This is a genomic window from Erysipelothrix amsterdamensis (assembly GCF_940143175.1).
Taxonomy (GTDB): domain Bacteria; phylum Bacillota_I; class Bacilli_A; order Erysipelotrichales; family Erysipelotrichaceae; genus Erysipelothrix; species Erysipelothrix amsterdamensis.
Window position 1 is genome coordinate 1,556,655 of the sequence record NZ_OW659496.1, and the last position, 57,671, is coordinate 1,614,325.

General features: G+C 36.8%; 46 protein-coding genes and 2 tRNA genes (2 of these 48 cut by a window edge). 8 read left to right on the forward strand and 40 right to left on the reverse strand.

The window, feature by feature from the left end; all coding sequences use genetic code 11:
* From NMG63_RS07500 to NMG63_RS07545, 10 genes are all read right to left on the reverse strand, one after another.
* Positions 1 to 225, reverse strand: partial view of a hypothetical protein gene (locus tag NMG63_RS07500; protein ID WP_254006863.1) — the 5' end (the start) only. It extends 378 nt beyond the left edge of the window; only the first 225 of its 603 coding nucleotides appear in the window; it begins with the start codon at positions 223 to 225; the stop codon falls past the left edge of the window.
* Positions 212 to 1,120, reverse strand: coding sequence for a hypothetical protein (locus NMG63_RS07505; RefSeq protein WP_254006864.1), 909 nt, complete (start codon positions 1,118 to 1,120; stop codon positions 212 to 214). The genes NMG63_RS07500 and NMG63_RS07505 overlap by 14 nt, the downstream gene beginning before the upstream one ends.
* 306 nt (positions 1,121 to 1,426) lie before the next feature.
* Positions 1,427 to 1,502 (reverse strand) — tRNA-Val (locus NMG63_RS07510).
* Between the two features lie 96 nt (positions 1,503 to 1,598).
* The gene (locus tag NMG63_RS07515) at positions 1,599 to 2,594 is read right to left on the reverse strand and encodes an SIS domain-containing protein (protein ID WP_003774790.1); all 996 of its coding nucleotides are present in this window, start codon (positions 2,592 to 2,594) and stop codon (positions 1,599 to 1,601) included.
* Between the two features lie 9 nt (positions 2,595 to 2,603).
* The gene (locus NMG63_RS07520) at positions 2,604 to 3,428 is read right to left on the reverse strand and encodes a PTS system mannose/fructose/sorbose family transporter subunit IID (RefSeq protein WP_013853305.1); all 825 of its coding nucleotides are present in this window, start codon (positions 3,426 to 3,428) and stop codon (positions 2,604 to 2,606) included.
* Positions 3,415 to 4,185: a PTS mannose/fructose/sorbose/N-acetylgalactosamine transporter subunit IIC gene (locus NMG63_RS07525; RefSeq protein WP_123171105.1), complete on the reverse strand. Its 771-nt coding sequence runs from the start codon at positions 4,183 to 4,185 to the stop codon at positions 3,415 to 3,417. The genes NMG63_RS07520 and NMG63_RS07525 overlap by 14 nt, the downstream gene beginning before the upstream one ends.
* Positions 4,186 to 4,200: 15 nt before the next feature.
* On the reverse strand, positions 4,201 to 4,665 hold the full coding sequence (locus tag NMG63_RS07530; protein WP_123171104.1) for a PTS sugar transporter subunit IIB: 465 nt from the start codon (positions 4,663 to 4,665) through the stop codon (positions 4,201 to 4,203).
* A 9-nt stretch (positions 4,666 to 4,674) separates the two neighbouring features.
* Positions 4,675 to 5,088 carry a PTS sugar transporter subunit IIA gene (locus NMG63_RS07535; protein WP_254006865.1) on the reverse strand — a complete coding sequence of 138 codons (414 nt, stop codon included), beginning with the start codon at positions 5,086 to 5,088 and terminating at the stop codon, positions 4,675 to 4,677.
* Positions 5,089 to 5,901, reverse strand: coding sequence for a sugar phosphate isomerase/epimerase family protein (locus NMG63_RS07540; protein ID WP_254006866.1), 813 nt, complete (start codon positions 5,899 to 5,901; stop codon positions 5,089 to 5,091).
* A complete protein-coding gene (locus tag NMG63_RS07545) occupies positions 5,898 to 8,600 on the reverse strand; it encodes a PRD domain-containing protein (RefSeq protein WP_254006867.1) in 2,703 nt (900 codons plus the stop codon). Before NMG63_RS07545 ends, NMG63_RS07540 begins: the two co-directional genes overlap by 4 nt.
* A 462-nt stretch (positions 8,601 to 9,062) precedes the next feature.
* Here NMG63_RS07545 and nagE point away from each other — a divergent pair, with 462 nt between their 5' ends.
* Positions 9,063 to 10,499 (forward strand): N-acetylglucosamine-specific PTS transporter subunit IIBC, encoded by a 1,437-nt coding sequence (gene nagE / locus NMG63_RS07550; RefSeq protein WP_254006868.1) that lies wholly within the window; start codon positions 9,063 to 9,065, stop codon positions 10,497 to 10,499.
* A 42-nt stretch (positions 10,500 to 10,541) separates the two neighbouring features.
* Here nagE and NMG63_RS07555 read toward each other — a convergent pair whose 3' ends face one another.
* The 11 genes from NMG63_RS07555 to NMG63_RS07605 all read right to left on the reverse strand — a co-directional run bounded on the left by NMG63_RS07555 (position 10,542) and on the right by NMG63_RS07605 (position 27,928).
* Positions 10,542 to 11,390: a PRD domain-containing protein gene (locus NMG63_RS07555; RefSeq protein WP_254006869.1), complete on the reverse strand. Its 849-nt coding sequence runs from the start codon at positions 11,388 to 11,390 to the stop codon at positions 10,542 to 10,544.
* 123 nt (positions 11,391 to 11,513) lie between these two features.
* On the reverse strand, positions 11,514 to 14,096 hold the full coding sequence (locus NMG63_RS07560) for a calcium-translocating P-type ATPase, PMCA-type (protein WP_123171098.1): 2,583 nt from the start codon (positions 14,094 to 14,096) through the stop codon (positions 11,514 to 11,516).
* Between the two features lie 334 nt (positions 14,097 to 14,430).
* Positions 14,431 to 19,059, reverse strand: coding sequence for a DUF1542 domain-containing protein (locus NMG63_RS07565; protein ID WP_254006870.1), 4,629 nt, complete (start codon positions 19,057 to 19,059; stop codon positions 14,431 to 14,433).
* Positions 19,060 to 19,484: 425 nt separating this feature from the next.
* Complete coding sequence (locus NMG63_RS07570; RefSeq protein WP_123171097.1) at positions 19,485 to 19,964, reverse strand: GNAT family N-acetyltransferase; 480 nt, start codon at positions 19,962 to 19,964, stop codon at positions 19,485 to 19,487.
* Positions 19,965 to 20,044: 80 nt separating this feature from the next.
* A complete protein-coding gene (locus NMG63_RS07575) occupies positions 20,045 to 21,133 on the reverse strand; it encodes a phosphotransferase enzyme family protein (RefSeq protein WP_254006871.1) in 1,089 nt (362 codons plus the stop codon).
* A gap of 69 nt (positions 21,134 to 21,202) precedes the next feature.
* Positions 21,203 to 21,370 carry a DUF6903 family protein gene (locus tag NMG63_RS07580; protein ID WP_164762396.1) on the reverse strand — a complete coding sequence of 56 codons (168 nt, stop codon included), beginning with the start codon at positions 21,368 to 21,370 and terminating at the stop codon, positions 21,203 to 21,205.
* Positions 21,342 to 23,528, reverse strand: a complete 2,187-nt coding sequence (gnpA, locus tag NMG63_RS07585; RefSeq protein ID WP_254006872.1) for a 1,3-beta-galactosyl-N-acetylhexosamine phosphorylase — start codon at positions 23,526 to 23,528, stop codon at positions 21,342 to 21,344. Before gnpA ends, NMG63_RS07580 begins: the two co-directional genes overlap by 29 nt.
* Before the next feature lie 9 nt (positions 23,529 to 23,537).
* Positions 23,538 to 24,419, reverse strand: a complete 882-nt coding sequence (locus NMG63_RS07590) for a carbohydrate ABC transporter permease (RefSeq protein ID WP_254006873.1) — start codon at positions 24,417 to 24,419, stop codon at positions 23,538 to 23,540.
* Positions 24,420 to 24,427: 8 nt separating this feature from the next.
* Positions 24,428 to 25,324 carry a carbohydrate ABC transporter permease gene (locus NMG63_RS07595; protein ID WP_123171094.1) on the reverse strand — a complete coding sequence of 299 codons (897 nt, stop codon included), beginning with the start codon at positions 25,322 to 25,324 and terminating at the stop codon, positions 24,428 to 24,430.
* An 86-nt stretch (positions 25,325 to 25,410) separates the two neighbouring features.
* Complete coding sequence (locus tag NMG63_RS07600) at positions 25,411 to 26,727, reverse strand: carbohydrate ABC transporter substrate-binding protein (protein WP_123171093.1); 1,317 nt, start codon at positions 26,725 to 26,727, stop codon at positions 25,411 to 25,413.
* A gap of 127 nt (positions 26,728 to 26,854) precedes the next feature.
* The gene (locus tag NMG63_RS07605; RefSeq protein WP_254006874.1) at positions 26,855 to 27,928 is read right to left on the reverse strand and encodes a phosphotransferase enzyme family protein; all 1,074 of its coding nucleotides are present in this window, start codon (positions 27,926 to 27,928) and stop codon (positions 26,855 to 26,857) included.
* Positions 27,929 to 28,057: 129 nt separating this feature from the next.
* Between NMG63_RS07605 and NMG63_RS07610 the strand changes: the two genes are divergently transcribed.
* Positions 28,058 to 28,879, forward strand: coding sequence for an AraC family transcriptional regulator (locus NMG63_RS07610; protein WP_254006875.1), 822 nt, complete (start codon positions 28,058 to 28,060; stop codon positions 28,877 to 28,879).
* Between the two features lie 248 nt (positions 28,880 to 29,127).
* Here the strand turns inward: NMG63_RS07610 and NMG63_RS07615 are convergent, their stop codons facing one another.
* The 11 genes from NMG63_RS07615 to NMG63_RS07665 all read right to left on the reverse strand — a co-directional run bounded on the left by NMG63_RS07615 (position 29,128) and on the right by NMG63_RS07665 (position 45,890).
* The gene (locus tag NMG63_RS07615) at positions 29,128 to 33,276 is read right to left on the reverse strand and encodes a DUF1542 domain-containing protein (protein ID WP_254007560.1); all 4,149 of its coding nucleotides are present in this window, start codon (positions 33,274 to 33,276) and stop codon (positions 29,128 to 29,130) included.
* Between the two features lie 221 nt (positions 33,277 to 33,497).
* Positions 33,498 to 34,394: a LysR family transcriptional regulator gene (locus tag NMG63_RS07620; protein ID WP_254006878.1), complete on the reverse strand. Its 897-nt coding sequence runs from the start codon at positions 34,392 to 34,394 to the stop codon at positions 33,498 to 33,500.
* A gap of 15 nt (positions 34,395 to 34,409) precedes the next feature.
* Positions 34,410 to 35,465, reverse strand: a complete 1,056-nt coding sequence (gene buk / locus NMG63_RS07625) for a butyrate kinase (RefSeq protein ID WP_254006879.1) — start codon at positions 35,463 to 35,465, stop codon at positions 34,410 to 34,412.
* Positions 35,465 to 36,361, reverse strand: a complete 897-nt coding sequence (locus tag NMG63_RS07630) for a phosphate acyltransferase (RefSeq protein WP_254006880.1) — start codon at positions 36,359 to 36,361, stop codon at positions 35,465 to 35,467. The genes buk and NMG63_RS07630 overlap by 1 nt, the downstream gene beginning before the upstream one ends.
* On the reverse strand, positions 36,362 to 37,411 hold the full coding sequence (locus NMG63_RS07635) for a PTS sugar transporter subunit IIC (RefSeq protein WP_254007561.1): 1,050 nt from the start codon (positions 37,409 to 37,411) through the stop codon (positions 36,362 to 36,364).
* 11 nt (positions 37,412 to 37,422) lie between these two features.
* Positions 37,423 to 38,829, reverse strand: coding sequence for a dihydrolipoyl dehydrogenase (gene lpdA / locus NMG63_RS07640; RefSeq protein WP_115355061.1), 1,407 nt, complete (start codon positions 38,827 to 38,829; stop codon positions 37,423 to 37,425).
* Positions 38,830 to 38,832: 3 nt separating this feature from the next.
* Positions 38,833 to 40,077: a dihydrolipoamide acetyltransferase family protein gene (locus tag NMG63_RS07645; protein ID WP_254006882.1), complete on the reverse strand. Its 1,245-nt coding sequence runs from the start codon at positions 40,075 to 40,077 to the stop codon at positions 38,833 to 38,835.
* A gap of 9 nt (positions 40,078 to 40,086) precedes the next feature.
* A complete protein-coding gene (locus tag NMG63_RS07650) occupies positions 40,087 to 41,067 on the reverse strand; it encodes an alpha-ketoacid dehydrogenase subunit beta (RefSeq protein ID WP_003774734.1) in 981 nt (326 codons plus the stop codon).
* Position 41,068: 1 nt separating this feature from the next.
* Entirely contained in the window at positions 41,069 to 42,166 is a 1,098-nt protein-coding gene (locus tag NMG63_RS07655; protein WP_003774732.1) for a thiamine pyrophosphate-dependent dehydrogenase E1 component subunit alpha, read from the reverse strand.
* Positions 42,167 to 42,397: 231 nt separating this feature from the next.
* Positions 42,398 to 44,161, reverse strand: coding sequence for an ABC transporter ATP-binding protein (locus NMG63_RS07660; protein WP_238000380.1), 1,764 nt, complete (start codon positions 44,159 to 44,161; stop codon positions 42,398 to 42,400).
* The gene (locus tag NMG63_RS07665) at positions 44,148 to 45,890 is read right to left on the reverse strand and encodes an ABC transporter ATP-binding protein (protein ID WP_254006883.1); all 1,743 of its coding nucleotides are present in this window, start codon (positions 45,888 to 45,890) and stop codon (positions 44,148 to 44,150) included. The genes NMG63_RS07660 and NMG63_RS07665 overlap by 14 nt, the downstream gene beginning before the upstream one ends.
* A gap of 81 nt (positions 45,891 to 45,971) precedes the next feature.
* On the opposite strand from NMG63_RS07665, the gene NMG63_RS07670 reads away from it, so the two are divergent.
* A complete protein-coding gene (locus NMG63_RS07670; RefSeq protein ID WP_238048299.1) occupies positions 45,972 to 46,799 on the forward strand; it encodes a MerR family transcriptional regulator in 828 nt (275 codons plus the stop codon).
* A 298-nt stretch (positions 46,800 to 47,097) separates the two neighbouring features.
* On the opposite strand, the gene NMG63_RS07675 is transcribed toward NMG63_RS07670, so the two are convergent.
* Genes NMG63_RS07675 through NMG63_RS07685 form a run of 3 tightly spaced genes read right to left on the reverse strand, consistent with a single transcriptional unit; the run spans position 47,098 to position 50,521 of the window.
* On the reverse strand, positions 47,098 to 47,598 hold the full coding sequence (locus tag NMG63_RS07675; RefSeq protein ID WP_003774723.1) for a GNAT family N-acetyltransferase: 501 nt from the start codon (positions 47,596 to 47,598) through the stop codon (positions 47,098 to 47,100).
* Between the two features lie 15 nt (positions 47,599 to 47,613).
* Positions 47,614 to 49,161, reverse strand: a complete 1,548-nt coding sequence (locus tag NMG63_RS07680; protein ID WP_238048300.1) for a YfcC family protein — start codon at positions 49,159 to 49,161, stop codon at positions 47,614 to 47,616.
* A gap of 28 nt (positions 49,162 to 49,189) precedes the next feature.
* Positions 49,190 to 50,521 (reverse strand): Sapep family Mn(2+)-dependent dipeptidase, encoded by a 1,332-nt coding sequence (locus NMG63_RS07685; RefSeq protein ID WP_003774718.1) that lies wholly within the window; start codon positions 50,519 to 50,521, stop codon positions 49,190 to 49,192.
* A 169-nt stretch (positions 50,522 to 50,690) separates the two neighbouring features.
* On the opposite strand from NMG63_RS07685, the gene NMG63_RS07690 reads away from it, so the two are divergent.
* Complete coding sequence (locus tag NMG63_RS07690) at positions 50,691 to 51,104, forward strand: NUDIX hydrolase (protein WP_254006884.1); 414 nt, start codon at positions 50,691 to 50,693, stop codon at positions 51,102 to 51,104.
* Between the two features lie 62 nt (positions 51,105 to 51,166).
* Positions 51,167 to 51,328 (forward strand): amino acid permease, encoded by a 162-nt coding sequence (locus NMG63_RS07695; protein ID WP_238000378.1) that lies wholly within the window; start codon positions 51,167 to 51,169, stop codon positions 51,326 to 51,328.
* A gap of 32 nt (positions 51,329 to 51,360) precedes the next feature.
* Here the strand turns inward: NMG63_RS07695 and NMG63_RS07700 are convergent, their stop codons facing one another.
* Positions 51,361 to 51,924 (reverse strand): DNA-3-methyladenine glycosylase I, encoded by a 564-nt coding sequence (locus NMG63_RS07700; RefSeq protein ID WP_254006885.1) that lies wholly within the window; start codon positions 51,922 to 51,924, stop codon positions 51,361 to 51,363.
* A 224-nt stretch (positions 51,925 to 52,148) separates the two neighbouring features.
* Here NMG63_RS07700 and NMG63_RS07705 point away from each other — a divergent pair, with 224 nt between their 5' ends.
* The gene (locus NMG63_RS07705; RefSeq protein ID WP_003774705.1) at positions 52,149 to 53,051 is read left to right on the forward strand and encodes a LysR family transcriptional regulator; all 903 of its coding nucleotides are present in this window, start codon (positions 52,149 to 52,151) and stop codon (positions 53,049 to 53,051) included.
* A 709-nt stretch (positions 53,052 to 53,760) separates the two neighbouring features.
* Here the strand turns inward: NMG63_RS07705 and mltG are convergent.
* Both mltG and NMG63_RS07715 read right to left on the reverse strand, forming a co-directional pair.
* Positions 53,761 to 54,840: an endolytic transglycosylase MltG gene (mltG, locus tag NMG63_RS07710; protein ID WP_254007562.1), complete on the reverse strand. Its 1,080-nt coding sequence runs from the start codon at positions 54,838 to 54,840 to the stop codon at positions 53,761 to 53,763.
* 30 nt (positions 54,841 to 54,870) lie between these two features.
* On the reverse strand, positions 54,871 to 55,092 hold the full coding sequence (locus tag NMG63_RS07715) for a sulfurtransferase TusA family protein (protein WP_115355068.1): 222 nt from the start codon (positions 55,090 to 55,092) through the stop codon (positions 54,871 to 54,873).
* 476 nt (positions 55,093 to 55,568) lie between these two features.
* Here NMG63_RS07715 and NMG63_RS07720 point away from each other — a divergent pair, with 476 nt between their 5' ends.
* Together NMG63_RS07720 and NMG63_RS07725 are read left to right on the forward strand one after the other, a co-directional pair.
* Positions 55,569 to 55,997: a NanQ anomerase/TabA/YiaL family protein gene (locus NMG63_RS07720; RefSeq protein ID WP_003774694.1), complete on the forward strand. Its 429-nt coding sequence runs from the start codon at positions 55,569 to 55,571 to the stop codon at positions 55,995 to 55,997.
* Positions 55,998 to 56,070: 73 nt separating this feature from the next.
* Complete coding sequence (locus NMG63_RS07725) at positions 56,071 to 57,081, forward strand: acyltransferase family protein (RefSeq protein WP_034886696.1); 1,011 nt, start codon at positions 56,071 to 56,073, stop codon at positions 57,079 to 57,081.
* Positions 57,082 to 57,121: 40 nt separating this feature from the next.
* Here NMG63_RS07725 and NMG63_RS07730 read toward each other — a convergent pair.
* Both NMG63_RS07730 and NMG63_RS07735 read right to left on the reverse strand, forming a co-directional pair.
* A tRNA-Arg gene (locus NMG63_RS07730) sits at positions 57,122 to 57,198 on the reverse strand.
* 177 nt (positions 57,199 to 57,375) lie between these two features.
* Positions 57,376 to 57,671, reverse strand: partial view of a GNAT family N-acetyltransferase gene (locus NMG63_RS07735; RefSeq protein ID WP_003774689.1) — the 3' portion only. Its footprint extends 142 nt past the window's final position; only the last 296 of its 438 coding nucleotides appear in the window; its start codon lies beyond the right edge, outside the window — the gene reads right to left on this strand; the stop codon is at positions 57,376 to 57,378.

Genomic DNA, 57,671 nt, shown 5'->3' on the forward strand with positions numbered 1-57,671 from the left:
GTTCCCAATTGTTTTTAAAGCAAAATTTATTTTTGAGCCATATCGATGTACCGTCATCATCTCACAATCTTCTTTTATATAGATCGAAAAGTACAAGACAATCGTACCAATAACAAAATATATATCATTGAAAAGATTTTGGAATGACGCTGCATTACCGATCAAAAATATAAAGCTAATATACATGATATAGCCTGCAAATGCTGCTTTTCTAACTAATCTCAAGATGCTTACCTCGCGTCTTATGGTTAAATAATACATAACCTAAAATAAGGGGCATTGAGTTTGTGATAAAAAGCAGTATTGTGGGCGCTGTATTGTAATCACTAATCGAAAAAATAGTGGATGGCGCAAACAACATGGCAATTGGAAACTTATCAATTGTTCCCACAGAAACCAGAGGAAACATAAGAACTGAGAGACCAAAATAATAAATTAAGAGCCCAAACACCACCGTACTCTTTTTAGTTGAGAAGAGCGCAATTGATGTTGATAAATAGGCTAAAACAAATGGAATGAGTAAATACTTTACAATCCCCAGTAAAAAATAATAAAACTTGAGGTGTTGATAGTAAAATTTATTTCCAAGTACATCTAAAAATAAATCCGTGTGAATTGTGTATCCGTCAAATCGTCCTCCGCTTATAAATAGAATAAGTAGGTAATATAAAACGTATGCGCTAAAAATTGAACCCGCCACGCTTATCGCGATTCTTAACTGTTCATTGCGAATAAAGTTACGATATTTTTTTACACGGTATGATTTTAAAACATTACAACTGGTTTGGTTTTGATACATTATTAATCCCGCAAATGAAGCAAGTAAAGGAACCACGATTTGGAAAAGTGACAGAGCCCTTGTTAAGTTCGCTTCAAAACTTGAATACTTCAATGCATTATGGAGTTCAATTGAAGTATATTTGATAAATGTGATCTCACTGCTGTCTGAGAAGAAAATCCCGACATCAGAATTAAATAAACTTTCGTTACTATTTTGGAAATACGAAACAATGATTTGGTAGATATCCAATTCATTTAAGAACATAAAGCCAAATAAAAATAGTGATACACAAAAAAGCAAAACATAATAACGAAATTCATTTCTTCTCTTAATATACATTCCCCACCCACTTATCCAAATTCTATTTGCATCCATTTCCCCAAAAAATGATGCGCTATTTATTACCGAGTTTAGTCTTGTTTTTCTAAAAAACAAAAGCTTAGCGGTTTCATTATAGTCATAAAAGGAGCCGTAAGTCAAAAATGAACCTACAAAGGTGCATTTAATTTTGAGTTAAACTGTTCTTGGATTTCCTTGTCTTCTATTTTTATTTGCCCTGAAATTAGACGCATTACCCTCACTCAAAATCCACAGATGAGAAAGCATAAAAAAACCACCCTCGTCGTGGGTGATCCAGAATAAAAATGGTGGAGGTTAACGGGCTCGAACCGCTGACCCTCTGCTTGTAAGGCAGATGCTCTCCCAACTGAGCTAAACCTCCATGGAAGATAAGTCTAACATATGTATAAGCGAATAACAATGCGTTTGAACTGAAAATTTAAGAAAGAAAACCCACTTGTTTAAAGTGGGTTTTCGCTTAATAATCCAATTGTCGGTAATAACGACGAATTTCTGTAGGATGACAGTTTATTTTCTCAATATGAGCATCAATACGACGGTTAACCGCCATCATTACAAGATGACAAATGTGACCGCGATATTTTTCACTGATCCCTTTCAGTTCATAATCTTTACTATCAATGACTTCATAGTTTGCGCATATACGCGGAATAAAATCGACAACACGTGTTGATAATGGACGAGATGTATCTTCTCCTACGAAGATCGTTACAGGGGTGTCTCGTTCGACAATCTCAAACATACCATGGAAGAATTCAGGTGCTGTAATTGATTTTGTAGGAAGCCAATGTTGTTCTTCCCAATAACACATTGCATAGGAGTACGTTGCACCCCATTGATTCCCTGCACCTACAAAGTAATGCATGGCATCATCGTGATGACGTTTCGCATAAGCTTCCCCAAATGCATCGGCTTTGATTTCCACATCAACAAGTGCTTCAGGTAAGTATTGATCAAATTCTTGATACATTGCTTCATAATCATCAAAATCACCCTTACGTTGCATTAAACGATCCATAAACATAAAGAACTTAAGTTGTTCATTCAGACCGAAAGAGATGGTGTAATCACCCAATTCCGCAAGGATTGAATTAGGTTCATCGACGAATGCGACAATCGTACACCCAACTTCTTTTAAAACCTTAACCGCTGCCACAACCTCTTGTGTTGTCCCAGTTACAGAAGAATAAACGATAATTGAATCTTTAGTAATGTTCTTATTCCCGGTTACTAAGTATTCCGCAGCATGTTCCACATAAATTGGCAGTGAACTCATCTCTTTTACGTGATGAGCAACTTGGAGTGCAGAAGCATAAGTTCCTCCAATCCCTACAAAATAGATACCGTTATAACCTTTATCATGAATTGCATCGGCAACCTTTTCAATTTCAGGTCGAAGGGCTAATCCCCCTTTAAAACTCGCTAATTGCTTTTCTTTATCAAATTTTAACATACGTTTCTCCTATCCAAAGATTCCTAAATAAACACCAGCAATACCTACTACCATCGTGCCAACAATAAGAATAAGGGGATTTACTTTTTTCTTAAGTAACCAATAATAAAGCCATGTTGTTCCTAGACCGACAAGTCCTGGCATAATACCATCCAATATTTCTTGGAAGGGTTGTGCCGTTTCTCCGGTACCAATTTGTAAGGCCAATCCTGTATAAACCATTTCTTTCGACATACCACCAATAACCATGATCCCTAAAATACCTGCTGCCGCAAGAACTTTATCCATCACACCACTTTGTTGCATTTTCTCAAGATAATTAAAACCAATATTGTAACCGAGATGTGCCCCAAAATAACGTGCTAAGAAAGCAGGGATGTTATAGATTAAAAAGTAAGCGATGGGTCCTAGGATATTCCCACTCATTGCAAGTGATAAACCAACACCTAATGCAATAACTCGGATACACCCTACAAAGATCGAGTCTCCAATTCCAGATAAGGGTCCCATTAACGCCGTTTTAATCGCACTAATCGCCGTTGCATCGACCTCTCCATCTTTATGTTTTTCTTCCATCGAACACACAATACCACCAACAAATGGTGCTAATTGGGGTGTAATATTAAAGAATTCAATATGACGTTGTAACGCTTCCGCATAACCTTCTTGATCATCCTTATAGATTTTTTTAAGGGTTGGATCCATCATCATGCCAAATGCAAGATGCATCTGACGTTCATAGTTCCAAGAAAACTCCATGCCTAAACTTCCAGCATTGAAGGCCATCTTGGTAATGTCTTGTTTGGTAATTACACTGTTATTAGAAGTCATCATCATCGTCCTCCACATTTAATCCTGCCGGTGCTTGTCTAAAGCCCCCTAAGAAGTCAAATTTCTCAATTACAATAATGACACCGATAATCGCAATCCCTAATACCGGTACATTGAGATAAGCAGATAAAACAAATCCTAAGAAATAAAATGGAACAAGTTTCTTGTTTAAAATCATACGCATTAACATCGCAAATCCAAGTGCAGGAAGAAGTCCCGCAGCTGCATCCATACCGGCAATAATTTGTTCTGGTATTGCTGCAATAACATTAGACATTGCTTCAGCACCGAAGTAAAATCCAAGGCATACTAACAAGAAACGACGAACTACTGTAATCATCCCAATACTCCAGTGTGCTGTTTTAATACCACCAACACTACCTGCCTCTGCCGATTTATCAGCAATGCGTAGGATAAAGGAATTAACAACGTTAAAGATATTTCCAATTGCAAGTGAGATTAATGCAAGTGGCATAGCAAGCGCAATCGCTGCTTCGGTTCCAGATCCCATTGAGATTGCAAACGCTGTAGCCAGTGTCCCACCAACAATTACATCCGGTGGAATATAGGCACCAATTGACACGGCCCCCATAAAGAATAATTCTAAAGTAGCACCAATAATAACACCTTGTTGAACATCTCCTAAGATAAGTCCAACAATGGGTCCAAGAATAATTGGGCGATTAATATACAGTGATCCCAGTTGATCCCCGAAGACACCCAATGCCGCTACTAAACCAATCAATATTGCTTGTAACATGAATTCTTCCTCCTTTTATAGTTTTACTACCTGCTTTGAGTCGCTGGATAACATCCGTATTTCTACTTCTTTTCCAGCATCCATTAATTCCTTCAACAATTTCTTATCGGTTTCACTGACAAAGATGGCTTTACTGATTTGTTCATCATCACCTTCTTTTTTCGTTCCACCAAGGTTAATGGATTGAATCTGTGGACATGCTTGCGCAAGCTGATACGCAACGTCAATGGTCCGTACGACAATTAACAGCTGATACTTATCTGTAACGCCACTGTTTAATGCGTTTATTGCATCTTCAACATTCTTTATGACTAACTTAACATTGGCTGGTTTTGCCAGTTTCAATGTGGTCTTCCAAATATCATCGGAAACGACATCATCATCTGCAATCAAGATACAGTCTGCACCCAGGGCATTGGTCCATGAGAATGCAACCTGTCCATGTAAGAGACGATGGTCAACACGACATAATACAATCATAAGTTCCTCCTAAAATTCGTCTTCGACGTCCATTCCAACAAGATCGTCATTACAATATCGTAATGACATACGACACGCTTCGATCTTTTCTATAAGTTCTTCACGCGTTATGGGGCCTTGAATTTCAACCATGATTGAAATAATAAGCGCTAGATTAACGCCGGCAATGAGATGGAAATCACGGCTCCCCAATAACTTCATAAACTCTGTATTGACACTTCCGCCATAAATATCCGTCATGACCACCAAATCATCTTCAAGAGGGATTCCCTCGAAGCACATCATAATTTCTTGTGTGAGATCATGATGATCAACGTAGGCAGAAATAATATGAACGGAATCCACATCTCCGACAATGGCTTTGACGGCACTGTAGAATCCTTCGGCCAGGTGTTTATGACTTGCGATAATATAGTGTTTCATTTAGATCCCTCCCTGTTCTTTATATTTCGTTAAACTTTGTAAATCCGCATCACCTGGTTTTGCTTCATAACATTGTTTGGCTGTTTCCAGCGAGTAATAACCTTGATACTTATTTTGATTAAATTTTGTAAGATCTTCCTGCATGTTTCGATGTCCATCCCCCCATGCACAATGTCCTGAATCCACAAAATGCACATGAACAATATCTTCTTTAAAAACATTAAAGTAATCATCAATTGTTTCTTCAGCCTGGGTCATTGCCCCAAGGTCCAGACAAATTTTTAAGTTTTCACACGCCACGGCATCTTGATATGCTTTCAAATCTTGAACAGTATTCACCAAGCGTGATTCATAAGGCTGTAATGCCTCAATGGCAAGAAGAATTCCTTTCGCTTGCGCATGAATACACAATCTTCGCATCATTGCGACACTGCGTTGATAGGCAGCTTCAAGGGGTTCGTCATAAAATGCCCAACCACTTGTTACCACCACCAGATTCGCAGCGACTGTATGTGCAATATCAATCATATTACGGAAGTAAGCATACACACGATTTTGTTGTTCAAGTGATCCTGTCGCCATGTTATGGGGCTTAGGATTTGTCTGTTCTGGACAGATTGCGATAATCTGTAACCCAAAATGTTCTGCATGGGTTTTAAGTGCAAAAGAATCATCATACTGTTGGTAATCCACAAAGAAATGATGTGGACTGGTCCATATCTCACATGCATCAAAACCTAAACTTGAAATGGTTTTAAAAAATGTATTTAAACTATAATATCGATAGTGACTGTTCATTGCTGATAGTTTCAAAATGAATCATCCTCTCCATGCTCTCGATTTTTATCATTTTCAATATAGTCATAAAGGAGTGCAATCTCCGATACCGGCAACATGACATTATAATGTTCGAGCATAGGGCCAAAACTATCATTCACATCACGAATAAAGGCTTGATGATCTTTCTCAAAGCGCTTCACGTCCTTATAGTCGTCAATAGCTGTTTTGGTTACCAGTCGTTCAATTAAGAAGCAGACATGAATATAAATACCAATAATCGTCTTACTCTGGAATGTCTTTTGCATCTTGCGTTCTAAATGAGATGTGGAATCACTGACAAAGTTCAAAAGTTTGTTTGCATTTAGAATCGTTAGATTCTGCATCACATTTTGAAGTGAAAAGTTTTTAAGCAGATTCCGGTTAAACACTTCAATCTCATCTGCATCCAGATAATCTTCCAAGGCCTTATCCACAATGGAAATATCTTTAAAACTGACAATATCCTCCAAACTTACACTGCGAATCGAATCCAGCGGTAATGAGTGTGGTTTCACCATCAACATCACTTCAAACTTATCAAATAAGGGATCCTTTAAGCCATTTGTTAATAATTCTTTAAAGTCATACCGAATAAAACGAAGATCAATGGATTTAGGCAAGGACTGTTTAAAGAGGTTAACCATCCGATCTGCAACGGATACCCCTGCATCACTCACAAAGACCATGGCTTTTGTTTTCTCTGCACGATTCAAGATTTTATACTTGGTAACGGCTTGCTTCGAAGCTTTCGCTAAGATTTCTTCCAGTGGATATTCTTGACGAACCATTGAACCAATATGCAAGGCAATTGCCGTTGAACTGTTATTAATGACACCAACATTTAAATCTTTGAGAATGCGATCCCCAATTAATTCCAACGATCCCATATCGACCAGTAAAATCAAATTCTTATAATACGGATTTAAGGCGATATAGTCATTCACCTTCATAATGATTTCTTCACTGCTACTATCCAGTGGCATATCAAAGGCATCAAAAATATGTTCCTCTAACAACTGATTGGCAGCATCCGCAATACTGCTTGCCGTCGAGTATCCATGCGATACAATTACGGCCGCCGTATCTTTGTGTTTAATGTTGTCGTTATAGAAATAAATATTTAGGATTAGAAAGATTAGATTAAAATCATTAAGATTTAACTCTAAAGCTTGGTAGATCATCTTTGAAATCTCATTTGAAATCATGAAAATGTCATACATTTCTTCTTTTAAGAACTCTAATAAAGCATTGATATCGTTACGATGTTTATACGTCCACCGATCAAGTTTTATTTTTTCATGTGATGTTGACAACAAAACCCGTGATAAGACAAAACTGCAATTGCTGGGAATGTTGATTTTGTTTTTTTGTTTCACATCTTCAAGCACATCATCAATAATTTTCTCAAGTCCATATACTTTTTGAAGGCTATACGATTGATCAAAAATCATCAAATCATAATAATTACGCATCGACTCAAAATCTTGTGCTAACATCTCACGATACGATAGTTGATTGCTTTGGAAACCGTTAAACGCTTTTAAGATGTTTTTAAATAAATGCACGATCTTATCCGTTGATTCATGAATGACATACGTATCAATTTCAATAAGCTGCTTCATATCTTGTTCATTTGAGATGGTGTAGTTCAATTTATCTTCTGGTAAATGATATAAGTGACAATGCATGACACCTTGTTGCGCTGATTCAAGGGCTGTTGCACAGATGCGCGTGATGCATTTTTTTAACTCATGAATGTCTTCATCAAATTTGAGTTGAAGCAACGCTTCCAACAGTTTGTATGAAATAAAGATTTTTAAGCCAAGTTTTTGTTGTTCTTGCTTAAAGAATTTCAGGATGAAGTGTTCTTTTTCCTGAGTTCCACGTTGATCAAAGTGCGGAATCTTGCATATAATTGGAAGACTTTGAAGTAATGAATAATCAAAGGCATCTTCGGGATTATAAGAAGTTCCAAAAACCAAGCGGCAATGGACCTTCACAACCTTGCGGTCTTTGGTGTAATAACCATCTTTAATAACATTGGATACTTGATATTGGATGTCTGGACGCATTCGATCTGCATGTTCAAGATAGAGCACACCAATTTCTTTCTGTTCCAACAAACCACTTTGTGTTTCATCCCCAAAAAGCAAACGTTCATAATCACATTGTGGATCAATAAATTTTAGATGATAGACGCTTTGTCCTGTTTGAATTAAGTCATGCTCCACACAAAATTTATGAATCATACGCGATAAATACGTCTTACCACTTCCGCGCTTTCCAAACAATACAATCGGTAATCCACGGCCTGGATAAAGCAGGGCTGACTTAATTTGTTGAACGATGTGACTTAACGATCCATCAAAACCAATTAAATCTTGGAAGGAATCATACCCTTCCGAACTTTGTATTTCATCCATGAGTGCTTTAACACTTAAATACTCACGCGATACATTTTGAACACGATAGCGCTTCTCAAATTCGTGTTTATCAAAGTAATACACCGGTCGTGACGATACCTTAATCAAAAGCCCCTCATGAAACAATTCATTTAAGTATTGCGATACTAAGGAACGGCTTAAGTGTAACGATTCTGAAATCACTGCGGTTGTGAGTAAGGAAAAGTCATGATCGAGTAGAATTTGTGTTTCGAAAACAAGATACTGATAAATTTGTTCTTTTGTATTCATAGATACTCCTTCTTTTTCAATGGTGACTTTAACTGTCTCTATTGTACGAAGGGGATGAGATTTCGTCTTTAGTTTCATCATTCTTCGACAAAAACACTTAAAATCCACCAATTTCTAACACTGAACGATACTTTCGACACTTAATTATCAGTTATAAGCGATATTGTGGGGATACTGTCGAAAGACGCGTTGATACCCTAAGATTACCACACAGCCAATTCAAATCGAACGATTCCATAAATGTCTCATCATATGCTCATTTACCGCTCATCACATAAAGACACACATTTCTTTCACTTTTTATTGACAGCGGTTACACCACGTGCTAATATGTGCTTGTAAGATAGGATTGTTACTGAAGAAGGCAAGACCTACAAATATGGCGATACGCTATTTTTGTAGGTCTTTTTATATCTTCACGTAACAATTTCTAAATCATATAGAAAAGGAGAAGTGACTTATATGATGAAACATTTACAGAAATTAGGCCGTGCCTTAATGCTTCCAGTAGCGGTATTACCGGCTGCAAGTTTATTAATGGGTATTGGTTATTGGATTGACCCTGTTGGATGGGGAGCTAACAGTGTTCTTGCCGCTTTCTTAATTGGATCGGGTAAAGCAATCATTGATAAACTTCCGATTATCTTTGCGGTCGGGATTGCTTATGGATTATCAAATGATAAAGATGGGGCTGCTTCCTTAAGTGGACTCGTTGGTTTCTTAATGATTACCACATTACTCTCTGTGGGATCTGTAGCAAACTTAAAAGGAATTGCACCTGAAGCTGTGAATGCAGCATTTGGGAAAATTGATAATGCCTTTATTGGTATTATTTCTGGGGTAGTTGGTGCATTAATGTACAACAAATTTTCCAAAACAGAACTCCCAACCGCACTCGCATTCTTTAGTGGTAAACGCTTGGCACCAATTATGACTGCAGTTGTGATGATGCCAATCTCCATTGCATTACTTTATATCTGGCCAATCGTCTATGGTGGACTTGTATCCTTTGGTACCGCAATCTCATCCATGGGTCCTCTGGGAGCAGGTTTATTTGGGTTCTTCAACCGTCTCTTAATCCCTACAGGATTACACCACGCTTTAAACTCCGTATTTTGGTTTGATACGATTGGTATTAATGACATTGGAAATTTCTGGGGTGGTACCGGTGTTAAAGGAATTACCGGAATGTATCAAGCTGGATTCTTCCCAGTTATGATGTTTGGACTCTGTGGTGCTGGTCTTGCAATGTATCAATCGGCAAAACCTGAAAATAAAAAAGTTGTGGGATCACTCATGCTTGCAGCTGGATTCTCAGCATTCTTTACTGGGGTAACAGAACCGATTGAATTCTCATTTATGTTCGTAGCTCCAGCATTATACTTAGTACACGCAATCCTAACAGGACTTTCATTATTTATTGTTTCATCCTTTGGATGGACAGCAGGATTTGGATTTAGTGCTGGATTTGTTGACTTATTCTTAAGCTCACGTCTACCACTTGCAAACAAACCTTATATGATTGTTGTATTCGGTGTTGTATACTTTGTAATCTACTACGTACTCTTCCGTTTCTTGATCGTTAAGTTTAATATTAAAACTCCTGGACGTGAAGAAGTATTGCTAGATGATACAATTCTCGCTGCATCAGACAGCAAATTTGCACATCAAGCAGAAATTATTCTTAATGCGCTTGGTGGTAAAGAAAATGTTAAGAGCGTTGACTACTGTACAACACGCCTTCGTCTTGAATTATTTGAAACTGAAAATATTGACGAAAAAGCAATTAAAGGAACTGGTGCAGCAGGTATCGTAAGACCTGGTGGAAGCAGTCTTCAAGTTATTGTAGGTACAAACGTACAATTTGTAGCCGATGAATTCAAAAACTTAATCAAATAATCGTACACGTATTATCCTACTCTATAAAAAAAACCGGTATGGCTACCGGTTTTTTTCATGCTTCATAATTTGGTAAAGATGTATTGCAAGATACATGCGTTCATCCATCGAGAGTTCATAGTCAAATCGTGTATTGACGTATTGATTAATCTTTGCGACACAATCGTTATATTTTTTTAACTTCGCTGCAATAAATAGATTCAGTTCACCAATGCTTTCATCAAATGGATGACTGGAACTTGGATTTCCAATAATCCGTTGTGCAAGATACTTTAGGTGGGTTGCAAGACGTGTATACGCAGGTTGACTGGTATTCATCTCAATACCCAACTCACTTTGTACAATCACCATAACATCCTTTAGAAACATCATGGTATTTTGAGCTTGATGCGATATATTCCCATTACTTGCATTAACGATGTGAATTACGAGATAGCCGATTTCATCTTCAGGAAGTGTTACCTCGAAGCGTTTATTAATATAATTCAAAGCCCATGTGCCAACTTTAAATTCATCAGGATAATACATTTTAATTTCTTCCGTAAAAAGTCCCGGCAATTCAACATCCTCTTTTGATCTGAGTACTGCATAGTAGATATGATCTGTAAGTGCCACGTTTATCGTATCACTCAGTGATATATCCAAAACAGAATGAGCATATTCCACAATCGCTCGCGTGGCTTCAAAATAATCCACTGGTATTTTATTAAGAAGTTGTTCAAAGTCGTCTTGGCTATCACTTACCACTTTAAACATTTTTTCGATGCGCGAAGCATCAATTTCGTCCCCTATTTTGTGTTGGAAACCGATTCCTGAACCCGTAACAACCATGTCTTCTCCATCGATAAATGTAGCGACACAGTTATTATTAAAGATTTTCGTTATGTGCATATCAAAAACCCATCCCCTTTTTTATAGGCCTATTATAACATAGACCCTTCTATTTAAAGGTGAAAGTCGTCTTATCTCCATAAAAAAAGAGAGGATATTCCTCTCTTTGGTTATTCAATTTAATTAATGTTTACCGTTAAGTTTAAGTAGTTTCATAATTTCGACGATAATCATTGGTACAAACATCAACATCACAACAATCATCCAGTGATGTCCATCAAGTGTTCCAAGTTTAAATAAATCGTTTAGAACTGGAATGAATAATACCGCAAGAATCATGAGCCCATTAATGAGCGTTGCCATGATGAGGTATTTATTTTTCCAGAATGATGTGAATACTGATTTTTCACTTGAATGAATACTGTAGGAATGGATTAATTGTGAGAATGCTAATACGATAAATGCCATTGTCGTACCTGTTTCAGTATCACCAACAGCCCATAGACGCCCTGCTCCGTACATGTAAGCAAAGAGTGCAACGCCCCCTACAACAGCACCTTGGTACCCAATACGCCAAAGCATTGATTTACTGATAAGTGAACCTGTGCGATCTGGTTGACGTTCCATAATACCATCTTCTGCACCATCAACACCAAGTGCTAATGCTGGAAGACTATCCGTTACAAGGTTAATCCATAATAAGTGAATTGGTAGAAGGGGTGCATCCCAGTCAAGGAGTACCGCAATTAATAACAGTAACAATTCTCCAACATTACATGATAGTAAGTAAGAGATTGCTTTCATAATATTATCTTTAATACGACGACCTTCACCAATTGCAGTTACTACTGTAGCAAAGTTATCATCTGTAAGAACCATGTCCGCTGCACCTTTAGCAACTTCCGTTCCAACAATACCCATTGCTGCACCGATGTCAGCACGTTTTAGGGCAGGCGCATCGTTAACACCATCACCTGTCATCGCCACGATATCACCATGACGTTTCCAAGCGGAAATAATGCGCATTTTATGTTCTGGAGAAACACGTGCATACACGCCAATATGTTGAACTTGTTCGAACAATTCATCATCCGTCATTGCATCTAATTCTTTTCCAGAAATAACACGTTGTCCATCCTCAAGGAGTCCAATTTCACGACCAATTGCAGATGCGGTAACAGCATGGTCACCCGTGATCATTACGACACGAATACCTGCTTTTTTACTTGTTTTAATTGCTTCTGTAACTTCAGGACGTGGAGGGTCGATCATCCCTACCAATCCAACAAATGTTAGTTCACTTTCAATTTCGGTTGCTTCTAAGTCTGTATTTGAAACAGATTTTTTAGCAAGTGCAAGAACGCGTAGTGCCTTGACACCCATTTCTTGATTATTTTTTTGAATGCGTTCAATATCTTCTTGAGTAATTGCACGAACACCATTTTCATCTTGGTATTGTGTTACAACGGCAAGAACTTCATCAACGCCACCTTTTACAAATACTGTAGCATCCCCATCAATATCATTAATGGTACTCATACGTTTACGTCCTGAATCAAAAGGAACCTCATTTAATCGTGTATGCTTTTGAATCAAGCCAACAGCATCAAGGTCAAGCGCTTCTGCCCATGCAGATAGTGCTGTCTCAGTTGGGTCTCCAAGCCAATTTCCATCGACCTTACGTGCATCATTACAGAGTAATAAACCACGTGATAATTCATTCACTTCACTTTCAGTCCAATATTCTTTTACCGTCATAACATTTTGTGTTAAAGTACCCGTTTTATCTGAACAGATAACCGTTGCGGAACCAAGCGTTTCAACAGATGGTAAATTACGAACGATTGCATGACGTTCGACCAAACGTTGAACACCAAGTGCTAAAACAATTGTAGCAACAGCTGGTAAACTTTCAGGAACAACTGCGACCGCTAGAGAAACCGCTGTTAAGAACATTTGTAAGAAATCATGATTATTCAAAACACCAACAAGAAGAATAATTCCACAAGCAATAATCGCTCCAACGCCTAGGATTTTACCCAGTTGATTTAATTGTTGTTGCAGTGGTGTCGGATCTGATTTTGTTTCAGTTAGCATCGTAGCAATCTTACCTACTTCAGTGTCCATACCGACAGCAACGACAACTCCTTGTCCACGACCATAACTCACCATTCCGGATGAATATGCCATATTTTTACGATCTCCTAAGACCGCATCTTCAGCACATACAACATCCGCATGTTTTTCAACAGGTACAGATTCTCCTGTTAAAGATGCTTCTTGTACTGTTAAGGAATTTGATTGGACAATTCGTAAATCGGCAGGTACTAAATCCCCTGCATCCATTACAATCAAATCTCCAACAACAACATCATTCGAATTAATTGTTTGTTCTTCACCGCCGCGAATAACTTTTGCGGTTGGGGTAGACATATCTTGAAGTGCTTTAAGGGACTTCTCAGCTTTGTCTTCTTGAATCATTCCAATAAGTGCGTTCAATGCTACGATTGCGAAAATTAAAATCGCATCTGCATGTTCCCCCACAATACCACTAATTAAAGCAGCAACAAGTAAAATAATGATTGTTACGTCTTTAAACTGATCCAATAGACGCATCATAAAACTACGTCCCTTTGCTTCAGCCAATTTATTCATCCCATATTTCTCACGTGATGCCTCAATTTGCGCATCCGTTAATCCGTTGACGATATCCGTCTTTGCTGCCACTTCTTCAAGTGACTTTGCATACCATTTTGTATCTTTCACAGGCTTCCTCCTTATACATTGGATAGTAAGTAAAATAAAAAGACCCTATCCGTGCCTAAAAAAACTTGGATAAAGTCTCGAATTTATACACGTTCCGGACTCTAAAGTCGTGTTGACGAAACTGTGGACCTAAAGAATAGGCTTCTACTCCCTTTATGTATTAATAATAACAAATGCACCTATGGGTGTCAAAGTGTTTTGGGTGATATTGTACGATATTTTACACACTTAAAATGTTGAAAGTTGCTAATAAAGAGTTTGAAATTCATAAAAAAAACCGAAACTCAGTTAAAGTAATGAGTTTCGGCTATTAATACATTTTATATTAAATTATTTAGTTATTATAACGATTTTTCTTTGTTTGAATCACAAAGATTAACATACCAACAAGGCTCAATAGTAGTCCGTATAAACGTATACTGCTTGCAGTAATTCCAGCTGCAGGAAGAACCGGTTGTGATTTCATTAAATTCTTAACAATTTTGTCCATCTCATTAATTGAATAATTTAAAGATTTATTTATCTTATCAATTTTCGAACTAGAGTCAATTGAATCAAGACCTTCTTTTAAGACTTTATCTACTTCGGCTTTAGCTTTAGTTTTTTCGTCTTGAGTTAGTCCCGGTAATGCATCAATCGCTTTTTTCGTTTCATCTGCTTTCGCTTCTAAATCTTTTTTAGCTTTGTTTTTTGCATCTTGTAACGTGCTTTGATCAACAATGTCTTTCACTGCTTTGTCTGTTGTATTTTTCGCATCTTCAACATCTTTTGGTGTCGTACCTTGATCAATTGCGTCTTTACCATCTTGAGTTTTTTGATCAATATCATCTTTTGCTTTCTGCTTTTCATCATCTGTTAAGTTTGGTAACTTATCGATTTCTTTCTTTGCATCTTCAGCTTTTTTATCAAGATCGTCTTTAGCTTTATTCTTGGAATCGAGAAGTTTATTATCATCAACAATATCATTGATTCCTTTATCCGTTGTATCAATCACTTTTTCAATTTCTTTAGAATCTTTTGATTGATCAATTGCATCTTTTCCTTCTTGATTTTTTTGATCGATATTATCTTTAGCTTTGGTTTTCTCTTCATCCGTTAAGTTTGGTAACGAATCAATTTCTTTTTTAGCTTCTTCAGCCTTCTTATCGAGATCATCTTTAGCTTCATTCTTGGAATCGAGAAGCTTGTTGTCATCAACAATCTCATTAATCCCTTTATCGGTTGTATCGATCACGTCCTCAATTTCTTTAGGATCGTTTGAGTTATCAATTGCATCTTTGCTGTCTTGATTTTTTTGATCAATATCATCTTTAGCTTTGGTTTTTTCTTTATCCGTTAGGTTTGGTAACTTATCGATTTCTTTTTTAGCATCTTCAGCTTTTTTATCAAGCTCTGATTTAGAATCTTCTTTTTTCTTATCTAAATTGCCTGTGTTTTTCGCTTCGTATTTTTTTTCAATTGCATCTAATTCATCAATACCTGTTTTTAAGTTCTCAGGAATCTCCGTTATAACCGCAGTATCTTCAATACGCTTAATTGCATCTGCAAGAGTTTTGTTAATCTCGTCATTTGCTTCTTTACGTTGTTGATTTGAAAGTGACGGTTTATCAGCAATTTGTTTACGAACTTCTTCTGCTTTTGCTTTTAAATCTGCAATAGCTTTGATTTTTGCATCATCAAGCTCTGCTTTAACAACAACTTTACTAATATCATCTTTACCTTGATTATAAATTGAGTCGATGTCTGATGGCGTTGTTGCTTTATCTAGAGCTTTAGAAGCGTCATTAACGGTTTTATCAATTTCTTTTTTCGCTTTATCTTTTTCGTTTTGTGATAAGTTTTCAAGTTTATCGATTTTTTCTTTTGCCTTCTCAGCTTCTGCGTTTAAACTTGCTTTCTTGTCATCTTTAAGTTTTTTAAGCGTTTCGAAATTTTCTTTAACGAGAGCATCTTTAATAGCATCCATTTCGGTTTTTGTATCTGTTACAACTTTATTAATTGCTTCAGTTGACGTACCAAGTTCTACGCTCTCAAGACCTTTATTTAATGCATTATCGATTTCAGCCTTAGCTTTGTCTTTTGCTTCTTGGGAAAGACCAGGAAGTGCATCAATCGCTTTTTTCGTTTCATCGGCTTTTGCTTCTAAATCTTTTTTCGCTTTATTTTTTGCATCCTGTAATGTACTTTGATCAACAATTTCTTTCACCGCTGTATCCGTTGTATTTTTTGCATCTTCAACATCTTTTGGTGTCGTTCCTTGATCAATTGCATCTTTTCCATCTTGTGTTTTTTGATCAATGTCATCTTTAGCTTTTTGCTTTTCATCATCCGTTAAGTTTGGTAACTTATCGATTTTTTTCTTAGCATCTTCAGCTTTTTTATCAAGATCGTCTTTAGCTTTATTTTTAGTATCTAGAAGCACATTGTCCTCAACGATGTCCTTAATCCCTTTATCAGTTGTATCGACAACTTTTTCAATGTCTTTAGGATCGTTTGAGTTATCAATTGCATCTTTTCCGTCTTGATTTTTTTGATCGATATCATCTTTGGCTTTTTGCTTTTCATCATCTGTTAAGTTTGGTAACTTATCGATTTCTTTTTTAGCATCTTCAGCCTTTTTATCAAGCTCTGATTTAGAATCTTCTTTTTTCTTGTCTAAATTGCCTGTGCTTTTCGTTTCGTATTTTTTTTCAATTGCATCTAATTCATCGATACCTGTTTTTAAGTTTTCAGGAATCTCCGTAATAACCGCTGTATCTTCAATACGCTTCGTTGCATCTGCGAGAGTTTTGTTGATTTCATCATTTGCTTCTTTACGTTGTTGATCGGTTAGCGCCGGCTTATCAGCAATTTGTTTTCGGACTTCTTCAGCTTTAGCATTTAAATCAGCTATAGCTTTCGTCTTTGCATCATCTAGTTCTGCTTTTACAACAACATTACCGATAGTATCTTTACCTTGATTATAAATTGAGTCGATATCTGATGGTGTTGTTGCTTTATCAAGTTCTTTTGAAGCATCATTAACAGTTTTATCAATTACTTTCTTTGCTTCATCTTTTTCGTCTTGCGATAAGTTTTCAAGTTTATCGATTGTTTCTTTTGCTTTTTTTGCTTCTGCATCAAGACTTGACTTTTTATCATTAATTAAAGCATCGATTGTATCATTGTTTTCTTTAATGAGTGCATCTTTAATGGCATCCATTTCTTTTGAAGTTTCTGTTATTACTTTAGTAACATCTTCAATAGATTTACCTTTTTCAATATTTTCAAGACCTTTATTTAGTGCATTATCGATCTCGTTTTTAGCTTTATCTTTCGACTCTTGGGAAATTCCAGGAAGCGCATCAATCGCTTTTTTCGTTTCATCGGCTTTTGCTTCTAAATCTTTTTTCGCTTTATTTTTTGCATCCTGTAATTTACCTTGATCAACAATTTCTTTCACCGCTGTATCCGTTGTATTTTTTGCATCTTCAACATCTTTTGGTGTCGTTCCTTGATCAATTGCGTCTTTTCCATCTTGAGTTTTTTGATCAATGTCATCTTTAGCTTTTTGCTTTTCATCATCCGTTAAATTTGGTAACTTATCGATTTCTTTCTTAGCATCTTCAGCTTTTTTATCAAGATCAGATTTTGAGTCGTTTTTACGATCGACAAGAGTTGCATCGCTTACAATTTTATCAATGTTTCCAGCAGATGTATCTTTTGCATCCGTAGCATCTTCACGCGTCTTCGCGTCGTCGATAGCCTTCTTCCCAGTTTCTAATTCTTTTTGAATAGCTTCAATTTTTTCTTTCTTTTCAGACTCCGGTACATTTTTTAAGTCTTCAATTTTTTTGATTGCGTCATTTGCTTTCTTTTCAAGTTCTTCTTTTAGAACTGGTTTTAACTCTTGCAATTCATAAACACGTTCAACTTCTTTTAAATCATTAGTTAGTTTTTCTTTAAGTCCAGGACTTGATACTTCACCAATGTTGTTTTTCAGTTCATCGATTGTGTTTTGAGTTACATCACCTTTTAATACTTTTTCATCAAAGTTTTCAAAAGTATCCTTAATCGCTTTCTCAATTCCTTTTGCATGATCTAATAATGCTTGAGCCTTATCAAGTAAGTCGTTTACATATGCTTTAACATCACTTGCATAAGGGTTTCCTGATGCAGTAATTTTAGCTCGGATTGCATCAATATTTTTCTGAATTTCAGCTGTATCTTTACCCACTAATTCTTTAAACTCACTGTCATTAAACAATGCATGTGTATCTTCTTGAATTAGATAGTCATCTTTCAAGAAAAATCCCATTCGATAAATTTCTAAGTGTGTATTTTTATCATTCGAAGCAAAGTGACGTAGGGAAACCGTAACTTCTCCACTTCCATCAGCGATAAAAGGTAAACTTACAATTTCTAATTTATTGGTTGCTGTAAAACCTCCAGATGCAAGTCCGTTTTTTCCAGACGTTGCAGTTCCAGGATAAATATTCAACATCCCTTTGCTCGTACCATCAACACTCTTTAACTCGGCTCTAAAATAATATTCATAGCCTGCCTGAAGTTGAATCGTTTGACCAACTAGCATAAAACTTGCATTTTCTGCCACACTTGAGTTTTCCACTCTCATTGACTTTGATTTAAATACACTTTGGTCTGTATCATTTTTCTCGCCTACGAGATAATTATATTTTCCAATATCACGATATCCATCAGTTACTTTTGTGCTAATTGTCCCAGCTGCTTCGCCACCAAATACGTTATTTGTTGAGCTGAGTTTCCAATTTGGAATCGTCGTATCTTTTGTACCATATCTCAGATAGGGGTTTTGTAATTTATTGCCTCGGAATGGAAACAATTCCTCTGTCTCTTGTGCAGATATTGTATAATTTTGATTCATTGAAATACTTGTAACGAGCAAGACAAATGTTAATGCAATTGTCATGATCTTGTTTAATAGTTTATTTTTTTTCATCATAAAATACTCCTTTTCTTATCCATACTAAAGTGTTGCGTTTATTTAATTCCCCTCCCCATTCCGTAAGCACGCTCTAACAAGATAATATAGAAGCAGAATCAATTCTAAGTATTTGCTTTGGTTTTCATAATATGTTTATCTTATATCGATAAAATCTTCGTTTTTATCGTGTTATTAGGCCTTTTTACTCACACTTCGCTTTCTTTGTCCTAACAAGGTGTTTTATTTGTTCGTGGTGTTTTTCACTCTATAATTACAGTGTTTGTCATTAACATCCTCACTTTTTTCACAATTCATTTTTTTGCCATTAATCAAGATACACACAAATATCCTTTTCTACCACCTTGCTTCAAAGATGATTATTTCATTGGTTATTGGCATAGCATGGTTGTATTCAAAAGTTCATAAAAAAAAACGTTGAATCATCAACGTTTTACTTCATAAACCATACGTAAAGTTTTGAGTGGGTAACCGTACAGTGTATCTGGAATACATATTTTTTGGACAAATCCATATTTCTTATAAAATGACTCTGCGCTAACATTACCATTTTCTACATCAACATATGCTTGATTAATAGAATCTGGAACATTCTTCTCAATATATGAAAGTAATTCCGATCCTACACCTGCACGTTGATGTGTGGGGAGTACGTACAATGCAACAATATATAAATCATTGTCACGAATCTCATAGTTTCCAAATCCAACAATATAATCATCTTGAACTGCTACCACAAGCTTTGTCGTTTCAATTCGGCGCTCAAGGACTGTGGGCGAATAAGCATCTTCAATAAAACGATTAATAATATCCAGTGGGATTAAATCCTTATACGCTTCTTTCCATGTAATCGAAGCAATCAAACGAATTGCCTCTAAATCATCGGGCGTAGCCAATCGTATCATTATGTCACCTTCTTTTTATATAGTAAACATTGTAACCGATATCACCTAAAATTCATAGTTTTCAGTTAGAAGTTTCATAATTACACTTTTAGACGGTCCTCACTAATTTTTTTGAGCGTGTCCCATGAATTTTCCATCTCTCGCACTAATTTAAACTGTGTACGTGCCCTTACTAGATTGTGATCTGGATAATTTGTTTTGAAGTAAGTATCTCCATCAATATAATCTTTAAGAAAACGAAAGCCACATTCAAGTGTCATCATTTTGGCACTTTCTGGAAAGAGTTGTATTTCTAAATCAGACAAACTTCCATCAGCACCAGTAATGAAACCGTCCACATATGCCTCATAGTAAGGGATGCTTAAGTGCACTTTCGACAGGTCTTTCTCATCCTCCAATGCAGTGCTTGCACCAAATCGAATCGAATCCCCAAAATCATCCAAAGAAAACCCTGGCATAACCGTATCTAAGTCCACAACACACAACACCTCATTTGAATCTCTATCCAGAAGAACATTATTAAGTTTCGTATCATTATGTGTTACCTTCAGTGGTAAAAGTCCTTGATTATAGTAATTCCATAAAGTTTCTGCAAAGTCTCGATATTTAAGCACGAATTTAATTTCTTCAGATACTAAATGTTTTCGACCTGATTTGTTTATTTCAATCGATTTAATGAAATCCTCGTATCGTTTGGGTGTATTGTGGAAATCTTGAATCGTCAGATTTAACGATTCAACCGGAAAATCTTCTAAATCTTTCTGGAACGATCCAAAGGCAACACCACTTCGATAAAAATCCTCACTATTTTCAACACGTTCTAATGATTTCGAATTTTCTATCAAATTATAAGCACGCCAAAAATCACCCATTTCACTCTTAAAAACATAATTATCATGAATTGTTGGTATGAGATTTAAAACCTCACGACTTGGATCACCACCACGTTTTATTACTTTTTGACGAATGTGTTTTGTTACTTTTTCAATATTGTCGATAAGTCCATTCGGGTCTAAAAATATTTCATGATTAATTCTCTGTAAAACATAGCTTCCCTGGGTGCAAACTACGCGATAAGTATCATTAATATGTCCATTTCCAAATGGAACAATTTCTTTTACATGTCCACTCAAACAAAATGCTTTAACTATTTCATTTATAGATTCCATATTTTATCCTTCTAAAGTCCTATTCTAGACCAAAATAACACCTGTCTCATCAGGTGTTATTTTAATACTCTAAAGAAAACGTTTATTATATCGATAGAGCAAATACAGTAACATTCCCAAACCAATAATCATCATGAATAATGATTGCATTGAAATGGTTTTTTGGAAATGAATTACCATCCAAATCCCCAAGATAAACACACCTACATTAATAAGACCATTCAATAGTTTCTTCATTGCGTTCACCCCACTTAATTTCCGATGGCTCAAGGGTTATCTCTTGCCCTTTACCTAAACCATCATAGAATATCGTTTTTTGCGTTTCATGCGTATTATTCAATAATGCTACTGATCGTGGATAAACATTCACTTCACAGTGTATATTGGAAGCGAAGTAACGTTTCATTTGATTTTCTTTATTCATCGCATAAAAAATTGATCGATATAGAATACGTGTGTTTTCAAAACTGTATGGAAGTCCTGAAAGATACACACCACGACCTCTGCCAAATGATTTAGCTGCGATGGTTACATTCTCATTATCCATCTTAATTATTTCAGTATCCGCAGTTCGAGCATACACATTATTTATAGCTTCCCCATAATTAAAGTCATTCTCAAGATCATGAGTAATAAAATGATCTGAAAGCACCTCTTTAAAATACTTATCGGTGGACAAGGTAAACCCGAGTTCCTTGTCTACACCTAGAACGTCATGAAGTTGGAAGAAATGTCCTCCTTTTTCAAAAGCACTCGGTTCCCCAACACCGATAAAACCATGTCCTTCGTAAACCCACTTTCGAATCATCGCTACAAATGCTGGATTACTCCAGACAACATCGCCTGAAAATGATGTTTTCGCATCCCCTGCATTAATGAGTACATCAATTTCACTTGGTATACCCGATTTAATCTCATCAAAACTTAAAAAACGAACATCCACATCCATACCACTGAGCGACTCTAAAATTCCAATATAAGAGTAAATTTGTTTATAGTGTAATGCATGCGCAACCATAAAGTTTTGCCAACTACGAAGAGATCCCCAAGCACTCATAATTCCAATTGTTGCTTTAGTCATCGGTTTTACATCTTCTATTTTATCAATGATTCCTCTAAATTCATCAGCAGTTTTAGCAATATAATCGACAAACTTAGGAAATTTATAAGCAAGGCTTGGATATCCTCCGTAACCAATACGATTAAGCGGACTTCTCATTAATGCCCGACGTGCAGATATCCAATTGTCATTTGCTTCTTTTAAAATTGCATCATCATTGCCCTCAAAGAATGTATCAGGGAAGAAATACGGTAAAAAACGTCCTTCCGTATATTTTACATGAGGAATATCGGAAATAAGTCGAAGCGTCATCCCACCGCCAACACTCCCCACTACTGCATCCAGTCCTATTGTATGGAAATACGCTCCATACGGTTCAACCCCAATCCAGTTATCACCTAAAAACATCATGGCTTCTTTACCGTATGAATGCACCAAATCAACCATTGCTTTAGCTTGCTGAGCGACAAATTGTTGTTGGAAATCAATATAATCTTTATATGTTTGAGTTGGCATGCAGAATGTCGAATTATAATATCCATTTTGGATAAAGTCTTCAGCGGTGAGACGATAGCCTTTCGCTTTTTCAAACGCCTCTAAAGCACGGGGAGAAACACTCGATCCATATCCAAACCAGTCCACGAATTTTTCTTTTCGTTGATCATTAAAGCACAAAGTAAAGTGATAGTAAAACGTCGTAAAACGAATCACATCGGTTTTGGGATTGGTTTCTAGAAAGTCTTTCAGTGTGTCCAACATAAATTTTTGAGAGTGTGGTTGTCGAACATCGAAAGGAATCTCTTTCTCACGATCTTTCCAGTCGTTTGTGATGTAGTTGTACATTTGAGTTGGATCCCAAATCATATAAGAAAGAAAATTAACGGTATACTCATGGAACGGCTCAGTATCCTTTATCACGACAACATCACGTTTTGAATCAACCTCCCATTTCGAAACATCAACCACTTCATTACGTGTTCGATCAATAACTTGCCACCAAACTTTAGGATCATGATCATAGTCTGGAGTAAGTTGTTCACGCAGATATCCTGTCATAAATGGAATTTCAAGTTCTGTTTTGATAGCAAAATGGTAATCACTCATCAAGAAAATCTGTTGAGCCTCCGTTATATGTTGTAGCGCAAATTCATTTTGACCTCGGGCTACAAAATACGTTGTATAGATTTTCGCATCAAGATTTTTTAAATCTTTATCCAATTTGGTTCCATCACTATCACGCAAGGCATCTGCACCCCAACGCTCCATTAAATCCTTGGTTTCTTCAAGGAAGTTGTTTTCACTTGGGAGTGTTACACGGCCTTTATTCTTTTTCATATTAATCTCCTAGTCTTTAACACCACCCAAGGTCATCCCTTGAGTGAGCTTGCTTTGTACAAATATATATAAGATAAGTGTTGGTAACATTACAATTACCAACCCCGCATAAAGCGGTCCAGGGTTTGCAGCCCCTCTTGCTGCCTGTTGTAAGTTTATTAATCCAACAGGTAATGTTTTTTGAGCACCTGGCATTAAGGTTAATGCAATAATATACTCATTCCAAAATGATAAAAAATTAAAGAGAATCACCGTTACAATACTTGGTTTTGCCATTGGAATCATAATTTTTGTCATCGTCTGAAAGTACGTACATCCATCAATTGATGCTGCTTCTTCAAATGCCTTCGGTAGTGTTTTAAAATATCCGGATAACAGATAAACCGTAAATGGAAGTGCAGTGGCTGCATAAACTACTGCTAACATGAATCGATTGTTTATAAATAAACTCATATTTAAAAGTGATTTACTGCTTTCATTCCACTTTAAAAGCATTAAGAATATGGGTATCACAATATAGTTTACGTTAATAAATAGGCCGGCCATAAACAAACCATTAATTTGTTTCTTAAATTTAAAATCAAATCGCGCTAAGACATAGGCCGCAGGTAGTGCCGTAATCAAAAGAAGAACGATTCCTAAAACCGTTACATAAACAGAATTAAGGAAGTATTCACCCATCTTAGCTTCTTTAAATGCAACCACAAAGTTATTGAAGTTCGGATTCTGCGGGAATTTCCATGGATTCATAAAAAACTCTGATGGTTCTTTAAGTGATGCCAGAAATACCCAACCGATTGGTACGATTATGGAAATGGTTAATGCGATTAGGACAACATAAATAAATAACTTATATGCTTTTTCAGCACTCATGCTCTTATGTTTTTTCATAGATCCTCCTACATTTGGATTGGATCACGCTCTGTAATCTTATTTACAATTGCAGATAGTGCAAAGGAAAATAAGAAAATCATGACCCCAATCGCCATTCCATATCCATACGAAGCATTATCGTATGCTTGTTTGTATAAATAACTCAAGAATACTTCACTGGATCCACCAGGTCCACCACTTGTAAGTACCTTTACAAATAAGAAACTCATGTTAATAGTACTAATAATAAAGAACGTTAGTGTAGTCCGTAGATTCGACCATATTAATGGTAGTGTGATTTGGAAGAATTGACGGGTTCGGGATGCCCCTTCAATTTTCGCAGACTCATACAAATGCTCTGGAATACTGCTAATACTTGCCATATACATTACCATGTAATAACCAATCGCTTGCCATATCATTGCCCCTGCTACCGCATACAAGACAATATTTGGATCACCTAGAAATTGAATGTTTTTCCATGTTTCCGGTTTAAATATTCGAATAACACTATTCAACAAACCACCTTGATCGACAGCATAGATTTGTGCGAAGATTGCGGAAATAATTGCTACGGATAGAATGTTAGGAATATAGAAGATAACTCTAAAGAATCCTTTTCCTTTTACATTTTCACGCACAAGAATGTTCGCAAACACAACTGCAAATCCAAACGTCACAATTGTCACAATGACAATGAGTAAGATGGAATTTTGAACTGCTTGAATAAATTTTAGATCTTGGAATAATATCTTAAAGTTATTTAATCCTACAAAGGTTTTAGTACTGGATAATCCACCCCATTTAAAAAGCGACATCATAAAGATATTTATCGTCGGATAAACCATAAAGATTCCAATTAGTACGAGTGCTGGGGTTAAGCATCCAATTACAAACCGTCTTTTTGCCTTTTTCTTATTCATATTCCCACTCCATTTCAAGGCTTCTTAATAGAAGAGCGATAACACGTATGTCATCGCTCCTTAAACATCAAATACTTTATTGTTAATTATTGATATTTTGAAACTGCATCAAGAACTTCTTGATACCATTGATCTGCTGTTTTTTGGCCCGATACAATGTCATTAACGGTTCCGTATAAGATTCCATCACCAGATGTTAAATCAACACCTTCTACTGGATCTTTCGCTGCAAATCCAACGGATGAAGCAATAACACCACGACCATAAATGGCATAGAAATCTTTTGTTTGTTGATCAGTAATCAAGTCCGATGAACCTTTAACCGGTTGAATTGCATTTCCATTATTCGCAAAGAGTTCAACGGCTTTATCAGAATAAACAAAGGTTAAGAATTCTTTTGCTAAGTCCACATTCTTCGCACCTTCTGGAATATACATTTCTTCCGCAAAGGTGGTTGCATAAGTAGCATCACCCTTTGTACGAACGGGCGCTGTTGTTAAGCCCCACTTAAATCCTTCAGCACGAGGTGCTTTTTCCATTTCTCCTGCTAACCAGGTACCGTTTGGAATAAAGAGTGCTTTATTATCTAAGATTAGTTGTTGGTTCTTCGTAAATCCTTCGCCGTTCGCTTGAGCAACAGTATCCGGATGTGTATATGTTAGAAGTTTTCCAACTAAATCAAAGGTCTCTTTAACTTGTGGATCTTTCCATGTTTCAAGATCATAATTCATAAGTTTTTCAAATTTTTCAGGACCTACCATATTATTTAAGACTGATGAGAAAAATGCATCAAAATATCCTGTTGTTGGATAGGTAAATAATGCGATGTCTTCCGCTTTCGCAAGATCCCCTAAAGCAAACATTTCTTCCCATGTTTCTGGAACGGTCCATCCTTTTTCTGTAAATAACGTTTGGTTATAGAAGAGTCCTGTTGGAGCATAAAATACAGGTGCTAGATAGGTCTTTCCATCTCCATATGGACTTGTACGCATCGTGTTTTGAACACCGACATTAATTTTGTCCTTTAGTTTTACGGATTCTCCAAACACATTCATATCCATAATATCGGAAATATCCATAATTTTCTTTTCCGAAATCATTGTATCTGTAAGTTTACCTTCTGAACCAATCGCAAGGTAAATCACATCGGGAACATCCCCTGATTGAATTTGTGGACGTAGTACTTCTGCGATGTTTTTTTCAAGTACTAATTCTACTTTAGTACCGTCACCTTTTGCTTCTTCAAAAGCTTCCACAACTTTCTTAAAGCCTTCAGTACCGTATCCGCTGTTTAATCCCGCTACTTTTAAAACTTTATCCTCATTGGATGTAGCATCTTTTTTTTCTCCACATCCGGTTAGGATAAGCAATGCAGTAAGGCAAATTACTAACATTTTTTTCATTTAAAGTTCCTCCCTGATACTCTTATTATAGATTAATGTAAGCGTTTAATCTTTCATGATATTGTTCTTAACTTATGATATCTTGCTGTTTATAATTTTTTTATGATTTTTCATAATTTGATCTATATTATAAGCAATATGCACTCGCGATAGCTTGCATATCCGTCCATGAATCTTCCATATCACTTACCAATTTAAGCTGTGTTCGTGTTCGAGCTAAGTTATGCATTGAATCCGTCGTTTTGAAGTAAACGTCACCTTCAAGATAATCTGTTAAAAAACGCATACCACATTCTAAGGTCATCATTTTCGCTCCTACCGGAAACAGTTCTATTTCTAAATTCGTTAGACTTCCGTTAGCTCCTTCAACAAAACCCTCTACATAAGCACGGTATAGATCGAGATCAAAGTGAACCTTGCTTAAATCACGTTCATCTTCAAGTGCTGTGGAGGCCCCAAATCGAATCGAATCCCCAAAGTCATCTAAGGCAAATCCTGGCATAACGGTATCCAAATCAATGACACAAACTCCCTCACCACTATCCGCATCTAATAAAACATTATTCAGCTTTGTGTCATTATGGGTAACTTTTAGTTTCAATGATCCCTTATCATATAAATCCCATAGTGTATTCATAAACGATTCTCGTTCTAATATAAACTGAATCTCGGCTTCACACGTATGGCTACGATTCATCACATCGTTACTTACTGCTTTTTTAAACTGCTCGAATCGTCTAGGTGTATGATGAAAATCTTCGATTGTACTGTGCAATGATGACACAGGAAAGTCTGATAACATATATTGAAAATTTCCAAATGCACGACCACTTTCATAAAAATCTTTCACTTCTAAAACAAGATCATACGAAATAGTATTTTGTATAAAACGATACACACGCCAGTAGTTACCACCTTCATCCACTGTATAATCACTTTGGTCTAATGTAGGTATTAACGTAAGCGATTCTCTTGAGGAATCCCCTCCTTGTTTATTTATTTTATCTTGAATAAATCGTGTCACCCGACCTATATTCTCCATCAACAACTCTGGTTTCTTGAATACATGTGTATTAATTCTTTGCAGGATATACACATCGTTTAGTGTCTCAACCCGATAAGTGTCATTTATATGCCCATTTCCATAGAGCTCACAACTTACAATATCCCCATCCAGTTGAAATTGATTCAGTATTTTCATAACATACCTCCTATGTCCTCATTATGACCCTACATGATGACTTGAAGCAATCGAGATATTGTTACAATCTTGTACTATCTTGTTTATTTTATTCAATAATAATATACTTTAATTATACAGGGGGAATTTATGGAAACGAAACACGACCTTACAAAGCGTCTAAACCGACTTAAATTACTTTATATTGATAGTTCTCGCTACGATTCAGATTGGCATTCTACGCTTCACTCACATCCTTTTGCGGAATTAATGTATGTTGTACGCGGAAGTGGTTATTTTCGCTTCGCGGACAATCTTAAACTACCAATTCAAGCAGATGACTTAATTATCATTAATCCAAATGTCTTGCATACGGAATGTAGTGATGCGAAAAGCGGATTAGAGTACATTGTTTTAGGCATTGATTGCGTTGAATTTTCTACTGAACAAAAGGAGCATCCAGGTGTATCCATTCATAATTACGAAGACTATAAACACGAGATTTTATTTTATATTAAGGCAATTCTCGAAGCAAAAAAATCCCATGATGAAATGTCAGAATTGATTGTGGATAATCTTCTTAGAGTTTTGGTTTTAAATACAATGCGTCGCACAACATCGCTTCTGGATGTTGAAACATCGAGCGGCGGTGAGAATAAAGATTGTATATTCTTAGAACATTACCTAAACCTTCACTATCGCGAAAACATTACGCTTGATCATCTTGCATCACTCACATTTTTAAATAAATTTTATCTATCGCATATCTTCAAAGAACAGACAGGATTATCACCTATTGATTATCTATTACGAAAACGTATGATTGAGGCCAAAAAGCTATTAATCAACACCGATTTATCCATAACACAAATATCAGATATTGTAGGTTTTAGATCACCTTCTTATTTTTCACAATTTTTTAAAAATGTGGAATCTATGTCTCCAAGTTCCTTCCGTAACAAACACAAATAACTTTTACCAATACTAACTCGTGGTTTTCGAATAATAGGAATGTCATCTCAACCACATTATTAACGGAGTTCGTAGATCGTTAAATACATTTATTAGCCTATCTTCCTTAAAATGAATCTGTATAGAAAAGAACCTCAATCCAAATTGTGGAACTGGCGCGCTGACCGAGTTCTTTGGGTTTATGAGGTTCTTTTTTATGTTCAATGAAAAACTATAATTATTAATAAACGTAATGAGTTTTTACATAGTTATTTTTCTAAAAAATACTTTTTTCGATCAAATAAAGTGAAAGTCAGACCAAATATAGCTATTAGAGCTCCTATAGTAGGTGTATGGGAATCATTTACACCTAAAGGTCCGAGATCACCATCTTTTTTATTTAGTGATTCAAGCACCTTATGCATATCTTTTATTGAATTCTGAACATATCGTTCGATTTCATAAAGATAATGACTGGAATCTATACTTTCGTAGCCTTTATTGAGAATTGAGTCAATCACTGCCTTGGCTTTATCTTTGGCCTCTTGGGAAATGCCAGGGAGTGCATCAATCGCCTTTTTCGTTTCATCTGCTTTCGCTTCTAAATCTTTTTTCGCTTTATTTTTAGCATCCTGTAAGGCACTTTGATCAACAGTTTCTTTCACCGCGGTATCGGTTGTGTTTTTTGCATCTTCAACATCTTTGGGTGTCGTACTTTGATCAATTGCATCTTTACCATCTTTTGTTTGTTGATCAATCTCATCTTTAGCTTTTTGCTTTTCATCTTCTGTTAAGTTTGGTAACGCATCAATTTCTTTCTTAGCATCTTCAGCATTTTTATCGAGATCATCTTTGGCTTTATTCTTGGTATCAAGAAGTTTGTTATCCTCAACAATATCGTTGATGCCTTTATCCGTTGTATCAATCACGTTATCAATTTCTTTTGGATCGTTTGACTGATCAATCGCATCTTTACTCTCTTGATTTTTTTGATCAATATCATCTTTGGCTTTTTGCTTTTCATCATCCGTTAAGTTTGGTAAGGAATCGATTTTTTTCTTAGCATCTTCAGCTTTTTGATCAAGTTCCGATTTAGAATCTTCTTTTTTCTTATCTAAATTGCTTGTGTTTTTCGCTTCATAGTTCTTTTCAATTGCATCCAATTCGTCAATTCCTGTTTTTAAGTTTTCAGGAACATCGGTAATCACTGTTGTATCTTCAATACGCTTAGTTGCATTAGCAAGTGTTTGATTAATTTCATCATTTGCTTCTTTGCGTTGTTGATCGGTCAGTGCTGGTTTATCAGCAATTTGTTTGCGAACTTCTTCTGCTTTAGCGTTTAAATCTGCAATAGCTTTAATTTTCGCATCATAAAGTTCTGCTTTTACCACAACTTTACCAATATCATCTTTGCCTTGATTATAAATCGAGTCAATATCTGAAGGTGTTGTTGCTTTATCAAGTTTGCTTGCAGCATCATTAACTGTTTTATCGATCACTTTCTTCGCTTTTTCTTTGTCAGATTGTGATAAGTTTTCAAGTTGATCGATTGCTTCTTTCGCTTTTTCAGCTTCAGCATTTAAACTTGCTTTTTTATCATCCTTAAGTTTTTCAATCGACTCGAAATTCTCTTTAGTGAGGGCATCTTTAATTGCGTCCATCTCCGTTTGTGTTTCGGAAACCGCTTTATTAACATCTTCTACAGTCTTACCCGACGCAATATTTTCAATTCCTTTATTTAGAGCGTCATCAATTTCACCTTTAGCTTTATCTTTGGCCTCTTGGGAAATGCCAGGGAGTGCATCAATCGCCTTTTTCGTTTCATCTGCTTTCGCTTCTAAATCTTTTTTCGCTTTATTTTTAGCATCCTGTAAGGCACTTTGATCAACAGTTTCTTTCACCGCGGTATCGGTCGTATTTTTTGCATCTTCAACATCTTTGGGTGTCGTACTTTGATCAATTGCATCTTTACCATCTTTTGTTTGTTGATCAATCTCATCTTTAGCTTTTTGCTTTTCATCTTCTGTTAAGTTTGGTAACGCATCAATTTCTTTCTTAGCATCTTCAGCTTTTTGATCAAGTTCTGTTTTTAAATTTTCTTTTACATTATTAAAATTATCAGAATTTATTTGTTCATACTTGACCAAAAGCGCATCAAGCTCGTCCATACCTATTTGTAGATTTTCAGGTAAAACATGAACATCTTGAGTTTGATTAATACGTTGTATCGATTGTTCTAACGTTTGATTTATTTCATTATTTGCAGCATTTTTTTCATCATCTGTTAATGATTCCATCGAATTAATCGACTCGCGCACTGCTTCAGATTTCTTCTGTAATGCATTAATTGCATCAATTTTAGCATCAGCAAGTTCTGTTTTTATAACAACTTTATCGATATTACCTTTTCCTTGGTTATAAATCGAGTCAATATCTGATGGTGTTGTTGCTTGATCTAGTTGATTTGAAGCTTCTGTGACCGCTTTATCTATGGCTTTCTTCGCGTCATCTTTTTCAGTTTGTGATACATTTTCAAGTTTATCGATTGTTTCTTTCGCCTTCTCTGCTTCAGCGTTTAGGCTGGCTTTTTTATCATTGATTAGTGCATTAATGGAATCATCGTTTTCTTTAATGATTGCATCTTTTATTGCATCCATCTCCGTTTTTGTATCCGTTACTGCTTGATTAATAACATCCACCGATTCACCGGATTCTACCGATTCAAGCCCTTTATTCAACGCATTTTCAATTTCACCTTTCGCTCTATCTTTAGCCTCTTGGGAAATTCCAGGGAGTGCATCAATCGCTTTTTTCGTTTCATCTGCTTTCGCTTCTAAATCTTTTTTCGCTTTATTTTTAGCATCCTGTAAGGCACTTTGATCAACAGTTTCTTTCACCGCGGTATCGGTCGTATTTTTTGCATCTTCAACATCTTTGGGTGTCGTACTTTGATCAATTGCATCTTTACCATTTTCTGTTTGTTGATCAATCTCATCTTTAGCTTTTTGCTTTTCATCTTCTGTTAAGTTTGGTAACGCATCAATTTCTTTCTTAGCATCTTCAGCTTTTTGATCGAGATCCGATTTTGATTCGTTTTTACGATCGACAAGGCTTACATCGCTCATAATTTTATCAATATTTCCTGATGAAGTATCCTTTGCATCCGTAGCATCTTCTCGCGTTTTCGCCTCATCGATGGCCTTCTTACCACTCTCTAATTCTTTTTGAATTTCTTCAATTTTTTCTTGCTTTTCAGACTCTGGTACATTTTTTAAGTCTTCAATTTCTTTGATTGCGTCGTTTGCTTTCTTTTCAAGTTCTTCTTTTAGAACTGGTTTTAGCTCTTGTAAATCATAAACACGTTCAACTTCCTTTAAATCATTGGTTAGTTTCTCTTTAAGTCCTGGACTTGAAACTTCTTCAATTCTATTTTTGAGTTCGTCAATTGTATCTTGAGTTACGTCTTCTTTTAAAACCTTTTCATCAAAATTTTCGTAAGTATCCTTAATCGACGTTTCGATACTTTTAGCTTGATCTAACAATGTTTGTGCTTTATTAAGTAATCCATTTACATATTCTTTGACATCTTCGGCATATGGATTGTCTGACGCTGTAATCTTAGAACGAATTGCATCAATGTTTTTTTGTATCTCAGCAGTATCTTTACCGACAAGTTCTTTAAATTCACTGTCATTAAACAATGCATGAGCTTCTTCTTGAATTAAATAATCATCCTTCAGGAAAAATCCCATACGATGTATTTCTAAATGTGTATCTTGCTTTGCGTTTGCAAAATGACGTAACGAAACCGTGACATTTCCATCGCCTGTTGGTGTAAAAGGAAGACTCACAATCATCATCTTATTACCAACACTGTATTTTTGCGAAGCAAGTACATTTGGACCCGAGGTTCGATCGCCAGGATATATATTTAAAACCCCGTCATTATTACCATTAGAACTTTTTATTTCCGCTCTAAAATAATACTCACGGTTAGCTTGTAGTTTCATGGTCTGTCCAAACAACATAAATGCGGCGGCTGCATTTGATGATGATTCTGATGTTCTATATGATTTAGATTTAAACGTGGATGTATCCGTATTATTTTCAGACCCAACAAGATAGTTAGTCCTACCAATGTCCCGAAATCCATTTTTTGAGGTTTTGCTTATTGTACCTCTTTTTTCACCAGAAAGTATATTATTTGTCGAACTGATAACCCAATTTGGTATGGATGTATCACTTGGGCCATATCTCAAATAAGGATTTTGAAGTTTATTCCCTCTAAAAGGAAACAGTTCTTCCTGTTCATTTGCTGAAACTGTATAGAATCCGTTCTTTGAAAAACTTGAAATCATAAGTCCTAATACGATTAAAATCATAAATACTCGATTGATAACGATTTTGGCATATTTCATTTTTTTACCCCTTTTCTATTTATGAATTTCCAAAAAAATATCCATTGCATCAAATCATTCCATTTTTCGATACATATCCACCATAACACATTCTTCACTCCCTTCATTGAAAGTTAATTGAAATCAGTTATTCTACTAAATTTCATAGGGACGTTTTTTATGATTATAGAAAGAATCCTTGACTTATTATAAAACGAACCCAATTAAGACTGGGTTCGTTTTTAATGATTCACCATGAGTTCTTCATATAAATTTTGAAATATTGCATACTCATCCACGTTTGTTTTATCGTAATTAATTACAAGTTGAAGATGAAAACGACTGATTTCATCATCCAACTCAATCCATTCCACATCATCTCGTGCAATGATGTGTTGGAGATCTACAGGAAGAATTGTCACGGAACCATATGCAGCGACATGTTCCAATACAACTTCCCAGTTGTCATTACGATAATTTATTGCCGGTATAAATCCTAATTCTTTACAACGTCGTGGTACTTCTTGACCTATTGCATAAGCATCCGATACCAAAGCAAAGGATTCAGTCATGATATCTCGAAGGGTTAAATGTTCGCGATTAGCGAGTGGATGATCTTTAGCAACCACCACCGCAACATCATAATAATACCCCTCTAATCGTTTTGCATTCTCTTCAAGTTTTGAGTAATAAATGGGTTCAGAAATTAAGGCCGCATCCAGTTTATCTTGGATGAGCATGTCTTGAATTTCCTTAGAACCACGTTGCACAAAATTTAATTCTACTTGTGGATATTTGCCGACATATCCTTGGAATTGATCCATATAGTTAATGGAAGAAAGAATGGTAAGTCCAAATCGAATTTTACGGCGGATGCGTTGTGCTTCAGACTTCATTAATCGATCCAAGCGATTTAGATGTGCAACAACATCTTTCGCACCATCGTAAAACACTTGCCCACTTTCTGTTACACTGACGCCCGTTTGAGTACGCTCAATGAGTTGCGTTTCAAGTTTCGCCTCAAGTTGTTTGATGTTCCAACTGAGAGCAGGTTGCGTCATGTGTAACGTTTTAGCGGCAGCAGTAAAACTGCCTGCTTCAATAACAGCAATAAAGTATTTCAACTCTCTAATTTCCATAGTTACCTCTTAATTCTATTCGAAATAATGAGTGGTTTCGAGTTTATGAAATGCTCTTAATCCTCCTGAAGCAAGTGCTTCGAGTTCAAATTCTCCCGGATATATCGCAACCGGTGCAATAAACGATACACGTTCTTCAATCCAATTCATTATGCGATTCGAACGTGCAAATCCCCCACTGATCACGATACAATCAACATTACCTTTAAGCACAGTACTCAATGTACCAATACTTTTCGCAATTTGATAAGCCATTGCTTCTAAAACGAGCGCTGCTTCATCATGACCCTCTTCAATCATTGCTTCGACAGTTCGGACATCATTGGTCTCAAAATATGAGATGAGACCACCTTGATGACGGGTTAGTTTTGTAACCGCTTCCTTGTCATTATTATAGCATAGATTCGTAAAAGGACGTAAAGGTAAACCACCACTTCGTTCCGGTGAAAAGGCACCTTCATCATCACCAACAAGATCAATCATACGACCCTGTTTATGTGCTGTGACAGTAATACCACTTCCAGCATGGACAACAATCATGTTGAGTTTGTTATAAGGAGTTTGAAGGGATTTCGCGTGTTCTATGGCAACAGCACGCGAATTTAACATGTGTCCAATGCTTTTACGTTCAATACCCTTTAACCCAGAGATACGGGCAATTGGATCCATTTGATCGACGGAGATCGGATCGTAAATATACGCCGTACAGTTTTCTGCTTGATCTACAAATTTCTGAGCGATCGAAGCACCTAAGTTTGCGGGGTGAATGACTTCAGCTTTATGTAAGAGATAATCAATGAGTGTGTCAGTAACTGCAATTGCTCCAGCTTCAACGGGTGGTAAAATACCACCACGACCCACTGCAATTTCTATTTTTTTAGGATCAAAACCATGTTCAACCAATGCATCATAAATTGAAGCATAACGATCTTCCAATTGATCCTCTAATTTGTGATAACCTTCTACTTTTTCTAAAGGTATTTTTAGGTCATCACGCATTAATTCTTCTTCGTCATTAAATAACGCGAATTTTGTTGAGCTGGCTCCAGGATTGATGGCTAGAATATACATTATAAGTCTCCTTTCGCAATCGAACATGCAAGTAAGATTGAGTTGATTTTTTCATCACGATTTGAACCGCGAGATGTAAGGACTATTGGTACTTTCGCACCTTGAATTACACCCGCCATCTTGCCATCGGTGAACAGTGTTCCAACTTTCCCCAAAATATTTCCACTGATAATATCTGGAGCAATTAGAATTTTGGCATCACCTTGGATATGACCATTCCATTTTTTAATCTCTGCTGCATGTTTCGATACTGCAAGATCTAAAGATATTGGTCCTTCGACAATTGCATGTTCCCACTCTCGCTGACTTAAGGTTTCTGAATCAACGGAGGATTGAATGTGAGGATTGGTATGTTCTGCAGCGTCTAATAAGGCCACTTTTGGCTCTTCAATCCCTAAAGCATGAGCAAGTTGAATACTGTTTTCGATAATCCCTACCTTTTGATCAAAATTAGGCGTAGGAATCATGCCTCCATCACTCATAATATACATTGTTTCTTTGAATGGGATTTCCACAAGCGCAACATGGGACAAGACTTTCTGTTCACGAATGCCTGTTTCACGTTTCACGACTGCGGATAATAAATCACTGGTTTGAATTAACCCTTTCATGATTAGATCAACTTCTCCTGCTTTCGCAAGTGCAACTGCTTTTTGAGCGGCTTCACGAGGCTTGTCACAATGAATAATTTCATAATTCACCGCAAGATTGTTTTCACGAATTACGTCTTGAATTGCTTCTTTGTTTCCCAGAAGAATTGGTTTGATATACCCACGTTCTTCCATATTGATGACTGCTTCAAGTGTATTCACTTCATCCGCACATACAAGCGCAAGACGCTTTTGCGTCATGCGTTCTCGTACTAAACGTGCCTCCAATTCTACAAAATTTTTCATTTATTGTACCTCAATATGATAATCATCCACCGCTACAATCGGCTTCACTTCAGTAAAGACTTTTCTGAATACAATCGCAAGACCAATCGGCATTACCATAAAGGCAAGAACTGCATTGATGATATTCCCTAAAGTCCAGCCACCAGCAAGGTTAATTGCATTGATGGGTCCAATCAGTCCACTAATCCCAAATCCCGCTGACATGGGCGTACCTTGTTGATTAAGTAAAACAACCACAATAGCACTTAGTGCCGCATTACATAGAACAGGAATCATAATTTTTGGTTTTTTCATAACATTAGGCATCGCCATTTTAGGTGAACCTAACATTAAAGCAATTTTTGTTCCAAGTTCATTTGATTTCCAACCTGTAATCGCAAGACCAAATGCAGCTGCACAAATTCCCACATTAGCTGCTGCTGATCCAACACCGGATAAGTTAACTGCGAGCGCAATCCCAACTGTAGAGAGTGGGGAAACAATCATCATCGCAAAGATCATAGATACAAGTATCGACATGAGAAGTGGTTGTAGCTGAAGAAGGTTACTGATCAAGTGTGCCATTGCACCTGTAATCATTTGAACATATGGGAGTGTAATCATTCCCAAACCACCCGCAACAATTAATACTAAAGTTGGTGTTAATAACATGGCATAAGCTTTAAATTTGTCTGCAACCGCAAGAATTAAGATAACCGCAAACGTAGCAGTAAGAGCCATATTAATGATGTCACCAATGCCTTTAAGCATAAACGTTCCATCTTCCGCAAGTTTCCATCCACCGGAGGCAAATGCGGTTGCCATTCCTACGGATGCGGTTTGAATCGGTGTAAACTTAAACATCATCGAAACAGCCACACCAATTACAACACCCATGAGAATCATTCCGAAAGATGTTGCCGTTAAAACAAATTGACCTTGTGGAAAAATGGGTAAGAGCGCTTTAAAGATTTCATTAAGCAAGGCACCAGGAATCAAAACTACAACCGAACCTATCGCCACCCCATTCAGTACTTTCATTCCAAATCCTTTATCAAATATTTTTTTCATCATGACCCTTTCTAGAGATGGATGGGAGAACCCAGAGCCAATTCTGCAGTATCCATTATCATTTCCGATAAACTAGGATGTGTATGAATGATTAACGATACATCCTCAACCGTTAATTGAGATTCGATTGCCATGGTAAGCTCCGCAAGCAATTCACTTGCTTGTGCGCCTACAATTTCAGCCCCTAGGATAAATCCTGTTTCAGTCTCTACAGTAAGTCGAACAAATCCTTGTGTATCATCCATGGATAACGCACGACCATTTGCGGCATAAGGGAATTTGAAAGCTTTCGCTTGAATGCCTTGATCTTTTGCTTCTACAGCATTCATTCCGACAACCGCAATTTCAGGATGGGTATAACTTACTGATGGAATGACCGTATAGTCAAATCCAGCTGTTTTTCCTGCGATTACTTCCGCAACGACTTTCGCTTCATAGCTTGCCTTGTGTGCGAGAGCAGGACCTGGAATAATATCACCAATTGCATAGATATGAGCAACATTTGTAAGTCCTTGATCATTAACTTCGATTAGTCCACGTTGGCCAACTGTGACACCGGCATACTCAAGTCCTAAATCATCCGTATTTGGACGACGTCCAACGGTGACTAAAACATATTCAGATTGATGAGTAACTGATTTTCCTTCTTGACTGTAAGTGACTGTTACCATGTCATTTTCAACTTTTGCGGACTCAGCCTTCACATTCGTATGGATCGTTACATTTTTTTGTTTAAAATTATCCACAACATAAGCACTTAAATCTTTCTCAAAAAGCGGTAGAATATTTGGCGCACCTTCAAGAATTGTGACTTCGGTACCCAAGTTTGCGAATACCCCTGCAAGTTCACAACCAATATAGCCACCACCGACGATGGTTAACGATTTTGGTACAACTTCGAGGTTAAGTGCTCCTGTAGAATCTAAAATTCGTTTACCAAATTTAAATCCAGGTATTTCAATCGGTCTACTTCCAGTTGCGATGATCACATCTTTAAATGAGAATGTTTGAACATCCATGTCATCTACAACACGAATTTTATCTTCCGACATAAAGTGTGCTTCACCCTTAACAATTTCGATTTTGTTTTTCTTTAAAAGTGCACCAATGCCTGAAGTCAAGGTCTTCACAACTTCCTTGTCTTTCCAAGCTTTTGCTTGTTTCATATCAAAACTTGTTTTACCATAGCTTAAACCAAATGGTGTATTTGTTTGTGTTTTTGCATATTCACTGCTTGCATGAATCATAGCTTTTGAAGGAATACATCCAACATTAAGACATGCGCCACCGATTTCATCACGTTCGATGATGGTAACTTTTTTTCCAAGTTGAGCAGCACGGATGGCTGCGACATAGCCACCCGGTCCACTTCCGATTACAATGACATCTGCTTGTTTTGCGAAATCTCCAACTACCATTTCTTACCCCTCCAATACAAGCTTGTTTGGGTCGCTTAGAACTTTTTTAAGTTCATCTAAAGCATGTTGTGCTTCCACACCGTCGATAATACGGTGATCAAAGGTAAAGGATAGTTTCATAAATGGTGCGATTGCGACAGTCATGTCTTCTGTAACATACGGTTCCATTTCAATTTTCGCTGTTCCTAAAATTCCCACTTCAGGTGCATTGATAATTGGTGTTGAGTAAACACCATCTGATGACATCCCACCAACATTTGTGATTGTGAATGAACCATCACGCATTGCATCCATTGGTAGTTTTCCTTCTTGAGCTAAACGTGCATTTGTTTCAATTTCTTTTGAAATCTCAAAGAGATTTTTTGTATCTGCATTTTTAATATTTGGTACATAAAGTCCTGCGTCAGTATTCGTTGCGACACCGATATTGATTGCATCACGGTAGATGATCTCACCTTTTTCTGCATCAACCATCGCATTGAAGATTGGATATTTCTTCAACATGGTTACGGCTGCTTTCACAAAATATGCCGTATACGTTAAACGTGCACCTTCTGCTTTCGCATAGTCTTTATACATATCACGGTGTTCCACCAATTTGGATACATTAATATTGGTAAATACCGTAACACGTGGGATGGATGATGTGGAATGAACCATTGCTTGCATTGTTGCTTTACGCATTGGTGTCATTTTTTCACGACGTAAGCCATCTGTACCCTCTGTTTGTACCGGAGCTTTCACAACTTCTTTTGGTGTTGTGACTTTTGGCGTTGCCACTTCACTTGCTTGTCCAGTAAAGTTATCAATATCTTCTTTTGTAACGGTATTATGTTTTCCTGTTGGCGTTACAAGGGCAATATCAATCCCTTTTTCTCGTGCATATTTACGAACTGATGGAATTGCTCGTGCTTTCCCTTGACTAACAACAGGACCCACTTTGGTTTCCACTTCCGTTTTTTCAACACTTGGTGTTTCTTCTTGTTTCGCATCTTTAGGTAAATCTGAAGCATCCACTTCAATTTCCACAAGCGTAGCACCTACTTTCGCTACGACTCCTGCTTCCACAAGAACTTTCTTAATTGTTCCCTTAACAGGAGATGGCACTTCAATTGTAGTTTTATCATTTTGAACTTCAAAGAGTGGATCATCAGTTTTAATGACATCCCCTTCTTTTACATGCCAAAGTAAAATTTCACTTTCGGTAATTCCTTCACCGAGATCGGGTAAATTAAATTTATAATTCATGAGTTCCTCCTAATATTCCTGTACTAATTTACGTGCTGATGTAACGATATCCTGTGCATTGGGTAACCAAATTTGTTCCACTTGTGGTAAAGGATATGTTGTATCGGGCGCTGTTACACGTGATACAGGAGCTACAAGGTCTAAGAAGAAACGTTCACTGATTTCAGACATAACATGACTCGCTACCCCTGCAATACGTTGTGCTTCTTGAACAACCAATACACGTCCTGTTTTTGAAACAGATGTTCCGATTGTTTCCATATCTAAAGGTGCAATGGTACGTAGGTCAACAACTTCAACGCTAATACCTTCTTCCGCAAGGATATCTGCAGCTTTACGTGCTTCCACCACCATCGCTCCATATGAAACAATTGAGATGTCTGTTCCTTCACGAACAATATTTGCTTTATCAAGCGGTACTTCATAAATCCCTTCAGGTACTTCTACTTTTTCACCACGATACAGTTTCAAGTGTTCTAAGAACAACACAGGGTCATTACTTTTAATGGATGAAATTAAGAGTCCTTTCGCATCATAAGGGTTTGATGGAACTACAACCCGCATCCCAGGCATTTGTGCAATCATTCCCTCATAACTATCTGAGTGAATTTCAGGCGTTGCAACACCACCACCGTAAGGACTACGAATCGTAATCGGTGCAAATAATTGACCTTCGGTACGGTAACGCATACGAGCCATTTGGTTGGTAATGGAGTCAATTGCTTCTGTAATAAATCCAAAGAATTGAATTTCAGGAAGCGGTCTAAATCCTTCAACACCTAAACCGATTGAAAGACCTAAGATTCCCGATTCCGCAAGCGGTGTATCAAAAACACGATCTTCTCCAAATTTTGCTTGAAGACCATCGGTAGCACGGAAAACCCCTCCGTTTTTCCCAACATCTTCTCCAAAAATTAAAACTTTTTCATCATTTTCAAGCATTACTTCAAGTCCATCCGTAATTGCTTCTACCATATTCTTAACAGCCATCTTATGCGTTCTCCTTTTCTACATAAAGATCGTATTGCTCTTTAATTGAAGGTGGCATCACTTCATACATATTTGCCAGGTATTCTGATATTTTTTGTTTAGGAAGTTTACGTGATGCATCCAATGCATCTTTAACTTCAATTTGTGTTTTCTCGATAATTGCTGCTTCTTGTTCTTCAGACCAAAGTCCTTTTTCAGTTAAGAACTTACGCATACGAATGAGTTGATCTTTTGGTAACCATGAATCAACGAGTTCGTTTTCACGGTAACGACGTGGATCATCACTTAATGTATGAGGTCCATAACGGAATGTTAAGAACTCAAGAAGTACGGGTCCATTTCCCGCAACAGCATATTCACGTGCTGCTTTTGTTGCTGCATAAACTGCGAAAGGATCCATACCATCTACAAAGAGATGTGCAATCCCTACCCCAATCCCTTTTTGGGATAGTGTTGCAGATTTTGTTTGGAAACTACGTGGTACAGAGATTCCAAATCCATTATTTTGAGCGATAAAGATTACCGGTGCATCGTAAACTCCTGCAAAATTTAATCCTTCATAGAAGTCCCCTTGTGATGTCCCACCATCACCTATATAAGTCATTGCGACATTTTCTTTTTTGTTTTTCTTAAGCCCTAAACCAACTCCTGCGGCTTGGATAATTTGTGCTCCAATAATAACTTGAGGTGGAAATGCTTTGATTGAATGATCGTATGCGAATCCATCTGTATGACCGTTGTACCAGTTCATCGCTTGACGTGTTTCAATTCCATGACGAATCAATGGTGGTACATCACGATATGTTGGTAATAACCAGTCTCCCTCTTGTAATGCGTATTGACTGATTAGTTGTGCTGCTTCTTGTCCTTCAGTTGGTGGTAGGTTTCCGATAATTCCTTGTCGGCTCAGGATGCTTACACGATTGTTGTATTCACGTCCCCAAACCATAACCTCCATCATTTCAACCATCTGTTCATCAGTTAACTCTGGAAAGTAATCTTTATTGACGATTTTCCCGTTCTCGTCCATAATTTGGAACAACTTAGGCTCCGTATTCGTTTCCTTTAGAATCTTCTTGTAATCTATTACTTTTGTCATATTGTGCCCTTTCTATGTTTTGACATCTTCCCGGTGTCGGGATGATCAAAAATAAATATACAAAGAATGATAGCGCTATCATTTCTTGACTCCATTATAGGGCGATAACGCAGAGCCGACCAATACAACGTTTTTATGCCTATAAATTATTTTTATATTGTCGCAAAATATAATTTATAGGCATAAAAAAAGACTGCTGACATCACGGTCAACAGCCTATATATTTATTTCTTATTCTTGGTCATCTGTGAATTGACTGTTATAAAGATCTGCATAAAAGCCACCTTTAGCCATCAAGTCATCATGATTTCCCATTTCAATAATATTCCCATCTTTAACAACAAGAATCTTATCTGCATTTTTAATGGTTGAAAGTCGGTGCGCAATCACAAAACTTGTGCGACCTTTCATCAATTCAGCCATCGCTTCTTGAATCATTGCATCAAGTCGTGTATCAACAGAACTGGTTGCTTCATCAAGAATTAAGATTTTCGGATCACTTAACAGTGCTCGTGCAATCGTAATTAATTGTTTTTCTCCATTTGAGATATTTGAGGACTCTTCATTTAAAACCATGTCATAACCATTTGGTAAGGTTGTGATAAAGTGGTGCACATTGGTTCGTTTCGCTGCATCGATGATTTCTTCATCGGTTGCATCCGGTTTACCGTAGGCAATATTTTCTTTAATTTTTCCACTAAAGAGCCATGTGTCCTGAAGGACCATTCCAAACAGTGAGCGAAGATCATCACGTTTCATATCACGAATGTCGATTCCATCAATTTTAATCGATCCGTCATTCACATCATAGAAACGCATCAGGAGGTTAATAATCGTTGTTTTCCCAGCACCTGTTGGGCCTACAATCGCAACCATTTCTCCTGGCTTAATTTCAACGGATAAATCTTGAATAACTGGTTTTTCACCGTATCCAAAATAAACATTTTCAAATGAAACCGATCCCTCATAATCATCAATTTTAATCGGATTTTCGATATCGTAGACATCATCCGGTTCTTCTAAATACTCAAAGACACGATCCATCGCCGCAATAGACGCTTGGATGGTTGGAGCCATTTGGGTAATTTGTGACAAAGGTTGGTTAACTTGCCAGATATAACGAATAAAGGCTTGTAAAGCCCCTACAGCCATAGCACCTTCGATAATACGGATCGCACCCATGTAAACTGCAAGTGCAATCGCAATATACGTAATCATCGAAACACTTGGTGTCATTAAACCCGAGAAAAAGTTTGCTTTAAATCCATTTTCGCACAATTCTTCATTGGCTTTACGGAAATCTGCCGTCGCATTTTCTTGATAGTTATACAGTTTAATTTCATTAAAACCCGTAAATTTCTCTTGAACTACCGAGAACATGTTTCCTAAAACTTCTTGTTGTCGGGTAAAGAGTATTTGTGAACGTTTCATAATAAAACGGGCAACAAGAATACTTAATGGAATAATTGCGATCCCGACAAGTGCCATCGTAAAATCAATGGAAATCATAAGGATGACCGCAAAAATAATTCCAAGTACAGCCATCACGACTTGCGCAAAAGACTGTTGGAGTGCACCCGATAACGCTTCAATATCCGTAGACATACGCGCCATTAAATCCCCAGCTGAGTGTTTATCAAAATAACTAACAGGGAGTCGTTCCATTTTCTTCTTAACTTCCATACGCATATCATAAACAGCTGATTGAATTGCATCTGAAATTAAATATTGAAGAAATAAACGTGATAATGCATTGGTAACATAAATTACAAATAAAATACTAATAATGCGAATAATCACATCAAACTGAATGTGAGCACCTGCTACATTTAAACTGATATCTTTCACATCACTTGCAAGCTGAGTCGTCACAAACCCTTCAATCATCGGCGCAGCAGCCGTTAAGATTGCCGCTACAAGAAGACATAAGACAGCTCCTATAAGTTTGAGTTTATAAGGCTTTAGAAAACGCCAGAGTTTTTTATAACTTTTCATACTTTGCCATCTCCTTTTCACTGAATTGAGACTCTGCAATTTGAATATAAATTGGACAATTCTTAATCAATTCTAAATGAGTCCCTTGTCCAACAATTTTTCCTTCATTCAACACGATAATACGATCTGCATCCACAATCGAACTAATTCGTTGTGCGACAACCAACATAATTGCATCTTTTGTTTCTTCTTTTAAATTCTTACGAATTAACGCATCCGTTTTATAATCAAGCGCTGAGAAACTATCATCAAAGATATAAATCTCAGGTTTACGTACAAGCGCACGTGCAATGCTTAAGCGTTGTTTTTGTCCACCAGATACGTTTGATCCACCTTCACTAATCCATTCATTATATTTATCCGGTTTTTGTTCAATGAAGTCCTTAGCAGATGCAAGTTCTGCACTCTCTTCAACTTCATGATCATCTGCAGATTCTTTCCCATAACGAATATTTTGAGAAATACTACCACTAAAGAGAAGTGATTTTTGTGGAATAAACCCTACCTTATAACGTAAGGAATATAAATCCCATTCACGAACATCAACACCATTCACCAAGACACGACCCTTAGTCACATCATAAAAACGAACAATAAGATTAATCAGCGTGGATTTCCCTGAACCCGTAGAACCAATAAAAGCTATAGTTTCACCTTTTTTAGCACTAAAGTTTAGATTTTCTAAAACATTTGCTTCTCCATCTGGATATGCGAAATCAACATGATCAAAGATAATTGACGTTTCTTGAGATCCTTCATGAACTCCGTTTTCAGGATTCTTAATAATTGGTTCTTTATTCAAGATTTCATCAATACGGCGTGCACTTACAGCAGCACGAGGATACATGATAAACACAACTGAGAATAAAAGTAATGAGAATAAAGCATGGAATTGATATTCTAAAAAGGCAACAATTGAACCCACTTCTAGCGTTCCTGCTTCAACCATTCCAGATGCTGTCCACATAATGGTTAGTACTGATAATTCTAGGATAAAGAAGAACAGTGGTTCTGCCCGTGACATAACACGGAATAGTTTTTTAGATACATCCGCATAATCTTTATTAATTTTTTGGAAACGTGCTGTTTCGTGTTTATCCTTACGGAATGCACGAATAACACGGACACCGGTTATATTCTCACGGGTTACACGATTCAGTGTATCCATAAGTTTTTGTTGTTTTCGACTTAAGGGTCCGGATAGCTTCCCAACAATGCCTACTACTATAAGGATAAAAGGAACACTTCCCGCCATCACAAGTGCAAGACGTTGATTGGTACGATAAATCATTACCGAACTGAATAAAATCATAAAGGGAGCATGTAGCCCCATACGTAATAACATTTGAACAAATAATTGTAATTGGTATACATCATTAGAAACACGTGTAATTAAAGATGATACCCCGATTTCATTATACTCAGAGTGTGAAAATTCTTGAGATTTTTCAAACATATCGTTACGAATATCGCGAGTGATACGTGTAGCAATACGACTCGACGTATAGTTAAGTAAGATTGTCCCCAAACCTCCAAGAATGGCAACTCCAAGGAGCAAGAAACCTTGGCTCTTAATTAAGTCCATATTCTGTGTTCCTACACCCTCATTAATCATGGTTCCCATGATTGTTGGTATTCCCAACTCAACAAGCGCAAAGGCCAGAATTGCGACAATATTTAAAAGAAACAACATTTTATATTTCTTCAAATATCTAATAATTAATCTCATAGTTTTACCTCCTGTACATTTTTTTGCAACTGAACTATAATAAGGTATAAGGTAACCTTATAGTCAAGGAGAAAACGCATAATGAGCATAAAAAAGGATAAACTTACTACCGGTCAATTCGCAAAAATATGCCATGTACCGAAACATGTTTTATTTTACTACGATGAAATCGATTTATTTAAACCGGAATTTACCGATCAAAATGGCTACCGATACTATGCCTATCATCAGTATTATGCTTTTATTGTTATTACATTCCTTAAAGATTTAGGAATGCCACTCACAGATATTAAAGAGTATCTGGATGTTCGTTCCCCCGAGAACCTTACTCATATTCTATCACAAAGAAATCAAAAAATAGATGAACAGATACAGAGATTAAAACTAAGTCAAAGTTTCATAAAACATACACTGGATTTAATGGATTTAGCGGCGCATTCAAACGCTAATGTTTGTGAAGTAAAAGTCCTCGAACCGGAGTCTTTAATTATAAGTAGACAAACTGTAAGCTCAGATCCTCACAGTTTTCTTAAAGCTTACGTTAATTTTTGTATTGATAATGGTATCACCTTTACCAATTACGTGGGTTCGATTACATCAAAGCAAGCAATTCTTGAAAAGCGATACCGTGAATTGGATTACTTGTATGCAATTTCACTGGGTGATTTAGAGCATGTGGAGCTCTACGAAAAACCAGGAGGAACGTATCTTACTTACTATCATCATGGATCTTACGATACCTTATCTATTGGTTATGATGCGATGATAATGTATGCTGATAAACATAACTTTAAGCTCGATGAAGCCTTCTTTGAGAAGCTGCTTATTAATGAGATAACGGTTAAAACTGAAGATGAGTTTATTATTGAACTTTCCGTTCGTATTCTCGAAGATTACAGTGTAGAATAAGAAGTACAAGGGGGGGATTTCAATGCATCACGAATCTATATTTGATCTCTATCGAGATCATAAGCTTCACATCGCTTTATGTTTCATAATCTTTATAATTACCTTTATCGTGCATTTTGTTATACCATTTGGAATTTACTACGATTTTATAAGCAAGACGATTTTTGCTTCTTGGTCCATTCCACCATTATTCTTCTTATGTTTTATTTCACTATTACTATTAAACATTCGGGTTTATCTTACATTCTCGAAAAACAATCGAAGCCACTAAAAAAGACGCTAATCCTAGCGTCTTTTCTTATTTTAATTCTGATTTTAATAAACCATAGCAGAGCACATCGTGATACTTACCATTTCGATAAAGCATTTCACGCATTCGTCCTTCTTCCACAAAGCCCATTTTCTCATAGAGTGCAATGGCACGTTTATTGAAGTCAAACACATGAAGATAAAGGCGGTTGAGATTAAGCCCTTCAAAGCCCCACTCAATGAGTTGAGCCATAATGAGTTTCCCATAGCCTTTACCCCAGTAATCTTTGTCCCCAATAACAATTGCAAGTTCCGCATGACGGTTACGTTGGTCAAGATTCATAAATGCGCAGGTTCCAATCGGTTTGTCCCCATCACAGATTACATAAGTCATCCCATCAACCATAATTTGACTCCATGTTTCAACTTCTTCAAAAGACATCGGTCTTAGAAATTGAGACTGATCAAAAATTGCGACCTCAGGGTCATTACGCCATGTGTAATAAGCCGGAATATGTTCTGCTGTGAATTTTTTAAAATTTAAGTTCATGATATTTTCCTCGTTCTATTTTACAAATCCAACTGCGGAGGCAACGGATATAATAACCGCAGCGACAATTAATAAGACTGATAAAATGCGAAGTGTGAATTTAAGATATTTATCATAAGGAACATTCACAAACTCAAGTGTTCCCATCAGCGTTGCACTTGGATAAATCGCCGCCATAAAGTTAATTCCGGCCACAAAGGCACTGATTAAGATAATTTGTCCACCCGATTCCCCAATAGCACTTGCCGCAAACACTGCGGAAGCTACGGCTCCAAGAATTGGCATTGAAATCCCAGCAACACCACTTGTGGATTGAAGGAACACGCCAATAAGAACATATGAAGCAATCGCAAATAAACCAAAGACCCAAGTTGGTACTGCACTTAATGCTCCAGAAATCCAATAGATAAAGGTGATTGACATCCCTTCGCTTGAACTTCCCATAATGATTGCGATACCACGTGCAATTGCAAGCACAACCACAACACCAAACAAATCTTTCATTCCGTCAATAAATACATCTAAGAATTCTGTCTCGGACATTTTATTAATAAATTTGAGTAAGAATGCCCCTAATACAAAGAGGAACGCAAACTCATTAAATCCCCATGTACCAAGTCTTGAAACATGACCTGCTCCCAGAATTGATCCCAATACTGGCACTTTCGCAAGAGCTGTAAATGGACTGTTCACTGCATTCGCAACTCCAACACCTGCAATTTCTTCCCAAGGGAAGTATCCCAGAATGATGACAACTACGATTAGAATTAATACCAACGCTGACCATTTACGTTGTGTCGTAAACTCAGGTAAAGATTCATTTTTATCCACAAGTGTATTCACACCTTCACAATCAGCCAATACTGATTTTTCAGGATTCTTTTTAACACGTGATGCATAGCGAATCATTAACATCGTCCCAACAACATAAAGTGCTAAGAAGATAATTGAACGTAATACAATTCCTGATCCAATTGTAAGATCTGGATTTCCAATTGCGGCAACAGCAGCCCCGGTTGAAAATGGGTTTACAAGACTGGACATATTACCAATTGTTGCCCCAATAAAGAGAACACCCAAACCAGTCATTACATCATATCCCGCAAGAACAAACATTGGCACAATAACAACTGAGAACGCTGTAATTTCTTCCCAGAAACCAAATGAAGTTCCTAATACAGCAAAAATAAACATCATCACTGCAATTAAGATATTTCCTTCAAAACGCTCTAGAATACGACCAATACCCGCATCCAAAGCGCCGACATGATTTAACACATTTAAGAAACCACCGGCACATAAGATCCCAACAGCAACATCACTTGCTGCTTGAAATCCTTGAATTGGAGCCATTAAGACATCCCAAAATCCAAACGGTCTTAGACCCACACCACGGATAATCTCACCGTGTTCACCAAATGCTGCGTTAAATACAATACTTCCCGCTTCTTTATCAAAAACCGATTGAGGCACAATATAACTCAATATCGCTGTGATAACTAAAGCAAAAAACACGATTGTATAAGACGTAGGCATTTTAAAACGTTTTTTTGTTTCACTCATACTTTTATTTTCCCCTACTAAGTTCTATTTATTCAATAACAAGATTTAAGAATGCTTGCGCATAAACCGCCATCGCAACTTTCATATCTTTAATACTAATGCATTCGTTTGGTTGATGTTCTGTCTTCAACCCTCCAGGTAAAATTGCACCAAATGCTACGACATTATCCATAGCACGTGCATAGGTTGCACCACCACTTGTCTTCGGCTCGGATTCCATATCCCCTGTAACACTTTGATATGCACCCATGAGACTTTGAATAAACTCAGAATCTTTTTCCACATAAATGGATTTTAGATAGTCAAACAATTCCACGACAACAGAATGTGCGTGTGCTGCTTTCTTAAGATTTGTTTCGACTTCTTCTTTTGGATAAGTAACAGGGAAACGAATATCAATTCCAATTTCTTGGATGTTTTCTTTAAAACTTACTTTCCCAACATTAAGCATTAATTTACCCGATACATCATCATAAACGTCACCAAAGATGAGTTTACCATTTGGATCTAAGCATTTTTCCACAATAAAATCGATCATTTCACTGCGTTTTCCCGCTGTATACAATGCATGAGCTAAATGCGTAATTGCATTTTCACCTTGATCGGCAACTTGTGCATGCATCGCTTTACCCGTAACGGTAATCACATCATCCTTAATTTCATAAGGATAACCCAATTCATCCAAGGCTTTCACCACTTCAGGATCAAATGTCGTTGATGCTTCAGCCGGTACTGCATTCAAGGCACCACCACCATTAAATTGAATGTCGGTAATTTGATGTGTTGTGAGAGTAAACTCAATCAACCCTTTTTCCGCATAAATCAATGGGAATGATGAATCTGGTGTAAATCCTTGAGTTGGAAGTTCTTCCTTCGCAACATAAGCATTCATACAACGCCATAAGGATTCTTCATCCGTACCGAAGATAAAGCGAACACGTTGGTTTAAAGATTTCCCTTCATCCAACAACATTTTTAATGCATACATAGCGGCTAAAGTTGGTCCCTTATCATCAGAAGTCCCACGTCCAAACAACATGCCGTCTTTCTCAACCAATTCAAAAGGATTCGTATTCCATGATGCAAGATTTCCGGCAGGTACAACGTCCATGTGTCCCAACACACCAAACATTTCCTCACCTTCACCAATTTCCGCATAACCGTAATAGCCTTCTGGGTCGATAAATGTATTAAAGCCCATTTCCTTCGCAATCGCTAACACTTCTTCAAGTGCTTTTTGGATTTCTTGTCCAAATGGTTTTTGACCTTCTTCGTCAAGAACACTTGCGATGGATACAAGGCGTTCCAAATCACGTTTATAATCTTCAAAAACTGATTCTACTTTTGTATTTAAGTCCATAGATCCTCCTCATTCATTTCAAGTAAGCTTGAAACGTTCTCTTATTATTATACCAAAGAGTGCATGGATAAAGTACCCCTCTCACCGTTTACCCTTGCCCGAACTCGTGATATTCACTCACAAACAATTTAAGATGCGGTATACTTGAAGTAATAACAAGGAGATCCTGATGATACAAAATGAACCCCGTGTTGGCGTAGGTGCCATGATTATGCAAGAAGGTGAAGTCCTGCTTGTTTTACGAAAAAAAAATCCAGAGAAAGATCACTGGAGTTTACCTGGTGGAAAAGTTGAACTCTATGAAACCTTGGAAGATGCGGTAAAACGCGAAATTAAAGAAGAATTAAATCTAGAGATCCAATTGGATCAGCTTTTGTGTGCGACCAATCATATTTTGATTGAAGAAGCCGTGCACTTTGTTGCACCAACATATCTTGCGCACATTACCGATGGCAATCCATGTTTAATGGAACCCGACGCATTGGGTGGTATGGGTTGGTTTCCCCTTGATGAATTACCACAGAATCTAACCGTAACGACCGTGAATGCCTTGGACGCATATCTTAAATTTACTAAAAAATGATCGAGTGGATAACGATTTCATAAACCTATGCTTTATAATATATCTATTATGGGAGGGGAACGATGTTAGAAGTACTATTTGAAGTTGTTATCGGATGTATTGCGATTTTCTACGTCGATGCGAAAGAATGGAGCGATACAAAAAAGCAAGTGGTAGCGATGCTTATCTACTGGATTTTAATTGCCTTTATGATTGCTTCCTTAATTTTTCTTTTTGGTGTCTAAAAAGACCCACGATTACGTGGATCTTTTTTTCTTTATTCATGTATTTTAAGAAAACAATCTTCTAAATGATCATCAACCATGCCCACAGCTTGCATGAGAGCATAAATTGTCGTTGGACCGACAAACTTAAATCCCAGTTTCTTTAAATCTTTACTGATTTGAATTGATAGTGGTGTGGATGCTGGAACTTCTGACATATCATTGTAATGATTGATGATTGGTTTGTAGTCAACATAATGCCATAAAAACTTTGCGAGACTGTCATGAACTTCTGTTAGTTTGTAGTATGCATGCGCATTGGATATTACTGCCTGAATTTTAAGACGGTGGCGGATAATATTCAGATTTAAAACAAGACGTTCTACATCCTCTTCGGTAAAGCGGATAAGTCGTGCCGGTTCGAAATTCGCAAAGGCTTCGCGCATCCCCTCACGTTTCGCAATAATCGTGGTCCAACTTAAACCACTTTGCATACCTTCTAAAATCAACATTTCAAATAAATAGCGATCATCTTCAGATTTACGACCCCATTCTGTATCGTGATACATCATTTCTAAGGGATTACGATTCGCCCACTCGCAGCGTTGTTTTTCCATAAAGACTCCTTTTTCTTTTATTATACCGAAGTTAGCTCAAAAGTGTGTTTATTTGATATTAAGATCGCGAATATTTGTTAGAAAACAACACATTTCACAAGGTTTATATCTTTTCTGATAAAACACTTAAAAATCTGTTTGTGCCATAACAATTACTTATTGGTTGATAAACCAAATCAAGAGCCTTGTGATATAATTATCTAAATTACACAAGGAGAATCCCCATGAATATTAGTTTTTATCGGGCATTTGTAGATGTCGCAAAATATAAAAGCATCACACGTGCTGCGGAACTTGCGAATATCTCTCAACCCGCATTGAGTCAACAAATCAAAGCAATGGAAACCCACCTTGACTGTACGCTTTTTGAACGGACCCACAAAGGGGTGGCGCTCACGGATGAAGGCGAAGTCGTTTTAAAATATGCAACACGATTGATTTCATGTCACGATAAAATGATCAAAGAAGTCGAAAACCTTAAACATGATAAAAATCATCGCATCAATATTATGGCAACACCAATTGTATATGCTTATGCCCTTCCTTGCACCATCCACAGCATTAAAGAAAATTTTGAATCCTATGATTTAGAAATGAAAGCCGCGTCCAGTATTGAAATTGAAAATCAAATTGTAGAAGGAAAGGCAGACATCGGTTTTATCATTGGAACGCCTCTTGATGAATCCCTTTATTGCCGTCCTTTAATTCAAGATCCATACTACCTGGTCGCAAGTACGGATTTAGATGTTCCAGATACCTTAACGGTCGAAGAACTTTATGAATATCAAGTATTGATGTTGAAGAAGTCCCAAAAGTGCCGTCAGTTACTCAGCCAACAACTTGAGAAATGTCATGTTGATGAATCAAGATTACGCATCCCTTATGAATTGGATACAACTGAATCCATTAAAACATCAACCGTGCGTGGATTCGGCCTGGCATTCTTGCCTTACATGTCTATTAAAAAAGAAGTTTATAATAAACAACTTAAAATTATTAAACTTGAAGGATTTGAGTTTATGTCAGAGTACCATCTCATCCGTAAAAATATTACAGACGAAAATATGGAAGAACACCTAGAAATTATGCACTATATTGAAGATCAAGTTGATGCGACGAAGTGTTAGAAAAAGCAGAATTCATCTGCTTTTTCTTTTTTAAAACGTTCACCATGATTAATCCACTTCAATTCAATATACTTTTGGATTATAGAGGGAATGTTTTTCTCGAATATTAATTTGATCTTTCAAGAACAGGATAATGCAAGATGTGCCCTTTTATGAATTCTGATTAACTCGGTTCGGAACCAAGTATATTCCAGCGCTTTTACTTTTTTTCTTAATGACTGTACTATTAAAAATAATGTAGTGACTACTCTAGTATGAAATCGTTTCCTTTTTTTCTAAAATACTAGAATTGATTTAAAGAAGAATGTATTCGGGATTTGCGAATCCTTCTTCCAAATGGAACAGAGGGTGATTAAATATGAAGAAAATAATTTCAATAATTAGAACGTTATTAGTTTTGTACACTGCATTAATATTTATGTCAATATATCCAATGCTAATTACGGTCGGTAGTGAATCTTTTGATTTGACGAAATGGTTGGATGCAGATCAATATTCTGTTAAACCAATCTATATATCATTAATCCTTGTGTTACTTACATATGTGATTTCTGCTGTATTGATGATACTCGACAAAAAAATCAAAAATCGATTGCCTAATTCTATAAACAACGGCCTTCTTAATTTTCGGAAGATGGGTAGATACGGTTTAGACTAAATTCAAAAAGAGCAACCGCCCCTTAGGTGGTTGCTCTTTTTGAATTTAGGGTTATCGATAGGGATCAACATATGTTTCCACATTATACTCATGTTCTGATAACGTTTCCGCAAAATAAACATCATGATGTTTCATATCACCAACAAAATAATAATACTGGTGTCTTTCCGGTTCCATTGCAGCTAAGAGTGCATTTTGAGATGGATTCATAACCGGACCAATAGGAAGTCCCAAATGTTGATATGTATTAAATTTAGAATCAATATCTGTATTCGATTCACATTGTTGCCAGGTTTCATATTCATACAATGCATAACAGACGGTAACACTGGATTGCAAGGGCATTTCCGATTGGAGTCGACTATAAAATACACCGGAGACCCGTTTCATATCATCAAAATTTTCGGTTTCAAAATTAATAATTGAAGCCAGTGTATAGATTTCATGGATCTTGAGTTTTTGAGTCTCAAATAAAGCTTTATGTTCTTGGTAAAACGCAAGGGTTTGGTCTAAAAGTCTTCGCGTAACCGCATCGACGGTTGTTTGAGTAAAGAAACGATAGGTTTCAGGGGTAAGATACCCTTCTAAACCAACATTTAACGAGGGGTTTAATACAGCTTCAGTTAAAAACGGATAGTCCTTGCTTAGGGATTTTAAGTACACTGGATCACTCCAAGCCGATAAAATATCATCTGCTCTGAGGTTGGTAATGTTCCCAATTTTAAACGCAAAATCTTTAGCCCAATCATTTGGGATAAATGTGATATCAACTTCGCGTCCAACTTTGTTTTCTGGATTGGTTAATTGACTTGCAAGTTCCTCATAGGTTGATGAACGATCTAAAAAATAATTTCCTGGCTTAATGTTTTGCGTTGTGGATCGTTGGATTGTTTTATTGAAAAATTTTTTTGAACGGACTATCCCTTGCCCTTCAAGACGCTCAGCAATGGTATCCAGGGTATCATCAGATGTAACCAGAAACACAATCACATCCGATTCAGACGCCGCTGGCTTTCGCAACGTATCGTGACTCATTTTAATACGTGCCCCACCTCTAACAAATACAATAAAAAGCAGCATCATCAATGCTGCGAGATAAACATAACGTTGTTTCTTCTCTAAATCTTTCATAGAACCCCTCAAGATTTTGATTGCGCTTCGTTATTGTTTTGCGGTAATCGTAATTTCCCACACACCAGGTATTACCTCATTAGGGCTGTAACGAAACCCCTGCGCATCACAATAAACACCAACGGCAGATAAAGTACAATGATGATCTGTAACCAATAAAACAGACTCTCCAGAACATAAGGCATCATATTCTTTTTGGAGTAAAAGCATTGGGTAAGGACAAATTTCGCCTAAACAATCAATCCGTTTCATATCATCATCTCCTTTTTTGTTTATAGTACAAACAGTTCACTAACTTGTCAACGTAAAACGCAGAATTAGACAAATATACAGGTTGATTCATTCAAATAATGCGAAAAAAGCACTGCGTTGTCCGACACAGTGCTCTTTGGATGATTCAATCAATTGCAAAGAATGGATAAACTCTGCATTGGGAATGATTGAATAGAGGTTGAACATAAAGAACATCAATACACGACATAAATCAACCGCCGATTTATATGCAAGGGGATGTGCTTGATGCTAACGTTTTATGCTCACTATTATTATTTGAGAAGGTGTTTTTAATCTATTATGTTGAATTAAACTTCCTTCCCTATCAATATTCTACTTAAATACTTCCGTGTTCAAAGCTATATGTCATGAAATACATAGTTTATGGCACTAATGCACAAAATTAAATAACATGATTGAAATCTTGTGTATGATGGTGTCAAGGAGGATTGACTATGATCTACGACCGTATCAGTAATGCACATTTATACCTTGGTTTAAGCTCAGAACTGGATGAGGTATTGAAGGATATACAGACAACGATTTCTGAACCCTCATCAACTTTAATTAAAAACTTCATTAATTTTGAGACCGGTCTTGAAGAAGAAAAGTCTTATGAATTACATCGTGATTATTTTGATGTACATGTCATTTTAGAGGGTACCGAATATTTTAAAATGACACACAAAGATCAACTCATTCATCAAACTGACTATGATGAAGCAGGTGATATTTTGTTTGGAGATTGCGAAACACATTGTACTAAAGGTTCTCTACCACCCAAGAGTTTTGTTGTTTTCTTTGAGCATGAAGCCCATAAGGTGGGTTATGACCTCGTAGGTAATAATCCCATTTCTAAAATTGTCTATAAGGTTCGTGTTTAACTGCTTCGGCAGTTTTTCTATTTCATAGACTTGCGGTATGAATCTTGTTATTATAGAGGAAATCGGAGGCTTTATGACTACACTTAAACAACGATACCTTTGGATCGATAATTTCAAAGGAATACTTATTATGCTGGTCGTATTTGGACATGGATTTGAATTTTTACGTCATGACTTCAAAAGTCTTCAGTTCATCTATAATCTCATCTATATGATTCATATGCCTGCCTTTGTGTTTATTTCAGGGTATCTTTCTAAAAATATTCAAAAGGGACGTAATGATGCATTTCGCAACTTCTTTATTCCATTCTTTATTTTTAATACACTTTGGGCTTTGTTGAAGATGCTTCCAATTGGAATGCAAACTTCAGATTCATTACCTATTTTTAGTTTTCTAACACCTGGATGGGCAATGTGGTTTCTTCTTGCTATGTTTATTTGGAAGTTACTTTTACCATCATTGCTTCAAGTCAAAGATATCTTTGCTCTAAGCTTATTTATTGGCGTTATCGGAGGTCTTTTCACAGAGTTTGGGGACTATTTAACCTTGTCTCGTGTTCTTGTCTTCTTGCCCTATTTTCTTGCAGGGTATTTCACCTCACATCAAACTATTGAGGAAATCCAGTCACAACCAAAACGTTATCCTTTCCTTGTACTTACCCTACTAATCATTGCGGCATATCTCTATACCTTTATCCTCAAACTTCCAGCCGAGTTTCTATGGGGAGATCGTTCGTATCATGAACTCTTTTCCACAATGGGATATCCAATGCTTTTAGCCTTAGTGCGTTATGGTCTTGGTTTTATGGGTATTTATGTTCTCCTCAATCTTGTGCCAGACCGTAAGACACCTTTTAAACGCTTTGGGAAAAACTCTTTAAATATCTATATGTTTCATACATATCTACTCGTACTAATGGCTCCGATTACATTTAACCTTGATAATCTCTATCTAAGACTTCTTCTTGTTTTAAGTTGGTGTGGTGTAATTCTTTATACACTCTCAAACAAACGTATTGTATCTTACTATGATCGATTCTTATTCTATATTTATCGGCGTCTCTTTAGACCTCAGGACCAATAAAAAAAGAACACCTACAGAAGTAGGTGTTTTATTTAATATTTGGCGCGCCCGACAGAAGTCGAATCCATAACCTCTTGAGCCGTAATCAAGTGCTCTATCCAGTTGAGCTACGGGCGCATTGTGTTTTTCAACATAATCCCTGTTGATGTTTCCTATTATACGCTAGGTTTTGGGAATATGCAATGCTCAAATATAAAAAACACCAAATTAGCAAATATACAAATTATCAGCATGCAAATATCGTGATTATTATGGGTCAAATAGCAAGAAAGTGCTAAATCAGATTCTTGTTTGCTAAGCACAATATTCCATATCAATGTGTTCAATTCCATCTTCAACGACGATGGGTCCAATGGCTTTAAACCCTCTTTTCTCATAAAAGTTTTTAAGGGATGCGATTGCATGAATTTGTATCGGTTTATCTTTGAGGGTTGTCTTGATGGTATCAATTAGCGTTTGAACGAGAATTGAGCCCAGAGCTTGATTACGCAGTTTAGGCAAGATTAAAACACGTCCGAAGGTATTGAAGTCACCCGCGTCATAAACACGCCCATAGCCGACTAAAACGCCTGCATCATCCCGAGCAAAAA

Bases quoted from the DNA above. Each gene is read 5' to 3' on its own strand.
- NMG63_RS07505 (WP_254006864.1), bottom strand. From the start codon at position 1,120: ATGTATATTAAGAGAAGAAATGAATTTCGTTATTATGTTTTGCTTTTT.
- NMG63_RS07515 (WP_003774790.1), bottom strand. From the start codon at position 2,594: ATGTTAAAATTTGATAAAGAAAAGCAATTAGCGAGTTTTAAAGGGGGA.
- NMG63_RS07520 (WP_013853305.1), bottom strand. From the start codon at position 3,428: ATGATGACTTCTAATAACAGTGTAATTACCAAACAAGACATTACCAAG.
- NMG63_RS07525 (WP_123171105.1), bottom strand. From the start codon at position 4,185: ATGTTACAAGCAATATTGATTGGTTTAGTAGCGGCATTGGGTGTCTTC.
- NMG63_RS07530 (WP_123171104.1), bottom strand. From the start codon at position 4,665: ATGATTGTATTATGTCGTGTTGACCATCGTCTCTTACATGGACAGGTT.
- NMG63_RS07535 (WP_254006865.1), bottom strand. From the start codon at position 5,088: ATGAAACACTATATTATCGCAAGTCATAAACACCTGGCCGAAGGATTC.
- NMG63_RS07545 (WP_254006867.1), bottom strand. From the start codon at position 8,600: ATGAATACAAAAGAACAAATTTATCAGTATCTTGTTTTCGAAACACAA.
- nagE (WP_254006868.1), top strand. From the start codon at position 9,063: ATGATGAAACATTTACAGAAATTAGGCCGTGCCTTAATGCTTCCAGTA.
- NMG63_RS07555 (WP_254006869.1), bottom strand. From the start codon at position 11,390: ATGCACATAACGAAAATCTTTAATAATAACTGTGTCGCTACATTTATC.
- NMG63_RS07565 (WP_254006870.1), bottom strand. From the start codon at position 19,059: ATGATGAAAAAAAATAAACTATTAAACAAGATCATGACAATTGCATTA.
- NMG63_RS07570 (WP_123171097.1), bottom strand. From the start codon at position 19,964: ATGATACGATTGGCTACGCCCGATGATTTAGAGGCAATTCGTTTGATT.
- NMG63_RS07575 (WP_254006871.1), bottom strand. From the start codon at position 21,133: ATGGAATCTATAAATGAAATAGTTAAAGCATTTTGTTTGAGTGGACAT.
- NMG63_RS07580 (WP_164762396.1), bottom strand. From the start codon at position 21,370: ATGAAGAAACTATTGAATGGTCTTATTAATGTAGGTGTGTTTATCTTG.
- gnpA (WP_254006872.1), bottom strand. From the start codon at position 23,528: ATGAAAAAGAATAAAGGCCGTGTAACACTCCCAAGTGAAAACAACTTC.
- NMG63_RS07590 (WP_254006873.1), bottom strand. From the start codon at position 24,419: ATGAAAAAACATAAGAGCATGAGTGCTGAAAAAGCATATAAGTTATTT.
- NMG63_RS07595 (WP_123171094.1), bottom strand. From the start codon at position 25,324: ATGAATAAGAAAAAGGCAAAAAGACGGTTTGTAATTGGATGCTTAACC.
- NMG63_RS07600 (WP_123171093.1), bottom strand. From the start codon at position 26,727: ATGAAAAAAATGTTAGTAATTTGCCTTACTGCATTGCTTATCCTAACC.
- NMG63_RS07605 (WP_254006874.1), bottom strand. From the start codon at position 27,928: ATGAAAATACTGAATCAATTTCAACTGGATGGGGATATTGTAAGTTGT.
- NMG63_RS07610 (WP_254006875.1), top strand. From the start codon at position 28,058: ATGGAAACGAAACACGACCTTACAAAGCGTCTAAACCGACTTAAATTA.
- NMG63_RS07615 (WP_254007560.1), bottom strand. From the start codon at position 33,276: ATGAAATATGCCAAAATCGTTATCAATCGAGTATTTATGATTTTAATC.
- NMG63_RS07620 (WP_254006878.1), bottom strand. From the start codon at position 34,394: ATGGAAATTAGAGAGTTGAAATACTTTATTGCTGTTATTGAAGCAGGC.
- buk (WP_254006879.1), bottom strand. From the start codon at position 35,465: ATGTATATTCTAGCCATCAATCCTGGAGCCAGCTCAACAAAATTCGCG.
- NMG63_RS07630 (WP_254006880.1), bottom strand. From the start codon at position 36,361: ATGAAAAATTTTGTAGAATTGGAGGCACGTTTAGTACGAGAACGCATG.
- NMG63_RS07635 (WP_254007561.1), bottom strand. From the start codon at position 37,411: ATGAAAAAAATATTTGATAAAGGATTTGGAATGAAAGTACTGAATGGG.
- lpdA (WP_115355061.1), bottom strand. From the start codon at position 38,829: ATGGTAGTTGGAGATTTCGCAAAACAAGCAGATGTCATTGTAATCGGA.
- NMG63_RS07645 (WP_254006882.1), bottom strand. From the start codon at position 40,077: ATGAATTATAAATTTAATTTACCCGATCTCGGTGAAGGAATTACCGAA.
- NMG63_RS07650 (WP_003774734.1), bottom strand. From the start codon at position 41,067: ATGGCTGTTAAGAATATGGTAGAAGCAATTACGGATGGACTTGAAGTA.
- NMG63_RS07655 (WP_003774732.1), bottom strand. From the start codon at position 42,166: ATGACAAAAGTAATAGATTACAAGAAGATTCTAAAGGAAACGAATACG.
- NMG63_RS07660 (WP_238000380.1), bottom strand. From the start codon at position 44,161: ATGAAAAGTTATAAAAAACTCTGGCGTTTTCTAAAGCCTTATAAACTC.
- NMG63_RS07665 (WP_254006883.1), bottom strand. From the start codon at position 45,890: ATGAGATTAATTATTAGATATTTGAAGAAATATAAAATGTTGTTTCTT.
- NMG63_RS07670 (WP_238048299.1), top strand. From the start codon at position 45,972: ATGAGCATAAAAAAGGATAAACTTACTACCGGTCAATTCGCAAAAATA.
- NMG63_RS07675 (WP_003774723.1), bottom strand. From the start codon at position 47,598: ATGAACTTAAATTTTAAAAAATTCACAGCAGAACATATTCCGGCTTAT.
- NMG63_RS07680 (WP_238048300.1), bottom strand. From the start codon at position 49,161: ATGAGTGAAACAAAAAAACGTTTTAAAATGCCTACGTCTTATACAATC.
- NMG63_RS07685 (WP_003774718.1), bottom strand. From the start codon at position 50,521: ATGGACTTAAATACAAAAGTAGAATCAGTTTTTGAAGATTATAAACGT.
- NMG63_RS07690 (WP_254006884.1), top strand. From the start codon at position 50,691: ATGATACAAAATGAACCCCGTGTTGGCGTAGGTGCCATGATTATGCAA.
- NMG63_RS07695 (WP_238000378.1), top strand. From the start codon at position 51,167: ATGTTAGAAGTACTATTTGAAGTTGTTATCGGATGTATTGCGATTTTC.
- NMG63_RS07700 (WP_254006885.1), bottom strand. From the start codon at position 51,924: ATGGAAAAACAACGCTGCGAGTGGGCGAATCGTAATCCCTTAGAAATG.
- NMG63_RS07705 (WP_003774705.1), top strand. From the start codon at position 52,149: ATGAATATTAGTTTTTATCGGGCATTTGTAGATGTCGCAAAATATAAA.
- mltG (WP_254007562.1), bottom strand. From the start codon at position 54,840: ATGAAAGATTTAGAGAAGAAACAACGTTATGTTTATCTCGCAGCATTG.
- NMG63_RS07715 (WP_115355068.1), bottom strand. From the start codon at position 55,092: ATGAAACGGATTGATTGTTTAGGCGAAATTTGTCCTTACCCAATGCTT.
- NMG63_RS07720 (WP_003774694.1), top strand. From the start codon at position 55,569: ATGATCTACGACCGTATCAGTAATGCACATTTATACCTTGGTTTAAGC.
- NMG63_RS07725 (WP_034886696.1), top strand. From the start codon at position 56,071: ATGACTACACTTAAACAACGATACCTTTGGATCGATAATTTCAAAGGA.